General features: G+C 63.5%; 48 protein-coding genes (2 of these 48 only partly in view). 24 read left to right on the top strand and 24 right to left on the bottom strand.

The window, feature by feature from the left end:
• Positions 1-796, top strand: the 3' portion of a protein-coding gene (gene glnL / locus ACIPZ8_RS04730; RefSeq protein ID WP_103446038.1) for a nitrogen regulation protein NR(II). The gene continues 290 nt to the left of window position 1, outside the view; the window shows 796 of its 1,086 coding nt (coding positions 291-1,086); its start codon lies off the left edge, out of view; its stop codon occupies positions 794-796.
• Entirely contained in the window at positions 793-2,229 is a 1,437-nt protein-coding gene (ntrC, locus tag ACIPZ8_RS04725) for a nitrogen regulation protein NR(I) (protein ID WP_400720032.1), read from the top strand. Before glnL ends, ntrC begins: the two co-directional genes overlap by 4 nt.
• A 442-nt stretch (positions 2,230-2,671) precedes the next feature.
• On the opposite strand, the gene ACIPZ8_RS04720 is transcribed toward ntrC, so the two are convergent.
• Positions 2,672-3,109 carry a hypothetical protein gene (locus ACIPZ8_RS04720; protein ID WP_103446039.1) on the bottom strand — a complete coding sequence of 146 codons (438 nt, stop codon included), beginning with the start codon at positions 3,107-3,109 and terminating at the stop codon, positions 2,672-2,674.
• Here ACIPZ8_RS04720 and trmL point away from each other — a divergent pair.
• On the top strand, positions 3,108-3,569 hold the full coding sequence (gene trmL, locus ACIPZ8_RS04715; RefSeq protein ID WP_054884254.1) for a tRNA (uridine(34)/cytosine(34)/5-carboxymethylaminomethyluridine(34)-2'-O)-methyltransferase TrmL: 462 nt from the start codon (positions 3,108-3,110) through the stop codon (positions 3,567-3,569). The two genes, ACIPZ8_RS04720 and trmL, sit on opposite strands and share 2 nt — an antisense overlap.
• Positions 3,570-3,649: 80 nt before the next feature.
• Here the strand turns inward: trmL and secB are convergent, their stop codons facing one another.
• Genes secB through ACIPZ8_RS04700 form a run of 3 tightly spaced genes read right to left on the bottom strand, consistent with a single transcriptional unit; the run spans position 3,650 to position 4,845 of the window.
• The gene (gene secB / locus ACIPZ8_RS04710) at positions 3,650-4,135 is read right to left on the bottom strand and encodes a protein-export chaperone SecB (RefSeq protein ID WP_060480433.1); all 486 of its coding nucleotides are present in this window, start codon (positions 4,133-4,135) and stop codon (positions 3,650-3,652) included.
• A gap of 40 nt (positions 4,136-4,175) precedes the next feature.
• On the bottom strand, positions 4,176-4,430 hold the full coding sequence (gene grxC / locus ACIPZ8_RS04705; protein ID WP_003249204.1) for a glutaredoxin 3: 255 nt from the start codon (positions 4,428-4,430) through the stop codon (positions 4,176-4,178).
• Position 4,431: 1 nt separating this feature from the next.
• Entirely contained in the window at positions 4,432-4,845 is a 414-nt protein-coding gene (locus ACIPZ8_RS04700; protein WP_110633094.1) for a rhodanese-like domain-containing protein, read from the bottom strand.
• Positions 4,846-5,051: 206 nt separating this feature from the next.
• On the opposite strand from ACIPZ8_RS04700, the gene gpmI reads away from it, so the two are divergent.
• The 4 genes from gpmI to ACIPZ8_RS04680 all read left to right on the top strand — a co-directional run bounded on the left by gpmI (position 5,052) and on the right by ACIPZ8_RS04680 (position 10,214).
• On the top strand, positions 5,052-6,587 hold the full coding sequence (gpmI, locus tag ACIPZ8_RS04695) for a 2,3-bisphosphoglycerate-independent phosphoglycerate mutase (RefSeq protein WP_400720030.1): 1,536 nt from the start codon (positions 5,052-5,054) through the stop codon (positions 6,585-6,587).
• A 141-nt stretch (positions 6,588-6,728) separates the two neighbouring features.
• A complete protein-coding gene (locus ACIPZ8_RS04690; protein WP_400720028.1) occupies positions 6,729-8,024 on the top strand; it encodes a murein hydrolase activator EnvC family protein in 1,296 nt (431 codons plus the stop codon).
• 79 nt (positions 8,025-8,103) lie between these two features.
• A complete protein-coding gene (locus ACIPZ8_RS04685) occupies positions 8,104-9,438 on the top strand; it encodes a S41 family peptidase (RefSeq protein ID WP_400720026.1) in 1,335 nt (444 codons plus the stop codon).
• Positions 9,439-9,446: 8 nt separating this feature from the next.
• The gene (locus ACIPZ8_RS04680; protein WP_400720024.1) at positions 9,447-10,214 is read left to right on the top strand and encodes a divergent polysaccharide deacetylase family protein; all 768 of its coding nucleotides are present in this window, start codon (positions 9,447-9,449) and stop codon (positions 10,212-10,214) included.
• Between the two features lie 96 nt (positions 10,215-10,310).
• Here ACIPZ8_RS04680 and ACIPZ8_RS04675 read toward each other — a convergent pair whose 3' ends face one another.
• Positions 10,311-12,314 (bottom strand): BCCT family transporter, encoded by a 2,004-nt coding sequence (locus ACIPZ8_RS04675; RefSeq protein ID WP_400720022.1) that lies wholly within the window; start codon positions 12,312-12,314, stop codon positions 10,311-10,313.
• A 477-nt stretch (positions 12,315-12,791) separates the two neighbouring features.
• Here ACIPZ8_RS04675 and betI point away from each other — a divergent pair, with 477 nt between their 5' ends.
• The 7 genes from betI to trxC all read left to right on the top strand — a co-directional run bounded on the left by betI (position 12,792) and on the right by trxC (position 23,956).
• Positions 12,792-13,448, top strand: a complete 657-nt coding sequence (betI, locus tag ACIPZ8_RS04670; protein WP_159412453.1) for a transcriptional regulator BetI — start codon at positions 12,792-12,794, stop codon at positions 13,446-13,448.
• Between the two features lie 37 nt (positions 13,449-13,485).
• Entirely contained in the window at positions 13,486-14,958 is a 1,473-nt protein-coding gene (gene betB, locus ACIPZ8_RS04665) for a betaine-aldehyde dehydrogenase (protein WP_400720020.1), read from the top strand.
• Between the two features lie 78 nt (positions 14,959-15,036).
• Entirely contained in the window at positions 15,037-16,734 is a 1,698-nt protein-coding gene (gene betA, locus ACIPZ8_RS04660) for a choline dehydrogenase (RefSeq protein WP_400720018.1), read from the top strand.
• Positions 16,735-16,911: 177 nt separating this feature from the next.
• Entirely contained in the window at positions 16,912-18,654 is a 1,743-nt protein-coding gene (locus tag ACIPZ8_RS04655) for a potassium/proton antiporter (protein ID WP_400720473.1), read from the top strand.
• Positions 18,655-18,689: 35 nt separating this feature from the next.
• Positions 18,690-21,998 carry a mechanosensitive channel MscK gene (mscK, locus tag ACIPZ8_RS04650; RefSeq protein ID WP_400720016.1) on the top strand — a complete coding sequence of 1,103 codons (3,309 nt, stop codon included), beginning with the start codon at positions 18,690-18,692 and terminating at the stop codon, positions 21,996-21,998.
• A 45-nt stretch (positions 21,999-22,043) separates the two neighbouring features.
• Positions 22,044-23,504 carry a protein adenylyltransferase SelO gene (gene selO / locus ACIPZ8_RS04645; RefSeq protein ID WP_400720014.1) on the top strand — a complete coding sequence of 487 codons (1,461 nt, stop codon included), beginning with the start codon at positions 22,044-22,046 and terminating at the stop codon, positions 23,502-23,504.
• Positions 23,505-23,521: 17 nt separating this feature from the next.
• Entirely contained in the window at positions 23,522-23,956 is a 435-nt protein-coding gene (gene trxC / locus ACIPZ8_RS04640; RefSeq protein WP_400720012.1) for a thioredoxin TrxC, read from the top strand.
• 3 nt (positions 23,957-23,959) lie between these two features.
• Here trxC and ACIPZ8_RS04635 read toward each other — a convergent pair whose 3' ends face one another.
• From ACIPZ8_RS04635 to ACIPZ8_RS04620, 4 genes are all read right to left on the bottom strand, one after another.
• Entirely contained in the window at positions 23,960-24,316 is a 357-nt protein-coding gene (locus ACIPZ8_RS04635; RefSeq protein ID WP_400720010.1) for a type II toxin-antitoxin system HigA family antitoxin, read from the bottom strand.
• Complete coding sequence (locus ACIPZ8_RS04630; protein ID WP_400720008.1) at positions 24,306-24,614, bottom strand: type II toxin-antitoxin system HigB family toxin; 309 nt, start codon at positions 24,612-24,614, stop codon at positions 24,306-24,308. The genes ACIPZ8_RS04635 and ACIPZ8_RS04630 overlap by 11 nt, the downstream gene beginning before the upstream one ends.
• Positions 24,615-24,685: 71 nt before the next feature.
• Positions 24,686-25,459, bottom strand: a complete 774-nt coding sequence (locus tag ACIPZ8_RS04625) for a ParA family protein (protein WP_400720006.1) — start codon at positions 25,457-25,459, stop codon at positions 24,686-24,688.
• A gap of 90 nt (positions 25,460-25,549) precedes the next feature.
• Positions 25,550-26,452 carry a LysR substrate-binding domain-containing protein gene (locus ACIPZ8_RS04620; RefSeq protein WP_400720004.1) on the bottom strand — a complete coding sequence of 301 codons (903 nt, stop codon included), beginning with the start codon at positions 26,450-26,452 and terminating at the stop codon, positions 25,550-25,552.
• 164 nt (positions 26,453-26,616) lie between these two features.
• Here ACIPZ8_RS04620 and ACIPZ8_RS04615 point away from each other — a divergent pair, with 164 nt between their 5' ends.
• A complete protein-coding gene (locus tag ACIPZ8_RS04615) occupies positions 26,617-27,804 on the top strand; it encodes an MFS transporter (RefSeq protein WP_400720470.1) in 1,188 nt (395 codons plus the stop codon).
• A 104-nt stretch (positions 27,805-27,908) separates the two neighbouring features.
• Here the strand turns inward: ACIPZ8_RS04615 and hemE are convergent, their stop codons facing one another.
• The 10 genes from hemE to pilM all read right to left on the bottom strand — a co-directional run bounded on the left by hemE (position 27,909) and on the right by pilM (position 42,417).
• Positions 27,909-28,973, bottom strand: a complete 1,065-nt coding sequence (gene hemE, locus ACIPZ8_RS04610; protein WP_400720002.1) for a uroporphyrinogen decarboxylase — start codon at positions 28,971-28,973, stop codon at positions 27,909-27,911.
• Between the two features lie 149 nt (positions 28,974-29,122).
• Positions 29,123-30,541, bottom strand: coding sequence for an FAD-dependent oxidoreductase (locus ACIPZ8_RS04605; protein ID WP_294333869.1), 1,419 nt, complete (start codon positions 30,539-30,541; stop codon positions 29,123-29,125).
• Between the two features lie 106 nt (positions 30,542-30,647).
• Positions 30,648-35,093, bottom strand: coding sequence for a glutamate synthase large subunit (gene gltB / locus ACIPZ8_RS04600; RefSeq protein WP_400720000.1), 4,446 nt, complete (start codon positions 35,091-35,093; stop codon positions 30,648-30,650).
• 375 nt (positions 35,094-35,468) lie between these two features.
• The gene (locus ACIPZ8_RS04595) at positions 35,469-37,094 is read right to left on the bottom strand and encodes an AAA family ATPase (protein ID WP_400719999.1); all 1,626 of its coding nucleotides are present in this window, start codon (positions 37,092-37,094) and stop codon (positions 35,469-35,471) included.
• 15 nt (positions 37,095-37,109) lie between these two features.
• Positions 37,110-38,207, bottom strand: coding sequence for a 3-dehydroquinate synthase (aroB, locus tag ACIPZ8_RS04590; protein WP_400719997.1), 1,098 nt, complete (start codon positions 38,205-38,207; stop codon positions 37,110-37,112).
• A gap of 94 nt (positions 38,208-38,301) precedes the next feature.
• A complete protein-coding gene (gene aroK / locus ACIPZ8_RS04585; protein WP_060509908.1) occupies positions 38,302-38,820 on the bottom strand; it encodes a shikimate kinase AroK in 519 nt (172 codons plus the stop codon).
• 4 nt (positions 38,821-38,824) lie between these two features.
• The gene (locus ACIPZ8_RS04580) at positions 38,825-40,093 is read right to left on the bottom strand and encodes a type IV pilus secretin PilQ (RefSeq protein WP_400719995.1); all 1,269 of its coding nucleotides are present in this window, start codon (positions 40,091-40,093) and stop codon (positions 38,825-38,827) included.
• On the bottom strand, positions 40,017-41,033 hold the full coding sequence (locus tag ACIPZ8_RS04575; RefSeq protein WP_400719993.1) for a pilus assembly protein PilP: 1,017 nt from the start codon (positions 41,031-41,033) through the stop codon (positions 40,017-40,019). The genes ACIPZ8_RS04580 and ACIPZ8_RS04575 overlap by 77 nt, the downstream gene beginning before the upstream one ends.
• Positions 41,030-41,566 (bottom strand): PilN domain-containing protein, encoded by a 537-nt coding sequence (locus ACIPZ8_RS04570; RefSeq protein ID WP_400719991.1) that lies wholly within the window; start codon positions 41,564-41,566, stop codon positions 41,030-41,032. The genes ACIPZ8_RS04575 and ACIPZ8_RS04570 overlap by 4 nt, the downstream gene beginning before the upstream one ends.
• Complete coding sequence (gene pilM / locus ACIPZ8_RS04565) at positions 41,566-42,417, bottom strand: type IV pilus biogenesis protein PilM (RefSeq protein ID WP_400719989.1); 852 nt, start codon at positions 42,415-42,417, stop codon at positions 41,566-41,568. Before pilM ends, ACIPZ8_RS04570 begins: the two co-directional genes overlap by 1 nt.
• A 176-nt stretch (positions 42,418-42,593) precedes the next feature.
• On the opposite strand from pilM, the gene ACIPZ8_RS04560 reads away from it, so the two are divergent.
• A complete protein-coding gene (locus ACIPZ8_RS04560; RefSeq protein WP_400719987.1) occupies positions 42,594-45,047 on the top strand; it encodes a penicillin-binding protein 1A in 2,454 nt (817 codons plus the stop codon).
• Between the two features lie 102 nt (positions 45,048-45,149).
• Here ACIPZ8_RS04560 and ACIPZ8_RS04555 read toward each other — a convergent pair whose 3' ends face one another.
• The 3 genes from ACIPZ8_RS04555 to rpmE all read right to left on the bottom strand — a co-directional run bounded on the left by ACIPZ8_RS04555 (position 45,150) and on the right by rpmE (position 47,637).
• Positions 45,150-46,418, bottom strand: coding sequence for a malic enzyme-like NAD(P)-binding protein (locus ACIPZ8_RS04555; protein WP_207937371.1), 1,269 nt, complete (start codon positions 46,416-46,418; stop codon positions 45,150-45,152).
• A gap of 179 nt (positions 46,419-46,597) precedes the next feature.
• Positions 46,598-47,419, bottom strand: a complete 822-nt coding sequence (locus tag ACIPZ8_RS04550) for a thermonuclease family protein (protein WP_400719985.1) — start codon at positions 47,417-47,419, stop codon at positions 46,598-46,600.
• 2 nt (positions 47,420-47,421) lie between these two features.
• Positions 47,422-47,637, bottom strand: coding sequence for a 50S ribosomal protein L31 (gene rpmE / locus ACIPZ8_RS04545; protein ID WP_027920990.1), 216 nt, complete (start codon positions 47,635-47,637; stop codon positions 47,422-47,424).
• 167 nt (positions 47,638-47,804) lie between these two features.
• Between rpmE and ACIPZ8_RS04540 the strand changes: the two genes are divergently transcribed.
• The 3 genes from ACIPZ8_RS04540 to ACIPZ8_RS04530 all read left to right on the top strand — a co-directional run bounded on the left by ACIPZ8_RS04540 (position 47,805) and on the right by ACIPZ8_RS04530 (position 52,572).
• The gene (locus tag ACIPZ8_RS04540) at positions 47,805-50,024 is read left to right on the top strand and encodes a primosomal protein N' (protein WP_400719983.1); all 2,220 of its coding nucleotides are present in this window, start codon (positions 47,805-47,807) and stop codon (positions 50,022-50,024) included.
• A gap of 108 nt (positions 50,025-50,132) precedes the next feature.
• Positions 50,133-51,869, top strand: coding sequence for an arginine--tRNA ligase (argS, locus tag ACIPZ8_RS04535; protein ID WP_400719981.1), 1,737 nt, complete (start codon positions 50,133-50,135; stop codon positions 51,867-51,869).
• A gap of 1 nt (position 51,870) precedes the next feature.
• Positions 51,871-52,572 carry an SPOR domain-containing protein gene (locus ACIPZ8_RS04530; protein ID WP_176508109.1) on the top strand — a complete coding sequence of 234 codons (702 nt, stop codon included), beginning with the start codon at positions 51,871-51,873 and terminating at the stop codon, positions 52,570-52,572.
• A 56-nt stretch (positions 52,573-52,628) separates the two neighbouring features.
• Here the strand turns inward: ACIPZ8_RS04530 and ACIPZ8_RS04525 are convergent, their stop codons facing one another.
• Positions 52,629-53,048, bottom strand: coding sequence for an NINE protein (locus tag ACIPZ8_RS04525; RefSeq protein ID WP_400719979.1), 420 nt, complete (start codon positions 53,046-53,048; stop codon positions 52,629-52,631).
• A gap of 168 nt (positions 53,049-53,216) precedes the next feature.
• On the opposite strand from ACIPZ8_RS04525, the gene ACIPZ8_RS04520 reads away from it, so the two are divergent.
• Complete coding sequence (locus tag ACIPZ8_RS04520; RefSeq protein ID WP_400719977.1) at positions 53,217-53,846, top strand: C40 family peptidase; 630 nt, start codon at positions 53,217-53,219, stop codon at positions 53,844-53,846.
• 51 nt (positions 53,847-53,897) lie between these two features.
• On the opposite strand, the gene ACIPZ8_RS04515 is transcribed toward ACIPZ8_RS04520, so the two are convergent.
• Positions 53,898-54,896: a type IV pilus twitching motility protein PilT gene (locus ACIPZ8_RS04515; RefSeq protein WP_400719975.1), complete on the bottom strand. Its 999-nt coding sequence runs from the start codon at positions 54,894-54,896 to the stop codon at positions 53,898-53,900.
• A 66-nt stretch (positions 54,897-54,962) separates the two neighbouring features.
• Between ACIPZ8_RS04515 and ACIPZ8_RS04510 the strand changes: the two genes are divergently transcribed.
• The 4 genes from ACIPZ8_RS04510 to ACIPZ8_RS04495 all read left to right on the top strand — a co-directional run.
• The gene (locus tag ACIPZ8_RS04510; RefSeq protein WP_400719973.1) at positions 54,963-55,649 is read left to right on the top strand and encodes a YggS family pyridoxal phosphate-dependent enzyme; all 687 of its coding nucleotides are present in this window, start codon (positions 54,963-54,965) and stop codon (positions 55,647-55,649) included.
• A gap of 38 nt (positions 55,650-55,687) precedes the next feature.
• Complete coding sequence (proC, locus tag ACIPZ8_RS04505) at positions 55,688-56,506, top strand: pyrroline-5-carboxylate reductase (protein WP_400719971.1); 819 nt, start codon at positions 55,688-55,690, stop codon at positions 56,504-56,506.
• 10 nt (positions 56,507-56,516) lie between these two features.
• The gene (locus ACIPZ8_RS04500; RefSeq protein ID WP_027920981.1) at positions 56,517-57,107 is read left to right on the top strand and encodes a YggT family protein; all 591 of its coding nucleotides are present in this window, start codon (positions 56,517-56,519) and stop codon (positions 57,105-57,107) included.
• A gap of 88 nt (positions 57,108-57,195) precedes the next feature.
• On the top strand, positions 57,196-57,671 hold the 5' end (the start) of the coding sequence (locus ACIPZ8_RS04495; RefSeq protein WP_400719969.1) for a homoserine O-acetyltransferase. The gene runs 664 nt beyond the window's last position; 476 of the gene's 1,140 nt are visible here — the first part of the coding sequence; its start codon is at positions 57,196-57,198; the stop codon falls past the right edge of the window.

Raw genomic sequence — 57,671 nt, 5'->3', positions numbered from 1 at the left:
GCCGATCCTGCATCAGGGCAATACCCTGCTGCTGCTGGAAGTGCACCCGCGTGATCGCCTGCTGCGCATCACCAAGGAAGAAGCCCAGCTGAGCAAGCAGGAAACCACCAAGATGCTGGTGCGTGGCCTGGCCCACGAGATCAAGAACCCGCTCGGCGGTATCCGTGGCGCTGCGCAGCTGCTGGCCCGCGAGCTACCCGAAGAGGGCCTGCGCGACTACACCAACGTGATCATCGAAGAGGCCGACCGCCTGCGCAACCTGGTCGACCGCATGCTCGGCTCGAACAAGCTGCCGTCGCTGGCCATGACCAACATCCACGAGGTACTGGAGCGGGTCTGCAGCCTGGTCGAAGCCGAAAGCCAGGGATGCATCACCTTGGTGCGCGACTACGACCCTAGCCTGCCGGACGTGCTGATCGACCGCGAGCAGATGATCCAGGCCGTACTGAACATCGTGCGCAACGCGATGCAGGCAATCAGCTCACAGAACGAGCTGCGCCTGGGCCGCATCACCCTGCGCAGCCGCGCCGTGCGCCAGTTCACCATCGGCCATGTGCGCCATCGCCTGGCGGCGCGTATCGAGATCATCGACAACGGCCCGGGCATCCCCGCGGAACTGCAGGACACGCTTTTCTATCCCATGGTCAGTGGGCGCCCGGACGGTACCGGGCTCGGCCTGGCCATTACCCAGAACATCATCAGCCAGCACCAGGGCCTGATCGAGTGTGAAAGCCACGCAGGGCACACCGCCTTCTCGATCTTCCTGCCACTGGAACAAGGAGCCACCGCCTCATGAGCCGAAGTGAAACCGTATGGATCGTCGATGATGATCGCTCCATCCGCTGGGTCCTGGAAAAAGCCCTGCAACAAGAAGGCATGACCACCCAGAGCTTCGACAGCGCCGATGGCGTCATGGGCCGCCTGGCCCGCCAGCAGCCTGATGTGATCATTTCCGACATTCGCATGCCCGGTGCCAGCGGCCTCGACCTGCTGGCGCAGATCCGCGAGCAGCATCCGCGCCTGCCGGTCATCATCATGACCGCCCATTCCGACCTGGACAGCGCCGTGGCGTCCTACCAGGGCGGTGCCTTCGAGTACCTGCCCAAGCCATTCGACGTCGACGAAGCGGTGTCGCTGGTCAAGCGTGCCAATCAGCACGCCCAGGAACAGCAAGGCCTCGATGTGCCGCAGGCCTTGGCCCGCACCCCGGAAATCATCGGTGAAGCGCCGGCGATGCAGGAGGTGTTCCGCGCGATCGGCCGCCTGAGCCACTCCAACATCACCGTGCTGATCAACGGCGAATCGGGTACCGGCAAGGAACTGGTGGCGCACGCCCTGCACCGTCACAGCCCGCGGGCCGCCTCGCCTTTCATCGCCCTGAACATGGCGGCCATCCCCAAGGACCTGATGGAGTCGGAGCTGTTCGGCCACGAGAAAGGCGCCTTCACCGGCGCGGCCAACCTGCGCCGCGGCCGCTTCGAGCAGGCCGACGGCGGTACCTTGTTCCTCGACGAGATCGGCGACATGCCCGCCGATACCCAGACTCGCCTGCTGCGGGTGCTGGCTGATGGCGAGTTCTATCGCGTTGGCGGCCACGTGCCGGTGAAGGTCGATGTGCGCATCATCGCGGCGACCCACCAGAACCTCGAGTCGCTGGTGACGGCCGGCAAGTTCCGTGAAGACTTGTTCCACCGCCTCAACGTCATCCGCATCCATATCCCGCGCCTGGCCGACCGCCGCGAGGACATCCCGTCGCTGGCCCGTCACTTCCTCGGCCGTGCCGCCCAGGAGCTGGCCGTCGAGCCGAAGCTGCTCAAGCCGGAAACCGAGGAGTTCATCCGCAACCTGCCGTGGCCAGGCAACGTGCGCCAGCTGGAGAACACCTGCCGCTGGATCACCGTGATGGCCTCCAGCCGCGAGGTGCTGATCGGCGACCTGCCGCCAGAGCTGCTGAACCTGCCGCAGGACGCAGCACCGGTGACCAACTGGGAACAGGCCCTGCGCCAGTGGGCTGACCAGGCCTTGGCGCGCGGGCAGTCGAACCTGCTCGACAGCGCAGTGCCCAGTTTCGAACGGATCATGATCGAGACCGCGCTCAAGCACACCGCCGGGCGCCGCCGTGATGCGGCGGTGCTGCTGGGCTGGGGGCGCAATACCCTGACTCGCAAGATCAAGGAGCTGGGGATGAATGTGGATGGCGGGGATGATGAAGAGGGTGATGAGCACTGATTAAGCGGTACACCTGCAACATCCCTGGGGCTGCTGCGCAGCCCTTTCGCGACACAAGGCCGCTCCTACAGGAAGACTGCAATCCCCTGTAGGAGCGGCCTTGTGTCGCGAAAGGGCCGCAAAGCGGCCCCAGCCATTCAGCCCCGATGCACCGATCCTGTGCCCGATGCACCTCACGAAGGCACAAAACCCCTCAAAACTCGACCAAATCGCCCTGAAATCCCATATTTCCGGGCTTTTCAAAACTGGCACGCCCCCTGCAATAGCTAATACATATCCAGTTTCGGGGGCCCTGGTACAGGCAGGCCGGGTGACCCCTCTTTTATTCGCAGTAACGCCGCTTTCGGGGACCTCGGTACAGGCAGGCCGGGCCATCCCCTCTTTAATTCGCTGTAAGCCCTTTTGGGGACCTTGGTACAGGCAGGCCGAGATATCCCCTCTTTTATTCGTGCAGCTTCACCTGCACCCGCCAACGTCCAGCGTCCTCTGCACCGGCCCATTCGCCGTGCAGAGGGCGCGCGGCAATCACCGTCAGCAACAACCCCTTGTCGCTCTTCTGCAATCGCCAGCCGACCGGCTTGCCTTGCAAGTCCAACTGACCGCGCTGCGCCTTGCCTTCGGCCTCGAACAGCAGCGCCACGGTACCTTCGACGTTTTCGCCATGCAGCTTGGGTTCTTCGTTGAACCACAGGTCCAGACCATCCTGAACCACTTCGACCTGCTCCAGCACATGCTCATCGGGGGCAGTCAGACGGCCAATCATCAAGCCCACCAATACACCGAACAACGCCAGGGAAAGCAGCATGCGCGGCCAGGCCTTCGAACGCAGGTCGGGTTCGGGGGTAGAATGCTCGTCATCTTCACGTTTGGAGCCGTGCATGTTTCACGTCATCCTTTTTCAACCAGAAATTCCGCCGAATACCGGCAACATCATCCGCCTTTGCGCCAACAGCGGTTGCGCCCTGCACCTGATCGAGCCGATCAGCTTCGAGCTGGACGACAAGCGCCTGCGCCGTGCGGGGCTGGATTACCACGAGTATGCCACGCTCAAGCGCCACGAAAGCCTGGCCGGATGCCTGGAAAGCCTGGGCAATCCGCGGCTGTTCGCCTTTACCACCAAGGGCTCGCATCCGTTCCATGAAGTGGCTTATCAGCCCGGTGATGCGTTCCTGTTCGGGCCAGAGAGCCGCGGTCTGCCGGCCGAAGTGCTGGACAGCCTGCCAGCCGAGCAACGCCTGCGCCTGCCGATGCGGCCGGGGTGCCGAAGCCTGAACCTGTCCAATACCGTGGCGGTTACCGTCTATGAAGCCTGGCGGCAGAACGGCTTTGCCGGGAGCTGATCTTCATCCTGTACCCGCGAAGAGGCCAGTGCAGGCAACAAAAAAGCGCCCCGAGAGGCGCTTTTTTGATACCGGCAGAATTACTGCACGGTCGGGGTTTCACCAGTTTCCTGCATGCGCTGCAGCTCTTGCGCGTACAGGGCATCGAAGTTGACCGGCGACAGCATCAGGGCCGGGAACGAACCACGGGTCACCAGGCTGTCCAGGGTCTCACGGGCGTACGGGAACAGGATGTTCGGGCAGAACGCGCCGAGGGTGTGGCTCATCGAGGAAGCGTCGAGGTTCTTGATCAGGAAGATGCCAGCCTGCTGAACTTCAGCGATGAAGGCCACTTCGTCACCGTTCTTGACGGTCACCGACAGGGTCAGTACCACTTCGTGGAAGTCACCTTCCAGGGCCTTCTGCTTGGTGTTCAGGTCCAGGGCAACGCTCGGCTCCCAGGTCTGACGGAAGATCTGCGGGCTTTTCGGGGCTTCGAACGACAGGTCACGCACGTAGATGCGCTGCATGGAGAACTGAGGGCTGTTGTCTTCTGCAGCAGCGCCGTTGGTCTGTTGGTCAGTCATGGCAGATCCTTAATCCTAATGTTTTTGAATGCAGTGCAAATCAGGCCGCCAGCAGCGCGTCGAGCTTGCCGGCGCGCTCCAGGGCATAGAGGTCATCGCATCCACCGACGTGGGTGCTGCCGATCCAGATCTGCGGCACCGAAGTACGGCCGGCCTTCTGGCTCATCTCGGCGCGAACCTGCGGCTTGCCGTCGACCTTGATTTCCTCGAAGGCCACGCCCTTGCTCTCGAGCAGGTACTTGGCGCGCATGCAGTAGGGGCAGTAGTCGCTGGAGTAGACGATGACGGGCTTCATATCACTTCACCAGGGGCAGGTTATCGGCTTTCCAGCTGGAAACGCCACCGCTCAGTTTGGCGGCAGTGTAACCGGCCTTGATCAGCTCGCCGCAGACCGCGCCGGACTGCTGGCCCATCGCGTCGACGACGATCAGGGTCTTCTCTTTGTGCTTCTCGAGCTCGGTCATGCGGTTGGCGATCTTGTCCTGCGGGATGTTCAGCGCACCGACGATGTGGCCGGCGGAATATTCCTTGGACGGACGAATGTCGATGACCAGTGCCTTGTCGGCATTGACCAGCGCGGTCAGCTGGCCGTTGCTCAGGCTCTGGCCGCCACGGCGCAGTTCATTGACGAGCAGGGCAACCAGCAGAACCACGAAGATCGCCACCAGGATGTAGTGATCTGTCGCGAATTGAATCAGGTGAGCAACCATCAGCGGTGTTCCAGGCGATTGAAAATGCCGGCCAGTATACACAGCCCCCCAGTGCCACCAAAGCCCGACGGGCCGGTGGCAAAGGTACCTTCATGTTACCGGGCCGCCTGCGCCGGTCGGGCGACAGGACGATTATTCGCCGCTGATGGCGCATTTGCCCTAAAATGCGTGTCTTTATCATCTTTGAACAACCGTGAGTTTGATTGATGACGAGTACGCCCAAACCCCTGGTCCTGATCATCCTGGATGGATTCGGCCACAGCGAAAGCCCCGAATTCAACGCCATCTATGCCGCCAACACACCGGTCTATGACCGGCTGCGCGCTACCCAGCCGCATGGCCTGATTTCCGGATCAGGGATGGATGTCGGCCTGCCGGACGGGCAGATGGGCAACTCCGAAGTCGGTCACATGAACCTCGGCGCGGGTCGCGTCGTCTATCAGGACTTCACCCGAGTGACCAAGGCCATCCGTGATGGCGAATTCTTCGAGAACCCGGTGCTCACCGGCGCGGTGGACAAGGCTGCAGGCGCCGGCAAGGCCGTGCACATCCTCGGTCTGCTGTCCGACGGTGGCGTGCACAGCCACCAGGACCACCTGATCGCCATGGCCGAACTGGCCGCGCAGCGCGGTGCCGAGAAGATCTACCTGCACGCCTTCCTCGATGGCCGTGACACCCCGCCACGCAGCGCGCAATCGTCGATCGAACTGCTCGACGCGACCTTCGCCAAGCTCGGCAAGGGCCGTATCGCCAGCCTGATCGGCCGCTACTTCGCAATGGACCGCGACAACCGCTGGGACCGCGTCAGTGCCGCCTACAACCTGATCGTCGACAGCGTTGCCGACTACACCGCCGACAGCGCGCTGGCAGGCCTGGAAGCAGCCTACGCCCGCGAAGAGAACGACGAATTCGTCAAGGCCACGCGCATTGGCGAGGCGGTCAAGGTCGAAGACGGCGACGCCGTGATCTTCATGAACTTCCGCGCCGACCGCGCCCGCGAGCTGTCGCGCGCCTTCGTCGAGCCGGACTTCAACGAGTTCCCGCGTGCCCGCCTGCCGAAACTGGCGGCCTACATCGGCCTGACCCAGTACTCGGCAAAAATCGCCGCGCCGGCCGCCTTCGCCCCCTCCAGCCTGAACAACGTGCTTGGCGAGTACCTGGCGAAAAACGGCAAGACCCAGCTGCGCATCGCCGAAACCGAAAAGTATGCGCATGTCACGTTCTTCTTCTCCGGTGGCCGCGAAGAGCCGTTCGAAGGCGAAGAGCGCATCCTGATCCCGTCGCCAAAGGTCGCCACCTACGACCTGCAGCCCGAGATGAACGCCCCTGAAGTGACCGACCGCATCGTCGAAGCCATCGAGCAGCAGCGGTTTGACGTGATCGTGGTCAACTACGCCAACGGCGACATGGTCGGCCACACCGGCGTGTTCGAGGCTGCCGTCAAAGCAGTCGAAGCCCTGGATACCTGTGTCGGGCGCATCGTCGAGGCGCTGGAAAAGGTCGACGGCGAAGCCCTGATCACCGCCGACCACGGCAACGTCGAGCAGATGGAAGACGCGTGCACCGGCCAGGCGCACACGGCGCACACCAGCGAGCCGGTGCCGTTCATCTATGTCGGCAAACGCAAGGTGCACGTCCGCGAAGGCGGTGTGCTGGCGGATGTGGCGCCAACCATGCTGAAACTGCTGGGCCTGGAAAAACCGGCAGAAATGACCGGTACTTCGATCCTGGTCGACGCCTGATTCGGTGTACCGGGGCCGCCTTGCAGCCCCTTTGCACATGAATTCCGGACAAACGCCCCACTGCCCCCGCAGCGAGGCGTTTTTTTTGCCTGCCCGCACGGGCATACTAGGCCAGTCTCCATCCCCGGTACGCCAAACCCCATGCTACGCGCCCTGATCCCTTTAGCCCTGTCCTGCCTGCTCAGCCCGGCCTTTGCCGATGAGCGCGCACAGACCCAGCAGCAACTGGACGCCACCCGCCAGGACATTGCCGAGCTCAAGAAGACGCTGGGCAAGCTCCAGGAAGAAAAGGCCGGTGTGCAAAAAGACCTCAAGGCCACCGAGACCGACATCGGTAACCTGGAGAAGCAGGTGGAGGCCCTGCAACAAGAACTAAAAAAGACCGAGGGCGAGCTGGAGCGCCTTGATACCGAGAAAAAAAAACTCCAGAGCGCCCGCGTTGAACAACAGCGACTGATCGCCATACAGGCCCGTTCGGCCTACCAGAACAATGGCCGCGAGGAATACCTCAAGCTGCTGCTCAACCAGCAGAACCCTGAGAAATTCGCCCGCACCCTCACCTATTACGACTACCTGAGCAAGGCGCGCCTCGACCAGCTCAAGGCGTTCAACGAGACCTTGCGCCAGCTGGCCAGCGTCGAGCAGGACATTTCCCGCCAGCAGGAACAACTGTTGGCCCAGCGCGCAGACCTCGACACCCGCCGCCAGGCGCTGGACGGCGAGCGCAGCAAGCGCCAGCAGGTACTGGCCAAGCTCAACAGCGACGTGAAAGACGGCGACCAGAAGCTGCAGGCCCGCCAACAGGACCAGGCTGACCTGGCCAAGGTGCTCAAGACCATCGAGGAAACCCTGGCCCGCCAGGCCCGCGAAGCCGAAGAAGCACGCAAGAAAGCCCTGCTCGCCCAGCAGGAGGCCGAGAAACGCCGCCAGCAGGAGGCCCTGGCCGCCCGCGCGGACAAGGAAGAAGCCGAGCCGCCGAAAAAGGCCCGCACCACCCTCGGCCCGCTGGTTTCCAGTGACGGCGCCAGCTACGGCGGTGCATTTTCTGCAGCGCGGGGAAAACTTCCCTGGCCGGTCAATGGTCGATTGCTGGCACGCTTCGGCGATGCCCGCGGCAATGATGCCAGGGCCAAGTGGGACGGCGTGATGATCAGCGCCAGCCCCGGCACCCAGGTACGCGCGGTGCACGGCGGGCGCGTGGTGTTTGCCGACTGGTTGCGTGGTGCTGGACTTCTGGTCATTCTCGACCATGGTAATGGTTACCTGAGCCTGTACGGCCACAACCAGAGCCTGCTCAAGAGCGCCGGCGACATCGTCAAGGCCGGCGAGGCCATTTCCACCGTTGGCGACAGCGGTGGCCAGGACAGCGCAGGCTTGTACTTCGCCATCCGCCAGCAGGGCCGGCCTACCGACCCTTCGCAGTGGTGCCGCGGCTGACACATTACATACGGCATAGCGCCAGGCGCTGCGCCGATGCTCCGCAGGGAGCGTTTACAGGATCAGGAGTTCGTTCGACATGCTGCACTCGCCTCGCCTCACCCAGCTGGCCCTGACCATCGCGTTGGCGATCGGTGCGCCCCTGGCCAGCGCCGCGGAGCCGGCGAAAGCCTCGCCAGCCAAGACTGCCGCCGTACCAGCCACCGAGGTGACCGCCAAGGCGCCACTGCCGCTGGAAGAGCTGCGCACCTTTGCCGAGGTCATGGACCGCATCAAGGCCGCCTACGTCGAACCCGTGGACGACAAGACCCTGCTGGAAAACGCCATCAAGGGCATGCTCAGCAACCTTGACCCACACTCGGCCTACCTCGGCCCTGAGGACTTCCAGGAGCTGCAGGAAAGCACCAGCGGCGAATTCGGCGGCCTCGGCATCGAAGTGGGCCAGGAAGACGGCAATATCAAGGTGGTGTCGCCGATCGACGACACCCCTGCCTCGCGTGCCGGCGTGCAGGCCGGCGACCTGATCGTCAAGATCAACGGCGCACCTACCCGCGGCCAGACCATGACCGAAGCGGTAGACAAGATGCGCGGCAAGGTTGGCGAGAAGATCACCCTGACCCTGGTGCGCGACGGCGGCAATCCGTTCGACGTGACCCTTGCCCGCGCGGTGATCCAGGTCAAGAGCGTGAAGAGCCAGCTGCTGGAGAGCGGCTATGGCTACATTCGCATCACCCAGTTCCAGGTCAAGACCGGGGACGAAGTAGGCAAAGCCCTGGCCAAGCTGCGCAAGGACAACGGCAAGAAGCTGCGCGGGGTGATCCTCGACCTGCGCAACAACCCCGGTGGCGTGCTGCAGTCGGCAGTGGAAGTGGCCGACCACTTCCTGACCAAGGGCCTGATCGTCTACACCAAGGGCCGCATCGCCAACTCCGAGCTGCGTTTCTATGCCGACCCGGCCGACGCCAGCGAAGGCGTGCCGCTGGTGGTGCTGATCAACGGCGGCAGTGCCTCGGCCTCGGAGATCGTCGCTGGCGCCCTGCAGGACCAGAAACGTGCCGTGCTGATGGGTACCGACAGCTTCGGCAAAGGCTCGGTACAGACCGTGCTGCCGCTGGCCAACGACCGCGCGCTGAAGCTCACCACCGCGCTGTACTACACCCCCAACGGCCGCTCGATCCAGGCCCAGGGCATCGTCCCCGACATCGAAGTGCGCCCGGCCAAGCTGACCGCCGATGCCAGCGACAACGACACCTTCAAGGAAGCCGACCTGCAGGGCCACCTGGGCAACGGCAACGGCGGTGCCGACCGCCCGACCGGCAGCAGCAAGCGCCAGGAGCGCCCGCAGGACAGTGACTACCAGCTGAGCCAGGCCCTGAGCCTGCTCAAGGGCCTGAACATCACCAAGGGCGACTGATCCACCCCATGCGTTATCTGCTGTGTCTGTTGTTCTGCCTGATGGCCGGGGTCGCGCAAGCGGCGCCGGCCGGCAAGGCCTACTTGAGCATCATCATCGACGACCTGGGCCAGAGCGCCGATCGCGACAGCCGAACGCTGGCCCTGCCCGGGCCGGTGACCATGGCGATCATGCCCGACACCCCGCATGCCACCGATTTCGCCCGCCAGGCCCACAAGGCCGGCAAGACGGTGATCCTGCACATGCCCATGGACCCGGCGACCGGGCCCTATGCCTGGCACCCAGGCATCCCGATCGAAGAGCTGGCGCGGCGCCTGGACGCAGCCCTGGCCAAAGTCCCGTACGCCGCTGGCATCAACAACCACATGGGTAGCCGAATGACCGCCCAGCGTGAGCCGATGGCCTGGTTGATGGGTGAGCTGCAACGTCGGCACCTGTTCTTCGTCGACAGCCGCACCAGCGCGGCCACGGTCGCGGCGGCCGAGGCACAGGCCCAGGGGCTGGCGCATGTGTCGCGGGATGTGTTCCTCGACGACGTGCGCACCACCGAGGCCATTACCGGGCAGTTGCAGCAGGGCATCGCCCTGGCCCGCAAGCAGGGCTCGGCGGTGTTGATCGGGCACCCTTATCCACAGACTCTGGAAGTGCTGGAGCGTGAGCTGCCACGGCTCAAGCGACAGGGTATCGAGCTGATAAGGCTCAAGCAGATGATTGCCGTGCGCAGCAACCTGGCGATGCCGGGGCATGGCAAGAATGGCCGCTACGCCAACCGCTGACATCAAAACGGTGCGCTCCTGCAAGGGACCGCGTAGCCTTCCAGGCATAAAAAAAACCCGCTCAGGTGAGCGGGTTTTTGTTTGCCTCAAGGGCGATCAGCTATACACACGGCCCAGCAACTGCCGGTGGCTTTCGAACTGATCCAGCACGTCACGCACGATCTGCTCCGGCGCAAAGCCCATCAGGTCATACTCCTGGCTGCCATCGTGCAGGTACACCTCGGCACGGTAGAAGCGCTGGCGTACTTCCGGCTCGCCTTCCACCGGTGCTTCACTCGGCGCGGCCATGTAGCCGTCCAGGCTCACCTCGTAAACGAACGGGTTGCCCTCGTCCATCATCACCCGCAGGCCCATCATGTTGCGCGACTGGCCGACACGGGTCTCCACTTCGAAGCCCAGGGTCTGCAGCTGTGCGGCGGCGTCCTTGAGCGCCGGGCTGACTTGCTTGTCCATGAAGCGCTGCACCACGGCCTGGGTCGGCTGCAGGTCCAGCTGGCTCAGGCGCTCGGTGAAGCCGCGGCGGCCACGGGCGGCCAGCTCGGCACGTTCCTGCTCGACGGCCACGTCCTGCTTCATGGCCTTGTACAGGCCGAACATGAACAGCACCAGCACCACCGAGAACGGCAGGCCCGCCAGCACCACCATGGTCTGCATGGCCTCGAAATTACCGGCGAACAGCAGGCCGATGGTGACCAGGGTGATGACCACCGACCAGAACACCACCATCCAGTGCGGGGCATCTTCGTCGACCTTGCCGCCTTTGCACGACAGGTTGGCCATCATCACCGCACCAGAGTCGGCCGGAGTAAGGAACAGCACGAAGCCGACGAACACTGCCACACCGATCACGATCTTGGCGGCCGGGAAGTATTCCAGCAGCTGGTAGATCGACATCGACGGCTGTTCGAGGGCAGTCTTGCCCAGCTCCACGGCGCCCTGGTTGATCACCAGGTCCAGCGCGGTGTTGCCGAAGATCGACAGCCAGGCCAGGGTGAAGCCCAGCGGGATGAGCAGCACGCCGCTGACCAGCTGGCGCACGGTACGGCCCTTGGAGATACGGGCAATGAACATGCCGACGAATGGGCCCCAGGAGATCCACCAGGCCCAGTAGAACACGGTCCACAGGCCCAGCCAGCGCTCGGACTTGCCGGCTTCGCCTTCATACACATAGAGGTCGAAGGTCTTCAGCACGATGCCGTTTAGGTAGTCGCCGACGTTCTGCACGAAGCCATTGAGCAGGTGCAGGGTCTGGCCGCCCAGCAGGACGAAGATCAGCAGGCCGCTGAACAGCATGATGTTCAGGTTGGACAGGCGGCGGATGCCGTTTTCCACACCCGATACCGCCGCCACGGTGGCAACGCCGGCCATGACCAGAATCACCACCAGCAGGTTGGTCTTGCTGTGGTCCATGCCGAACAGGTATTCCAGGCCCGAGGACACCTGCATCGAACCGATGCCCAGGTTGGTCACCAGCCCCAGCAGGGTGACGAACATGCCGAAGATGTCCACGGCATTGCCCGCAGCGCCCTTGACCCAGCGCTCACCCACCAGCGGGTACAGCGCCGAACGCAGCGCCAGCGGCTGGTTGTGGCGGTAGGCGAAGTAACCCACGGCCAGGCCGACCAGGGCGTAGATCGCCCAGCCATGCAGGCCCCAGTGCAGGAAGGTCAGCTGCAGCCCCTGGCGCGCGGCCTCGAGGCTGGCAGAGGTGCCTTCCGGCGGATTGAAGTAGTGGTCCAGCGGCTCGGACGCGCCGAAGTACAGCAGCGAAATGCCGATACCGGAGGAAAACAGCATGCCGGCCCAGGCGCCATAGCTGAAGTCAGGCTGGTCGTCCTTGCCGCCAAGCTTGAGCTTGCCGTAGTCGGAAAACGCCAGGTAGATGACGAACAGCAGGTAACCGCCGATCACCAGCATGTAGTACCAGCCGAAGGTGCGCGTCAGCCATTTCTGGGCCACGCCCAGCACCTGGCCGGCGGTTTCGGGTACAGCGATCAACAAGGCAGTCAGAACGAGGATCATCAGCGCGGAGGTGAGGAACACCACGCGGTTGACCCGTACCCTCTCGGCGGGGGGCTTGGTAAGTGAGGCAGAACTCATTGCACGAATGCTCCGGGCAGTACGGCTGTGGAGGCTAATCAGTCTTTTCCCGAGCAATTGGTGGAATTCCGCCAGTGCATCAGGTGTTATAAAAGCACCCTGGAAACCGTGATCCCGAATCGATACGTTGCAAAAAAACAGACAGGTGGCCTGCTGAAAATGCCACGCCTCAGCTGAGGTGCGCGCATTCGTCACAGATCACCCCGCCCGCTCCAAGGGCCTGTCGCAGGGCCAGTGACCGTACGGCAGAATCTGCATTTCGCATCGCTCATGCCCGTCAACGCCTTGTATTCCGGGGGTTACGCGATTTCCTGGGGTGTCAATCGGTGCCTTCTCGACGGCCTGAAAAACTGTCAATGGCACAAATTGTCGCAGAGCTTATTCTTTATTGATTGAACGTTCAATCAAAACAAAATAGACTGGCCTTCGCCGAGTCAGCCGCCTGTCGTCTGCTCGCAGGCCTGAGGAGATAGCAAGATGCCCAAGGTCGGTATGCAGCCCATCCGCCGCCAGCAGTTGATCGAAGCCACGTTGCAGGCGGTCGATCAGGTCGGACTGGGTGACGCCAGCATTGCGCTGATTGCCCGTTTGGCCGGTGTGTCGAACGGCATCATCAGTCACTACTTTCGGGACAAGAACGGCCTGATCGCAGCGACGATGGGTTACATCATGAACATGCTCAACGAAGGCGTTAGAGCACGTCGCCAGGCCCTGACGGACGACAGCCCGCGCGCCCACCTGAAAGTGATCATCGAGGGCAACTTCGATGCCAGCCAGGTGAACGGCCCGGCAATGAAAACCTGGTTGGCCTTCTGGGCTTCCAGCATGCACCAGCCCGATTTGCACAGGTTGCAGCGGATCAACGATCACCGCCTGTATTCCAACCTGTGCTGCCAGTTCCGCCGTGCCCTGCCGCTCTACCATGCGCGCAAGGCAGCCCGCGGCCTGGCAGCCCTGATCGACGGCCTGTGGCTGCGTGGCGCCCTGTCGGGAGATGCATTCGACACCGACCAGGCAGTACGGATTGCTTACGAATACATGGATCTACAACTGGCTAAACAGCACACCCTGGGCACAACCGACCAGGCCGCTGATCAAGCACGCACGGCGCTTGCCAACCCGGCAGGAGCGTGACGCGCAGCCAACCACACACTGCACTTGCGAGGACACTATGGCCCGTTTCGGAACGCAAAAACTCTACATTGATGGCGCTTACGTCGACGCTGGCAGCGATGCCACCTTTGAAGCCATCAACCCGGCTACCGGCGAAGTCCTCGCCCACGTGCAACGTGCCACCGAGGCCGACGTCGAGAAGGCCGTGAAAAGCGCCGAGCGCGGCCAGAAGGTCTGGGCCGCGATGACCGCCATGCAGCGTTCGCGCATCCTGCGTCGCGCCGTCGACATCCTGCGCGAGCGCAACGATGAACTGGCCATGCTGGAAACCCTGGACACCGGCAAGTCGTACTCGGAAACCCGCTACGTCGACATCGTCACCGGCGCCGACGTGCTGGAGTACTACGCTGGCCTGGTACCGGCCATCGAAGGCGAGCAGATCCCGCTGCGCGAGTCGTCCTTCGTCTACACCCGCCGCGAGCCGCTGGGCGTAACCGTCGGCATCGGCGCCTGGAACTACCCGATCCAGATCGCCCTGTGGAAATCCGCCCCGGCCCTGGCTGCCGGCAACGCGATGATCTTCAAGCCGTCGGAAGTCACTTCGCTGACCACCCTGAAACTGGCCGAGATCTACACCGAAGCCGGCCTGCCGAACGGCGTGTTCAACGTCCTGACCGGCAGCGGCCGTGAAGTCGGCACCTGGCTGACCGAGCACCCACGCATCGAGAAAGTCTCCTTCACCGGCGGCACCACCACCGGCAAGAAGGTCATGGCCAGCGCTTCGAGCTCGTCGCTCAAGGAAGTCACCATGGAACTGGGCGGCAAGTCGCCACTGATCATCTGCGCCGATGCCGACCTGGACAAGGCCGCCGACATCGCCATGATGGCCAACTTCTACAGCTCCGGTCAGGTCTGCACCAACGGCACCCGCGTGTTCATCCCGGCTGAAATGAAGGCTGCCTTCGAAGCCAAGATCGCCGAACGCGTTGCCCGCATCCGCGTTGGCAACCCGGAAGACGAGAACACCAACTTCGGCCCGCTGGTCAGCTTCCAGCACATGGAAAGCGTGCTCGGCTACATCGCCAAAGGCAAAGAAGAAGGTGCCCGCGTCCTGTGCGGCGGCGAGCGTCTGACTGCCGGTGATTTCGCCAACGGTGCCTTCGTGGCCCCGACCGTGTTCACCGACTGCAGCGACGACATGACCATCGTCAAGGAAGAGATCTTTGGCCCGGTGATGAGCATCCTCACCTATGAAACCGAAGAAGAAGTCATCCGCCGTGCCAACGACACCGACTACGGCCTGGCCGCCGGTGTCTGCACCAACGACATCTCCCGCGCCCACCGCATCATCCACCAGCTGGAAGCCGGTATCTGCTGGATCAACGCCTGGGGCGAATCGCCAGCCGAAATGCCGGTTGGCGGCTACAAGCAGTCGGGCGTCGGCCGTGAGAACGGCGTCAGCTCGCTGGCTCAATACACTCGCATCAAGTCGGTCCAGGTCGAGCTGGGCGGCTACAACTCGGTCTTCTAAGGCCCTGTCCAGCCACGCCCGTGCCACTGTGCACGGGCGTTTCCGCTCCCTGATCACCGCCAACACGAGGGTACTTCCATGTCCCAAGAATTCGATTACATCATCGTCGGAGCAGGCTCCGCCGGTAACACCCTGGCTACCCGCCTGACCGAAGACGCCGGCGTCAGCGTGCTGCTGCTGGAAGCCGGTGGCCCCGACTACCGCTTCGACTTCCGCACCCAGATGCCGGCCGCCCTGGCCTTCCCGCTGCAGGGTCGTCGCTACAACTGGGCCTACGAGACCGATCCGGAGCCGCACATGGACGGCCGCCGCATGGAATGTGGCCGCGGCAAGGGCCTGGGTGGCTCGTCGCTGATCAACGGCATGTGCTACATCCGCGGCAACGCCAAGGACTTCGACGGCTGGGCAGAGCTGCCAGGCCTGGAAGACTGGACCTACCTGGACTGCCTGCCGTACTTCCGTAAAGCCGAAACCCGCGACATCGGCCCGAACGACTACCACGGCGGCGACGGCCCGGTCAGCGTGGCCACGCCGAAAGCCGGCAACAACCCGCTGTTCCACGCCATGGTCGAAGCCGGCGTGCAGGCCGGTTACCCGCGCACCGAAGACCTCAACGGCTACCAGCAGGAAGGTTTCGGCCCGATGGATCGTTCGGTGACCAAGAACGGCCGCCGCTCCAGCACCGCCCGCGGTTACCTGGACCAGGCCAAGAAGCGCCCGAACCTGACCATCGTTACCCATGCCCTGACTGACCGCGTGCTGTTCGACGGCAAGCGCGCCATCGGCGTGACCTACCTGGTCGGCGACAGCGAAGAGCGCGTCGAAGCCCGTGCCCGCAAGGAAGTGATCGTCAGCTCCGGCGCCATCGCTTCGCCGCAGCTGCTGCAACGCTCCGGCGTCGGCCCGCGCGCCCTGCTGGAAAGCCTCGACATCCCGGTCGTGCATGACCTGCCGGGCGTCGGCGAGAACCTGCAGGACCACCTCGAGCTGTACCTGCAGTACGCCTGCACCCAGCCTGTGTCGCTGTACCCATCGCTGCTGTGGTGGAACCAGCCGGCCATTGGCGCCGAGTGGATGTTCAACGGTACCGGTATCGGCGCCAGCAACCAGTTCGAGGCCGGTGGTTTCATTCGCACCCGCCCTGAGTTCGAGTGGCCCAACATCCAGTACCACTTCCTGCCGGTCGCCATTAACTACAACGGCTCCAACGGCGTGAAGGAGCACGGTTTCCAGGCGCACATGGGCTCGATGCGTTCGCCTAGCCGTGGCCGCATCCAGGCCAAGTCGAAGAACCCGCGCCAGCACCCGAGCATCCTGTTCAACTACATGGCCACCGAGCAGGACTGGCAGGAATTCCGTGACGGCATCCGTCTGACCCGCGAAATCATGGCCCAGCCGGCGCTGGACCCGTACCGCGGTCGCGAGATCAGCCCGGGCGAGCACGTGCAAACCGATGAAGAGCTGGACAAGTTCATCCGCGAGCACGCCGAAACCGCCTTCCACCCATCCTGCTCGTGCAAGATGGGCACCGATGACATGGCAGTGGTCGACGGCGAAGGCCGCGTGCACGGCATGAAGGGCCTGCGTGTGGTCGATGCGTCGATCATGCCGATCATCATCACCGGCAACCTCAACGCCACCACGATCATGATCGCCGAGAAGATCTCGGACAAGATCCGCAACCGCAAACCACTGCCGCGCAGCACCGCCAAGTACTACGTGGCCAACGGTGCACCGGTGAAGGGCAAGGCGATGCGTGAGGTGAAGCAGGCATAAGCCCGCTCCGGCCTCTTCGCGGGCAAGCATAGGCAACACCAGAGAAGGCACCCATCGCGGTGCCTTTTTTTCATCTGCAGAAACGCTTTACAGGCTGCCAATTCATCAGGTTAGAATCGATTGGCACGCGACTTGCCAGTCAGTTCCTTTTCCCGCGCTACCCCGGAGTACCTGCCTTTGGATGCCAGCACCATCAACAGCCTGTTTCTGATCGGCGCATTGCTGGTGGGCGCAAGTATCCTGGTCAGCTCGCTGTCGTCGCGCCTGGGCATCCCTATTCTGGTCATCATCCTCGCCGTCGGCATGGTCGCCGGTGTCGATGGTGGCGGCATCATCTTCAACAATTACCCGACCGCCTACCTGGTGGGCAACCTGGCATTGGCCGTGATCCTCCTCGACGGTGGCCTGCGCACCCGGGTGGCGAGCTTCCGCGTGGCACTGTGGCCGGCGCTGTCGCTGGCCACCGTCGGCGTGATGATCACCACTGCGCTCACCGGTCTGGTGGCCGCCTGGCTGTTCAACCTGAGCTTGATCCAGGGCCTGCTGATCGGCGCCATCGTCGGTTCCACCGACGCCGCAGCGGTGTTCTCGCTGCTCGGTGGCAAGGGCCTGAACGAACGGGTCACCGCCACCCTGGAAATCGAGTCAGGCAGCAACGACCCGATGGCGGTGTTCCTCACCGTCACCCTGATCGACATGATCGCCAGCGGCCAGACCGGCCTGCACTGGAGCCTGCTGACCCACCTGCTGCGCGAGTTCGGCATCGGCAGCCTGCTGGGCCTGGGCGGCGGCTGGCTGATGCTGCAGCTGGTCAACCGCATCAACCTGGCCGGTGGCCTGTACCCGATCCTGGTGGTGGCCGGCGGCCTGGTGGTGTTCTCGCTGACCAACGCCCTGCACGGCAGTGGCTTCCTCGCCGTGTACCTGTGTGGCCTGGTGCTGGGCAACAAGCCGATCCGCAGCCGCCACGGCATCCTGCACATGCTCGACGGCATGGCCTGGCTGGCCCAGATCGGCATGTTCCTGGTGCTGGGGCTGCTGGTCACGCCCCACGACCTGCTGCCGATCGCCCTGCCGGCACTGGGCCTGGCGCTGTGGATGATCCTGGTGGCGCGCCCCCTGTCGGTGGTCGCCAGCCTGCTGCCGTTCAAGGCCTTCCATGGTCGCGAAAAAGGCTTCATCTCCTGGGTTGGCCTGCGCGGCGCGGTGCCGATCATTCTGGCGGTGTTCCCGCTGATGGCCGGCCTGCCGGACGCCCAGCTGTTCTTCAACCTGGCGTTCTTCATCGTGCTGGTGTCGCTGCTGGTGCAAGGCACCAGCCTGCCGTGGATGGCCAAGCTGCTGAAGGTCACCGTACCACCAGACCCCGCGCCGATTTCCCGGTCGGCCCTGGAAGTGCACATCACCAGCGAGTGGGAGTTGTTCGTCTACCGTCTGGGTGCGGAAAAATGGTGCATCGGTGCCGCCCTGCGCGAGCTGAAAATGCCTGAGGGCACCCGCATCGCCGCGCTGTTCCGCGCCGAGCAACTGCTGCACCCGTCCGGCAGCACGGTACTGGAAGTCGGCGACATGCTCTGCGTGATCGGCCACGAACATAACCTCCCGGCGCTGGGCAAGCTGTTCAGCCAGGCACCCCAGCGTGGCCTGGACCTGCGTTTCTTCGGCGACTTCGTGCTTGAAGGCGATGCCGAGCTTGGCGCGGTGGCCGCCCTTTATGGCCTCAAACTGGACGGCCTGGACGCGAAGATGCCACTGGCGCAGTTCATCCGACAGAAGGTCGGAGGCGCTCCAGTAGTAGGCGACCAGGTCGATTGGCACGGCACGATCTGGACCGTGGCGACCATGGACGGGAACAAGATCCAGAAAGTCGGCGTCAGATTCCCCGAAGGAACGCGACCCGGACCAGGATTGTTCCTCTAAACTCCGTTTCTGCCTGATCCACAAGTAGTCTGCCTATGTCCCTGCGCGTGTACCTTCGCACAGCCCTGCTCGGGTTGTGCCTGTCCCTTTCTTTCGCGGTCAACGCGGCGGAAACCCCGACCACCGCCAGCATCCAGAACAGCCTCGACAAGATCGCCGAGCGCAAGCTGCCCGAGGCCGACCAGAAGGCCTTGCAGCAGGTGCTCGAACAGACCTTGAGCCTGCTCAACAGCAAGGAAGACAGCGAGAAGAAGCTCGCCGCGCTCAAGCAGCAGCTGGCCAGCGCCCCCAAGGAAACCAGCGACAGCCAGAAAGAACTGGCCAAGCTCAAGGAAAGCAAGCCGCAGCCGGTCGCCCAGCGTTATGCCAGCCTGACCGTGCCGCAGCTCGAGCAAATGCTCAGCGAGCGCAACACCCAGCAGGGCGAGTTGCAGAAGGCGTTGTCCGAAGCCAACAGCCTGATCATCAACTCGCAGACCCGCCCTGAGCGCGCCCAGGCCGAGATCAGCAACAACCAGACCCGTACCCAGCAGATCAACAACAGCCTCAAGAGCGGCAAGGACGGCGGCAAGCCGATCAACGCCGACCAGCGCAACCAGCTCAATGCCGAACTGGCCTCGCTCAACGCCCTGACCCTGCTGCGCCGCCAGGAGCTGGCCGGCAACGGCCTGCTGCAAGACCTCGGCAATGCCCGCCACGACCTGCTGATCGAGCGCGCCGCGCGCCTGGAGCAGGAAATCCAGGACCTGCAGACGCTGATCAACGAAAAGCGCCTGGCCCAGTCCCAGCAAACCGTCACCCAGCAGTCGATCGAAGCGCAGAAGGCCGGCGGCAGCAGCCTGCTGGCCACCGAGAGCGCGGCCAACCTCAAGCTCTCCGACTACCTGCTGAAAAGCACCGACCGCCTCAACGAGCTGACCCAGCAGAACCTGCGCACCAAGCAGCAGCTCGACAGCCTGACCCAGGCCGACCAGGCGCTGGATGAGCAGATCAATGTGCTCAAGGGCAGCCTGCTGCTGTCGAAGATCCTCTACAAGCAGAAGCAGGCACTGCCGCACCTGAAGCTCGACCGCGACCTGGCCGACCAGATCGCCGATATCCGCCTGTACCAGTTCGAGATCAACCAGCAGCGCGAGCAGATGAGCAACCCGGTGACCTACGTCGACAAGCTGCTGGCCAACCAGCCACAGGAAGACGTCACGCCGCAACTGCGCAAGGCCCTGCTGGAAGTGGCGATCACCCGCAGCGACCTGCTCGAACGCCTGAACCGCGAGCTGTCGGCACTGCTCAACGAATCGATCACCCTGCAGCTCAACCAGAAGCAACTGCTGGGCACTGCCCAGGGCCTGCGCAACACCCTCGACGAGCAGATGTTCTGGATCCCCAGCAACAAGCCGCTGGACTGGGACTGGCTGCGCCTGGTGCCGGAACGCTTCCCCGAACAGGTCGCCAGCCTGCCCTGGGGCTCGGGCATCAAGGAGCTGGCCGACGGCCTGAGCCAGCGCCCGCTGCTGTTCCTGCCCCTGCTGCTGGCGATCGGCGCCTTGCTGTGGCGGCGCAAGTACCTCTACCAACGGCTGGGCAAGGTGCACCAGGACATCGGCCACTTCCGCCGTGACAGCCAGTGGCACACCCCCCAGGCCATCCTGATCAACATCCTCCTGGCGATGCCGGTGAGCCTGGGCCTGGCGCTGTGCAGCTATGCCCTGCAGATCGACGCCCGCGGGCAGAACGCCAACCTCGGCGCGGCGCTTTGGCAACTGGCCCAGGCCTGGCTGGTGTTCTACACCGCCTACCGTATCCTCGCCCCCGGCGGGGTGGCGGAAATCCACTTCCGCTGGCACAAGCCACAGGTCGAGTTCCTGCGTGGCTGGGTACGTCGGCTGGGTACCGTGGTGCTGGCGCTGGTCGGCGTGGTGGCGGTCGCCGAGCACCAACCTTCGGCCCTGGCCGACGACGTGCTCGGCATCGGCGTGGTGCTGACCTGCTATGCACTGATGGCCTGGCTGCTCAGCCGCCTGCTGCTGAGCAGCCCGGCGCACCGTGACACCTCGCTGTTCCGCAGGGCTGTCGGGGTGGCCTTCACCGCCCTGCCGATCGCGCTGTTCGTGGCCGTGTGCTTCGGCTACTACTACACCGCACTGAAACTGACCGACCGACTGATCTACACCCTCTACCTGCTGCTGTTCTGGCTGGTGATCGAGGCCGCCTTCGTTCGCGGCCTGTCGGTGGCGGCGCGACGCCTGGCCTACCAGCGTGCGCTGAGCAAGCGCCAGGCGGCCAAGGAAGGGCTGGATGGCGAAGTCATCACCGAAGAACCGACCCTGGATATCGAACAGGTCAACCAGCAGTCGCTGCGCCTGATCCGCCTGGCCCTGCTCGGCGGCTTCATCGCCGGCCTGTACTGGGTCTGGTCGGACCTGATCTCGGTATTCGCCTACCTCAACAACTTTGTCCTGTACGAGTACACCAGCGGCACCGGCGCCGCCGCCAGCATGGTGCCGATCAGCCTCGGCGACCTGCTTGGCGCGCTGGTGATCGTCGGCATCACCTTTGCCCTGGCCGGCAACTTGCCGGGCCTGCTGGAAGTGCTGGTGCTGTCGCGCCTGAACCTGGCGCAGGGCAGCGCCTACGCCACCACCACGCTGCTGTCGTACACCATCGTCGGCGTCGGTATCGTCAGCACCTTGTCGACCCTCGGGGTGAGCTGGGACAAGCTGCAATGGCTGGTGGCCGCGCTGTCGGTGGGCCTGGGCTTCGGCATGCAGGAGATCTTCGCCAACTTCATCTCCGGCATCATGATCCTGTTCGAGCGCCCGGTACGGATCGGCGACACCATCACCATCGGCAATCTGTCCGGCACGGTGAGCAAGATCCGCATCCGCGCCACCACCATCACCGATTTCGACCGCAAGGACATCATCGTCCCCAACAAGACCTTCATCACCGGCCAGCTGATCAACTGGTCGCTGACCGACACGGTCACCCGGGTGACGCTGAAGCTGGGCATCGACTACGGCTCCGACCTCGACCTGGTGCGCGAACTGCTGCTCAAGGGCGCCCACGAGAACCCGCGGGTGCTCAAGGACCCGGAGCCGATCGTTTACTTCCTCAACTTCGGCGAGAGCTCGCTGGACCACGAACTGCGCATGCACGTGCGTGACCTTGGTGACCGCAACCCAACGCTGGACGAGATCAACCGCTACATCAGCCGTGAGTTCAAGGCGCACAACATCAAGATCTCGGTACGCCAGGTCGAGGTGTTCCTGATGGACCCGAATGGCGGCAAGCAGCAGTTGATCCCGACAGAGCAACCCAAACCGGATGGCACTGCACCGGCCTGAGTGGGCTCGAATGCTTTATTCTGTGCTGAATCTCAGGAGCAGCCCGTGAAAGCCCTCGACCAACTCACCTTCGACAATCGCTTCGCCCGCCTGGGCGATGCGTTCTCCACCCAGGTCCTGCCCGAGCCGATTGCCGAGCCGCGCCTGGTGGTGGCCAGCGAGTCGGCCATGGGCCTGCTCGACCTCGACCCGGCCCAGGCCAATGAGCCAGTGTTCGCCGAGCTGTTCAGCGGCCACAAGCTCTGGGACCAGGCCGATCCGCGGGCGATGGTCTATTCCGGCCACCAGTTCGGCTCCTACAACCCGCGCCTGGGCGATGGCCGCGGCCTGCTGCTGGCCGAAGTGCTGAATGACCAGGGCGAGCACTGGGACCTGCACCTCAAGGGCGCCGGCCAGACGCCCTATTCGCGCATGGGCGACGGCCGCGCCGTGCTGCGCTCGTCGATCCGCGAGTTCCTCGCTTCAGAGGCACTGCACGCGTTGGGCATCCCCACCAGCCGGGCACTGTGCGTGATCGGTTCGAGCACTCCGGTATGGCGCGAAACCCGCGAGAGCGCGGCAATGCTCACCCGCCTGGCGCAGAGCCATGTGCGTTTCGGGCATTTCGAATACTTCTACTACACCAAACAGCCGGAACAGCAGCGTATGCTGATCGACCACGTGCTGGAGCAGCACTACGCCGAATGCCGTGATGCCGAGCAGCCTTACCTCGCCATGTTCCGCACCATCGTCGAGCGCAACGCCGAGCTGATCGCCCGCTGGCAGGCCTATGGCTTCTGCCACGGGGTGATGAACACCGACAACATGTCGATCCTCGGCATCACCTTCGATTTCGGCCCGTTCGCCTTCCTCGACGACTTCGACGCCAACTTCATCTGCAACCACTCCGACGACCGTGGCCGCTACAGCTACGCCAACCAGGTACCGATCGCCCACTGGAACCTCAGCGCCCTGGCCCAGGCCCTGACCACGGTGATCGAGGTGGAACCGCTCAAGGACGCGCTTGGCCTGTTCCTGCCGCTGTATCAGGCGCACTATCTGGACCTGATGCGTCGGCGCCTGGGCCTGACCACTGCGGAAGACGACGACATGGCGCTGGTCGAGCGCCTGCTGCAGCGCATGCAGAGCGGTGGCGTGGATTACAACCTGTTCTTCCGCAAGCTGGGCGACCAGCCCGCTGCCGAGGCGCTGAAGGCGGTGCGCGACGACTTCATCGACCTTGCCGGCTTCGATGCCTGGGGTGTGGATTACCTGGCCCGCTGCGAGCGCGAGGCGGGCAATGCCGAAGGCCGTCGTGAGCGCATGCACGCAGTGAACCCGCTGTACGTGTTGCGCAACTACCTGGCGCAGAAGGCCATCGAAGCGGCCGAAGCGGGGGATTACAGTGAGGTGCGACGCCTGCACCAGGTGCTGAGCAAGCCGTTCGAGGCGCAAGCCGGCATGCAGGCCTATGCCGAGCGCCCACCGGAGTGGGGCAAGCACCTGGAAATCAGCTGTTCTTCATAATGTTCAAGGAAACCCACATGTCCGAGCCACTGGTAATCCCCTGCCCCCACTGCAACGGCCTCAACCGCCTGCCGGCAGCGCGCCTGGGCGACGCCCCGAAATGCGGCCGCTGCAAACAGGACGTGCTGCTGAGCCAGCCCTTCGAACTCAGCGAAGCCAACTACGCCAGCCAGATCAAGGGCGACCTGCCGCTGCTGATCGACATCTGGGCCGACTGGTGCGGCCCATGCAAATCCTTCGCCCCGACCTTCGAACAGGCTGCCCGCCAGCTCAGCGGCCGCTGCCGCCTGGCCAAGCTCGACAGCGAAGCCAACCGCAACCTGGCCGGGCAACTGGGCATCCGCTCGATCCCCAGCCTGATCCTGTTCAAGAACGGCCGCGAAATCAGCCGCCAGGCCGGGGCGTTCCCACTCCAGTCGCTGCTGGAGTGGTTGCGTAGCCAGGGGGTCTAGTTTTCAGGCGTTTGCCAGCAGGGACTCGTAGGGAATGCGCAGGCCATCATGCAGGCGCTTGATCATGGATAGGCTTAGACCGCGCTTGCCATTAAGGACTTCCGAAACCCGCCCGCTTGGACCGATGAAGGGCTCAAGATCCCGCGGCGTAAGTCCCTGTTGATCCATGCAGAACTTGATGGCCTCAATGGGGTTGGCAGGATGAATGGGATAGTGCTGGTTTTCGTATACCTCGATCAGTGTCACGAGCACTTCCATTTCATCAGCTTCTGGCGTGCCAGCTTCTGCCTGGAAAATAGTTTCGAGCCGCTGAAATGCCGCTCGAAGATCGTCATCATTGCGGATTGGCTTAATATTCACAGATTGTCTCCACGTCAATCTCGTCATAGCGCCTGTGCGTGCCGACGAATTTCACCCAGGCAATACCGGCTCGATACTGCATTTCGACCACTAGCCGGTACTTGTTACCTCCGATGTTAAAGACCACGCGGTTATTGCCACATATGCTGGCGTTGCCAATCTGATCCTTTACATCCTGCGGCGTTCGCCAGATGGCCTTGATGGCCATATCGTGCCAACTTTCCAAGGGTGCCTTGGCATCTTCATACCCGGGTAATTCCCAGAACTTCACCAAGGTGCTTTTGGCAATGACGCGCATCCAAGCACATCTCCCGTTTTGGGAGATTATGCTCGGGACCCGGCTTTCATGCAAGAGATTGGGTGTAAGGCTTACTCGCAGCGCTCAAGCAAATCGTGCAGTTCGACAAACTGCTGGGTCAGCTTGTGCCGCGGCTCCAGGTGGATCAGCGGCAGGCTGGCGTGGTGCGATTCACGCATTTTCACCGAGCTGCCCAGGTACACCGGTAGCACCGGCAGCCCTTCTGCCAGCAGCTCTTCGAGCATCTGCTGAGGCAGGCTGGCGCGGGACTGGTACTGGTTGACTACGATGCCTTCAACCTGAAGGTCTTCATTGTGGTCCTCCTTGAGCTCTGCGATCTCAGCCAGCAGGCCGTACAGTGCCTGGCGCGAGAAACTGTCGCAGTCGAAGGGGATCAGCACGCGATCAGCGGCGATCAATGCGGAAACTGCGTAGAAGTTGAGGGCTGGCGGCGTGTCGATGTAGATCCGGTCGTAGTCCTCGTCCAGCTCGTCGAGCAACTTACGCAGCTTGTTGATCTTGTGCTTGGCTTCCAGCTTGGGTTGCAGGTCGGCCAGCTCCGCCGTGGCGGTGACCACATGCAGGTTGTCGAACGGGGTTTCGTAGATATCGACCTTGTTCTTCTTGCTGAACGGTCCACTGGACAGGCTCTGCTTGAAGAAGTCGGCAATACCCATGGGGATATCGTCGCCAGTGAGGCCGGTCAGGTACTGGGTCGAGTTGGCCTGGGCATCCAGGTCGATCAGCAAGGTCCGATAACCCTCGCTGGCGCTCACCGCCGCCAGGTTGCAAGCGATGCTCGACTTGCCCACGCCACCTTTCTGATTGAACACCACGCGCCGCATGATTGACCTCCGTGTATCAACGAATGCCCGAGTATGTGGCGGCGCAGCGGCAATGGCCAGTGCCATTTGCCCATTCGCGGGCACAGCACATCACCCCTCCTGGCCTGCCACCAGCCCCGTCAGCAACTCGGCGAACGCCCGGGCCATCGCCGAACCGCCGCGCTCGCGTTGCACCAGCCACACTGCCGACATCGCACCTTCATCCAGCAACGTGCGGTAAACCACGCCTTCGATCTGCATGCGTTTGAAGGATGCGGGCAGCACCGACACTCCCAACCCCGCCGACACCAGGCCGATGATGGTCATCGCCTCCCCCGCTTCCTGAGAGAAATGCGGGCTGAACCCGGCCTGGCGCGCCAGGCTCAGCAACTGTGCATGCAAGCCACTGCCATAGCTGCGCGGGAAGAACACGAACGGTTCATGGGCCAGGGCGGTCATGTGCACGCCATGTTCCGTACCTTCCGCCAACGGATGCGAGGCATTGATCACTGCCACCAGCGGTTCGCGAAACAGTTCGGTGGCCACCAGGCCTTCCGGTAGCGGCATCGGCCGCATCAGACCGACTTCGATGGATTCGTCGAACACCCCTTCGGCGACATCCCGGCTGCTCATTTCCTTGAGGTTCAGGTGCACTGCGGGGAAGCGCTGGCGAAAGGCATGAATGGCCTTGGGAATCTTCGACGTGAACGGCGCCGATGACGTGAAGCCGATTTTCATCTCGCCCAGTTCACCCAACTGCGCACGGCGCGCCACATCGGCTGCCTTCTCCACCTGCGCCAGCACCTGGCGCGCCTCTTCAAGAAACAGTCGGCCCGCCTCGCTCAGCTCGACCCGACGATTGGTCCGCTCGAACAGGCGAGCGCCCAGTTCCTGTTCCAGCGCCTGAATCTGTTGGCTCAACGGCGGCTGGGAGATGCCCAGTTGCTGGGCCGCGCGGCCGAAGTGCAACTCTTCGGCAACGGCAATGAAGTAACGCAAATGGCGCAGTTCCATGATCGGCTCCAATCAGGTCGTCAAACGTCTCAAATAGGTCGAACAATATATTGGATCTAATCATTAGCCAGCTATATGCTTTTTTCATTGCGCCAGAGGTACCGCCCGTGAAAACTGCTGTAGCCCCCCTTCCTGCCGGCCCAGAACCTGCCCCCCTGAACGACATGTGGATCGAGAAAGGCACCCCCGCCTTCATGAAAACCGTGCTGGCCCTGTTCAGCGGCGGCTTCGCCACGTTCGCCCTGCTGTACTGCGTGCAGCCGATGATGCCGCTGCTGTCGAAGGAGTTTTCCATCAACGCAGCGCAAAGCAGCCTGGTGCTGTCGGTGTCCACCGCAATGCTGGCGTTCGGCCTGCTGATCACCGGTCCGATCTCCGACCGCATCGGCCGCAAGCCGGTGATGGTCTTTGCCCTGGTCTGCGCCGCCCTGTCGACCCTGGCCAGCGCGGTGATGCCGAGCTGGGAGCTGGTGCTGGCCACCCGCGCCTTGGTGGGCCTGTCGCTGAGCGGCCTGGCGGCGGTGGCGATGACCTACCTGAGCGAAGAGATCCACCCGCAGCACATCGGCCTGGCCATGGGCCTGTACATCGGCGGCAATGCCATCGGCGGCATGAGCGGGCGGTTGATTACCGGGGTATTGATCGATTTCGTCAGTTGGCACACGGCGATGCTGACCATTGGCGGCCTGGCCCTGGTGGCGGCGCTGGTGTTCTGGAAAGTGCTGCCTGAATCGCGCAATTTCCGCCCGCAGTTGATGAACCCGCGCAGCCTGCTGGACGGCTTCGTCATGCACTTCAAGGACGCCGGGCTGCCGTGGCTGTTCCTCGAAGCCTTCCTGCTGATGGGGGCTTTCGTCACCCTGTTCAACTACATCGGCTACCGCCTGCTGGCCGAGCCCTATCACATGAACCAGGCGCTGGTCGGCTTGCTGTCGGTGGTGTACCTGTCGGGTATCTACAGCTCGGCACAGGTCGGTGCGCTGGCCGACAAGCTGGGCCGGCGCAAGGTGTTCTGGGCCAGTATCGTGGTGATGGCCGGCGGTTTGCTGATGACGCTGGCCAACCCGCTGGCACTGGTGATCGTCGGCATGCTGGTGTTCACCTTCGGCTTCTTCGGTGCGCACTCGGTGGCCAGCAGCTGGATCGGCCGCCGGGCGCTGAAGGCCAAGGGGCAGGCTTCGTCGCTGTACCTGTTCAGCTACTACGCAGGGTCCAGCGTGGCCGGTACGGCCGGTGGGGTGTTCTGGCACCAATGGGGCTGGAACGGCATCGGGCTGTTCATTGGCAGCCTGCTGGCGGTGGCGTTGCTGGTGGCATTGCACCTTAGCAAACTGGCGCCGAAATCGGTGTGAAGCCTTCGCAGGCTTGCCCGCGAATAGGCCCTCGGACCAGTTGATGATCTTCCCTGGTCCACAAAAAAGCCCGGCATTTGGCCGGGCTTTTCGTTTTAACACGCTTACTGATGGTACTGCGCCGACAGCTCGTGAACGGCGTTGATGAACACCCCTGCGTGCTCCGGATCGACTTCCGGAGTGATGCCATGGCCCAGGTTGAATACATGGCCGGTGCCCTGGCCATAGCTGGCCAGAATGCGCGCCACTTCCTTGCGGATGGCTTCTGGCTTGGCATAGAGCACGGTCGGATCCATGTTGCCCTGCAGGGCCACCTTGTCACCGACGCGGCGGCGGGCGTCGCCGATCTCACAGGTCCAGTCCAGGCCCAGCGCATCAGCACCAGCTTCGGCGATGCTTTCCAGCCACAGGCCGCCGTTCTTGGTGAACAGGATCACCGGCACCTTGCGCCCTTCGTGTTCGCGGATCAGGCCGCTGACGATCTTGCGCATGTAGGCCAGGGAGAACTCCTGGTAAGCCGCCGCCGACAGGTTGCCGCCCCAGGTATCGAAGATCTGTACGGCCTGGGCGCCAGCGAGGATCTGGCCGTTGAGGTAGCTGGTGACCGACTGGGCCAGCTTGTCCAGCAGCAGGTGCAGGGCTTGCGGGTTGTCGTAGGCCATGGCCTTGGTCTTGCGGAAGTCCTTCGACGAGCCACCTTCGACCATGTAGGTGGCCAGGGTCCACGGGCTGCCGGAGAAACCGATCAGCGGCACGCGACCATTAAGTTCGCGGCGGATGGTGCTGACCGCGTCCATCACGTAGCCAAGGTCTTTCTGCGGGTCAGGGATCGGCAGTGCTTCGATATCGGCCGGGGTGCTGATGGTCTTCTTGAAACGCGGGCCTTCGCCGGTTTCGAAGTACAGGCCCAGGCCCATGGCGTCGGGGATGGTGAGGATGTCCGAGAACAGGATCGCCGCGTCCAGCGGGTAGCGGTCAAGCGGCTGCAGGGTTACCTCGCAGGCGAACTGCGGGTTCATGCACAGGCTCATGAAATCACCGGCCTTGGCGCGGCTGGCGCGGTACTCCGGCAGGTAGCGGCCGGCCTGGCGCATCATCCAGACAGGGGTGACGTCTACGGGTTGCTTGAGCAGTGCACGCAGGAAACGATCGTTCTTCAGGGCAGTCATGTCGGCATCCGGAAAAATAGTGCGGGCATTTTCTCAGACGCCAGCGCAAAAGGCACGGTCAAGGCCATGCGTTTTGTCTATTGGGTGCCACAGATCAAACGATTTTGTATACAAAATGCTTGGGGCCGCAATGCGGCCCCTGCAATTGGTCAGACTTCGAGGTAGTCCAGGATGCCTTCGGCAGCGTTGCGGCCTTCGAAGATCGCCGTCACCACCAGGTCCGAACCGCGCACCATGTCGCCACCAGCGAACACTTTCGGGTTGCTGGTCTGGTGCTTGAACTTGGCTTTCTCCGGGGCCACCACGCGGCCCTGGCTGTCCAGCTGGATGCCATGCTGCTCGAACCACGGTGCCGGGCTTGGGCGGAAGCCGAAGGCGATCACCACGGCATCGGCCGGGAGGATCTCTTCGGAGCCCGGGATCGGCTCGGGGCTACGACGGCCACGGGCATCCGGCTCGCCGAGACGGGTCTCGACCACCTTCACGCCTTCGACCTTGTCCTCGCCGACGATGGCGATGGGCTGGCGGTTGTAGAGGAACTTGACGCCTTCTTCCTTGGCGTTCTTCACCTCTTTGCGCGAACCCGGCATGTTGGCTTCGTCACGGCGATAGGCGCAGGTCACCGACTTGGCGCCCTGGCGGATCGAGGTGCGGTTGCAGTCCATCGCGGTGTCGCCACCGCCGAGCACCACAACCTTCTTGCCCTGCATGTCGACGAAGTCTTCCGGCGACTTCTCGAAGCCCAGGTTGCGGTTGACGTTGGCGATCAGGAAGTCCAGGGCGTCATGCACGCCTGGCAGGTCTTCGCCCGGGAAACCACCCTTCATGTAGGTGTAGGTGCCCATGCCCATGAACACGGCGTCGTACTCGGCGAGCAACTGTTCCATGGTGATGTCCTTGCCCACCTCGGTGTTCAGGCGGAACTCGATGCCCATGCCGGTGAAGACCTCGCGTCGATTGCTCAGCACGGTCTTTTCCAGCTTGAACTCGGGGATGCCGAAGGTCAGCAGGCCACCGATCTCAGGGTTCTTGTCGAACACCACCGGGGTCACGCCACCACGCACCAACACGTCGGCGCAGCCCAGGCCAGCCGGGCCGGCACCGATGATGGCGACGCGCTTGCCGGTTGGCTTGACCTTGGACATGTCCGGGCGCCAGCCCATGGCAAAGGCGGTGTCGGTGATGTACTTCTCCACCGAGCCGATGGTCACCGCGCCGAAACCGTCGTTCAGGGTGCAGGCACCCTCGCACAGACGGTCCTGCGGGCACACGCGGCCGCACACTTCCGGCAGGGTGTTGGTCTGGTGCGACAGTTCGGCTGCGGCCAGGATATTGCCTTCGGAGACCAGCTTCAGCCAGTTGGGGATGAAGTTGTGTACCGGGCACTTCCATTCGCAATACGGGTTACCGCAGCCCAGGCAGCGGTGTGCCTGCTCCACGGACTGCGCAGGCTTGAACGGTTCGTAGATTTCCACGAACTCCTTCTTGCGCTGGCGCAGCAGCTTTTTCTTGGGGTCCTTGCGGCCCACTTCGATGAACTGGAAGTCGTTGTTCAGACGTTCAGCCATTTTTCAAAACCTCTTTACCGCAGTTGCCAGCCTCAGGCTGCAAGCTGCAAGACGATCACTTGAGCACGACAGGCCCCGCGCACGGGGCCGTCACTTGCAGCTGTTCTTACTGCGGGTTGGCACGGGTGCTGGACAGCAGTTGCTTGAGGTTGGCCGCCTTCGGCTTGACCAGCCAGAAGCGCCGCACGTAGTCGTCCAGGTTCTCGAAGAGCTCACGCCCCCACTCGCTGCCAGTCTCTTCCACGTATTCGCCAAGGACCCGCGCCAGGTGGCTACGGTAGGCTTCCATCGCCTCACCACTGATGCGCTGGATTTCCACCAGTTCGTGGTTGAGCTTGTCGACGAAGCTGTTGTCCATGTCGAGCACGTAGGCGAAGCCGCCAGTCATGCCAGATCCGAAGTTGTAACCGGTCTTGCCCAGAACGCAGACAAAGCCACCGGTCATGTATTCACAGCAGTGATCGCCAGTACCCTCGACAACAGCGTGGGCGCCGGAGTTACGCACAGCGAAGCGCTCGCCCGCGGTACCTGCGGCGAACAGCTTGCCGCCGGTGGCACCGTACAGGCAGGTATTGCCGACGATGGCGCTGTGCTGGGTGGCGAACGGGCTGCCGGCTGGCGGCACGATGGTCACCTTGCCACCGGTCATGCCTTTGCCGACGTAGTCGTTGGCGTCACCTTCCAGGTGCAGGTTCAGGCCACCGGCGTTCCACACGCCGAAGCTCTGGCCGGCAGTACCCTTGAAGCGGAAGGTCACCGGCTTGTCGGCCATGCCCTGGTTGCCGTACAGCTTGGCGATTTCACCAGAGATACGGGCACCGATGGAACGGTCGCAGTTGCAGATGTCGAGGCTGAACTCGCCACCGGCCTGGTCGCGGATCGCCGGCAAGGCCATCTCGACCATTTTCTCGGCCAACTCGCCCTTGTCGAACGGCGGGTTCTTGTCCACTTCGCAGAACTGCGGCTTGTCGGCCGGGATGTGCGAGCTGCCCAGCAGTGGCGACAGGTCGAGATACTGCTGGCGTTCGGTGTCGCCTGGCAGTACGTCGAGCAGGTCGGTACGGCCAATCAGCTCGCCGAGGCTGCGCACGCCCAGCTTGGCCAGCCACTCACGGGTTTCTTCGGCGACGAAGGTGAAGAAGTTGATCACCATGTCGACGGTGCCGATGTAGTGGTCCTTGCGCAGCTTCTCGTTCTGGGTGGCCACGCCGGTGGCGCAGTTGTTCAGATGGCAGATGCGCAGGTACTTGCAACCCAGGGCGATCATCGGCGCGGTGCCGAAGCCGAAGCTCTCGGCGCCGAGGATGGCGGCCTTGATCACATCCAGGCCGGTCTTCAGGCCACCGTCGGTCTGTACCCGTACCTTGCCGCGCAGGTCGTTGCCGCGCAGGGTCTGGTGGGTTTCAGCCAGGCCCAGTTCCCACGGGGCGCCAGCGTACTTGATCGAGGTCAGCGGCGAAGCACCGGTACCACCGTCGTAACCGGAGATGGTGATCAGGTCGGCATAGGCCTTGGCCACGCCAGCGGCGATGGTGCCAACGCCGGCCTCAGCCACCAGCTTGACCGAAACCAGGGCCTGCGGGTTGACCTGCTTGAGGTCGTAGATCAGCTGGGCCAGGTCTTCGATCGAGTAGATATCGTGGTGCGGCGGCGGCGAGATCAGGGTCACGCCCGGTACCGCATAGCGCAGCTTGGCGATCAGCCCATTGACCTTGCCGCCTGGCAGCTGGCCGCCTTCACCGGGCTTGGCGCCCTGGGCAACCTTGATCTGCAGCACTTCGGCGTTGACCAGGTATTCCGGGGTCACACCAAAGCGGCCAGTGGCCACCTGCTTGATCTTCGAGCTGCGGATGGTGCCGTAGCGCGACGGATCTTCACCGCCCTCACCGGAGTTGGAGCGTGCCCCCAGGCGGTTCATCGCCTCGGCCAGGGCTTCGTGAGCTTCCGGCGACAGTGCGCCCAGCGAGATACCGGCGGAGTCGAAGCGCTTGAGGATGGCCTCCAGCGGCTCGATCTGATCCAGCGGCAGGGCCTCGTCGGCCACTTTCACTTTCAGCAGGTCGCGGATCATCGACACCGGGCGCTGGTCGACCAGCGTGGTGTATTCCTTGAACTTGGCGTAGTCGCCCTGCTGCACAGCGGCTTGCAGGGTGTTGACCACGTCCGGGTTGTACGCGTGGTATTCGCCACCGTGGACGAACTTCAGCAGGCCACCCTGCTGGATCGGCTTGCGCGCGCTCCAGGCTTCGGCTGCCAGCAGCTTCTGATCACCTTCGAGGTCGACGAAGCGCGCACCCTTGATGCGGCTGGACACGCCCTTGAAGCTCAGGCCGACCACTTCTTCGGCCAGGCCCACGGCTTCGAACAGCTGGGCGCCACGGTACGAGGCGATGGTGGAGATGCCCATCTTCGACAGGATCTTCAGCAGGCCCTTGGAAATGCCTTTGCGGTAGTACTTGAAGACCTCGTCCAGATCGCCCAGCACTTCGCCGGTACGGATCAGGTCGGCCAGCACTTCGTAGGCCAGGTACGGGTACACGGCCGAGGCGCCGAAGCCCAGCAGCACGGCGAAGTGGTGCGGGTCGCGGGCAGTGGCGGTTTCGACCAGGATGTTGCTGTCGCAACGCAGGCCCTGTTCGGTCAGGCGGTGGTGCACGGCACCCACGGCCAGCGAAGCGTGTACCGGCAGCTTGCCCGGGGCGATGTAACGGTCGCTCAGCACCAGCTGGGTCTTGCCGCTGCGCACGGCTTCTTCAGCCTGGTCGGCGATATTGCGGATGGCTGCTTCCAGGCCGACGCTCTCTTCATAGTTGAGGTCGATCAGCTGGCGGTCGAAGCCCTCGCGTTCCAGGTTCATCAGCGAACGCCACTTGGCGGGCGAGATGACCGGCGAGCTGAGGATCACCCGCGAAGCATGCTCCGGGGATTCCTGGAAGATGTTGCGCTCGGCGCCCAGGCAGATTTCCAGGGACATGACGATCGCTTCGCGCAGCGGGTCGATCGGCGGGTTGGTCACCTGGGCGAACTGCTGGCGGAAGAAGTCGTACGGCGAACGCACGCGCTGCGAGAGCACGGCCATCGGCGTGTCGTCGCCCATCGAGCCGACCGCTTCCTGGCCCTGCTCGCCGAGTGGGCGCAGTACCTGGTCACGTTCCTCGAAGGTGACCTGGAACATCTTCATGTACTGCTTGAGCTGGTCAGCGTCGTAGCTGGCCACGCCCTGGTCGTCGGTCAGGGTCGCCTGGATGCGCAGGGCGTGCTGACGCAGCCAGCGCTTGTATGGGTGGCGCGACTTCAGGCGGTTGTCGATGGCGTCGGTGTCGAGGATCTGGCCGGTCTCGGTGTCCACGGCAAGGATCTGGCCCGGGCCGACACGGCCCTTGGCCAGGACTTCCTCAGGCTGGTAGCCCCACACGCCGATTTCCGAGGCGATGGTGATGTAGCCATTGGTGGTGGTCACCCAGCGCGCCGGGCGCAGGCCGTTACGGTCGAGCAGGCACACCGCGTGGCGGCCTTCGGTCATGACGATACCGGCCGGGCCATCCCACGGCTCCATGTGCATGGAGTTGTATTCGTAGAAGGCGCGCAGGTCGGCGTCCATGGTCTCGACGTTCTGCCAGGCTGGCGGTACCAGCATGCGCACGCCGCGGAACAGGTCGATGCCGCCGGTGACCATCAGTTCGAGCATGTTGTCCATGCTCGAGGAGTCGGAACCGACGCGGTTGACCAGCGGGCCGAGCTCTTCGAGGTCGGGGATCAGGTCGTTGGCGAACTTGGTGCGACGGGCCATGGCCCAGTTGCGGTTGCCGGTGATGGTGTTGATCTCGCCGTTGTGGGCGAGGAAGCGGAACGGCTGCGCCAGCGGCCATTTCGGCAGGGTGTTGGTGGAGAAGCGCTGGTGGAACACGCAGATCGCGGTTTGCAGGCGCTCGTCACCCAGGTCTGGATAGAACGCCGCGAGATCGCGCGGCATCATCAGGCCTTTGTAGATGATGGTCTTGTGCGAGAAGCTGCAGATGTAGTGGTCGGCGTCGTGGGCGTTGGCCACGGACGAACGGCGACGGGCACTGAACAGCTTGATGGCGAATTCCTGATCGCTCAGGCCTTCACCGCCGATGAACACCTGTTCGATCTGCGGCAGGCGCTCCAAGGCCAGGCGGCCGAGCACGCTGGTGTCGATCGGGACCTTGCGCCAGCCGACCAGCTTCAGGCCGGCAGCGACGATTTCGCGGTCCATGTTGGCGCGGGCAGCTTCGGCTTTGACCGGGTCCTGGTTGAAGAACACCATGCCGACGGCGTACTGCTTGGGCAGCTCGACGGCGAAGTGCTCCTGGGCCACGGCCCGCAGGAATTGATCGGGCTTCTGCATGAGCAGACCGCAACCGTCACCGGTTTTGCCGTCGGCGTTGATACCGCCGCGGTGGGTCATGCAGGTCAGTGCCTGCATGGCGGTTTGCAGAAGGTGGTGGCTCGGCTCGCCCGTCATATGGGCGATCAGGCCAAAACCACAGTTGTCCTTGAATTCTTCGGGATGGTACAGACCTGTTTTCATAGACACTTTCTCACCAGGTTCACCTCTCAACCGGAGGCAAATCTCTTTTATGTACAACCACTTACCATCCACGCCGATCAAACGCCAGCTTTTTTGCGGTGGCCATGGAAAACCATTGTTGCACAGCGACAGTCATACCCACAAATTTTCATGTCTCACCATTGAAAATTTATGTCGCAATTTTGAATGTTTTTGCGCCATGCGCCGTGATAGCGGCTTGGCTCGAGTCTGAAGCGTTTCAGCCATGACTGCAACAGAGGCTTGTGGCCGGCAGTCTGGGACAGAAAAGCCTGCCGCGCTCGGGCGCAGCAGGCTATTCGAATGTCGTTAATCGCTCAGCAACTGGGCGGCGGGGGTGATGCCGCCCGGCAGGTATCAGCGGGCCGAGGCCAGCTCTTGTTGGACGCTGGCAACGGTACGTGGCCAAGGTTTACCAGCCTGGACCTTCGCTGGCAAGTTCTTGATTGCAGCAACCGCTGCGTCGCGGTTGGCGAAGTTGCCGTAGGTGACTACGTACAGAGGCTTGCCCTGCAGGTTTTTCTTGAAGTAGCGATAGTCGCCACCCTGCGCCTTGACGAAGGCCTGGGCCGACGCCTCGGAGCTGGTGCCGAGGATCTGCACCACATAGTTGCCGGGTTTCTGGCCCGAGTACCAGCCACTGCTGCCGCCAGTGCTGGCGCTGGCGACCGGCTTTTCCACCGGTTTGGCAGCGGGTTTGGCGACAGCGACCTGAGTCGGTGCCGGCACCGGCTTGGCGGGCGCAACCGGCTTGACCGGCTGGGTAGCGACGGGCTTGGGCGCAGGCGCAACCGGCTGAGCCGGCGCGGTAACCTGGGCCATGCTCGGCGCAGGGCCTGCAGGCACGCCCTGTGGCGGCGCGATGGTGGTCACGGTCGGCGGATTGCCAGGCTGCAAGGCGGTGTTGCCGGCCGGGCTGCCTTCTTCGCCATCACCCATGCCGGCCGCTTGCGCCAGTGGCTCGCGCATGACTGGCTGGGACTGGCCCACCAGCGGCAGCGGCATCGGCTGCGACTGGCCGGAGAATTCGATGGCCGGGTTGCCGTTGTTCGACTGGGCACCACCTGGCTGGCCTTCGCCCAGCGGCAACTGGGCCTGGGCCACAGGCGCCTCGGCAGGGGCCTTGTCGCCTTTCTTGGGCATCAGAACCGCAGCACCTACGGCGACCACGACGACAGCGGACAGCGCGAGTACGTGTTTCTTAGGCATTTTGAACCCCATGGATGGTCGCTTGACCGTGGTACGGCTGGCGATCATGGCTTCGATCAAAGTATCGCGGGCGACCTGGTTGATGTTGCCAGGCCATCCGTCGGAGTTTTCATGAATATCGACTAGCTGTTCACGGGTGAACACCTCGATGCCCCGGCCAGCGCCTTCCAGGCGTTGCTCCAGGTACTCGCGGGTTTCTTCCTCGCTGTAGGGGGCGAGTTCAATGACGTGGAAGCGCTCTTCCTCGACCTGGATCTCGTCCAACCCGGCAATCAGCGACGGCTCGCCGAACAGGAACACGTGCGGGCGCCCTTCCGGTAGCCCTGCCGCCAGCTCCAGCAACGCTTGGAGTGCCGACTCGTCGAGTTGTTCCGCATCGTCCACCAGCAAATAGACTTCCTGCCCGGTCAGTGCCAGCTGCACCACCTTGTTCAGGATCGCCTGTACTTCAGGCTGGGAGACTTCCAGCGTCTGCGCCACCTGGCCGAGCACACTGGCAGCGTCGCTGGCGCCGCGGGCAGATACCACCACGCTCAGCACCGACTGCTTGTTGGTACTGGCCACCAGGGCCTGGCGCAGCAAGGTCTTGCCACTGCCCACGGGGCCGGTGACCACCAGCATCAGCTGGCTGTAGCGGGCCAGGTGATGCAGCTGGCCCAGCACCGGCTTGCGCTGGGCGGGGAAGAACTTGAAGCCGGGCACACGCGGTGCGAACGGATCGTGGCTCAACTGGTAATGTTCGAGGAACGCCTCATCGGCATGCAAACTGGTCATTACGCTGTCACAACCTCAAAGCTGGGCCACGATCGCGCGGTAATCCGCCGACAGCGTGGCCTGAAGAATCTCTTTCGGATAGTCGTCGGTGATCACGGCTTCGCCCAGCTGGCGCAGCAGCACCAGCCGCAGGCGACCATCGAGCACCTTCTTGTCGACCGCCATATGCTCCATGAAATGCGCCGGGGTCATTTCCTGTGGTGGCACCACCGGCAAACCTGCGTCCTGCAGCAGGCGGATTGCGCGATCACGCTCGGCCTGGTCGATCCAGCCCAGGCGCATGGACATTTCCAGGGCCATCACCGTGCCTGCAGCCACGGCTTCGCCGTGCAGCCATACGCCGTAGCCCATGTGGGTTTCGATAGCGTGGCCGAAGGTATGGCCCAGGTTCAGTGTGGCACGCACGCCGGACTCACGTTCGTCAGCGCCGACCACGGCAGCCTTGGCAGCGCAGGAGCGGCTGATCGCTTCGGTCAGCGCAGCGGGATCCAGGGCACGCAAGGCCTTCATGTTGTCTTCGAGCCAGGCAAGGAACGGCTTGTCGCAGATCAGGCCGTACTTGATCACTTCAGCCAGGCCTGCCGACAGCTCGCGCTCGGGCAAGGTCTTGAGGCTGGTGGTATCGATCAGCACCGCATTGGGCTGGTAGAAGGCACCGACCATGTTCTTGCCCAATGGGTGGTTGATGCCGGTCTTGCCGCCCACCGAGGAGTCGACCTGGGACAGCAGCGTGGTAGGCACCTGGATGAAATCGACACCACGCTGGTAGCAGGCCGCCGCAAAGCCGGCCATGTCGCCGATCACGCCACCGCCGAGGGCTACCACGGTGGTGCGACGGTCATGCCGCGCCGTCAGCAGGCCGTCGAAGATCAGTTGCAGGGTCTCCCAGTTCTTGTGAGCCTCGCCGTCCGGCAGGATCACTGGCAGCACCGAGTAGGCGCCGAGGGTCTTGCTCAGGCGTTCGAGATACAGGGGCGCGACGGTCTCGTTGGAAACGATGGCAACCTGCCGCCCGCGGATATGCGGCGCCAGCAGTTCGGCCTGGTCCAGCAGGCCTTCGCCAATGTAGATCGGGTAGCTACGCTCGCCCAGGTCGACCTTTAGTGTCTGCATGTATCCCCACAATGTTCTTGGGCGCGGCGCCGGCTGTACGACCCGCGCGGTAACGTTGAACCTCGCCTCGGCGCTGGCCGAGAATAGTCCCGGCTTAGCGGGGCGGCAACTGCTGCAGGCGCTCGAGAATATCGAGCACCACCATGCGCGGCGGCCGCTCGTCGGTTTCCACCACCAGGTCGGCGATTTCGCGATAGAGCGGGTCGCGCGCCTCCAGCAAGGCACGCAGGGTGGCTTCCGGGTTGGCGGTACGCAGCAGCGGGCGATTGCGATCGCGCGCCGTGCGCCCGACCTGCTGCTCCACCGAGGCGTGCAGGTAGATGACCCGACCGCCCTCGTGCAGTGCCTGGCGGTTTTCCGCGCGCATGACTGCGCCGCCGCCAGTCGCCACGACCACGCCATCGAGCGCGCAGAGCTCGGCGATCATCGCCTGCTCACGGTCACGGAAGCCCGGTTCGCCTTCTTTATCGAAGATCCACGGGATGTTGGCGCCGGTTCGCAGTTCGATTTCCTTGTCGGAATCCTTGAACAGCAGGCGCAGCTCTTTGGCCAACAGGCGCCCGATGGTGCTTTTGCCAGCACCCATGGGCCCTACAAGTATCAAATTTCGCACAGAATCAACGACTCACAGCAATCGCCTGGTCACTCATGATACGCGGAGTCAGGAAGACCAGCAGCTCGGATTTTTTCTCTTGTAATGCATCGCGTCGAAACAGCCGCCCAACATACGGCAGATCGCCAAAAAATGGCACCTTGTCGACCACATTGTTTTGCGTGGTCGAGTAGACACCACCAATGACAATGGTTTCACCGTCCGCCACACGGACCTTGGCATTGACCTCGTTCTTGCGAATCGGCGGCACGTCGTTCAGGGCATTGACGAAGTCAGGCTCGTCCTTGGTCACCTTGACCGTCATGATGACCTTGCCGTCCGGGGTGATCTGTGGCGTGACCTCCAGCGACAGCGAGGCCTCGCGAAAGGCCACCGAGGTGGCGCCACTCTTGCTGGTTTCCTGATAGGGCACCTCGGTACCCTTGAGAATCCTGGCGGTTTCCTTGTCGGCCGTGACCACCTTGGGCTGGGAGATGATTTCGCCGTTGCCGCTCTTTTCCATGGCGCTGAGCTCCAGGTCCAGCAGCACGCCGCCACGCAACAGGCCGACACCGATGCCGGCGCCACCCCGCTCCATGCCCAGGTCGACAAACAGGTCCTTGCCCAATTGCGGCGCTTCCCCGTAAAGCTGTCGCCCCCAGCGCACGCCCAGGCCCTTCTCATAGTCGACATTGGCCTCGACGATGCGCGCCTCGATCTCTACCTGCCGTACCGGCACATCCAGCTGAGCGACCAACTGCCGCAACTCGGCAAGGCGGTCCGCAGGCTGGTGCGCGACCAGGGTGTTGGTGCGAACGTCGACGCTCAGGCTGCCACGGCCGGTCAGAATGCCGTCATCCGCCAGGGTTGCCAGCAGCAGCTCTGCCAGGTCGGAAGCCTTGGCGTGATGGATCGGCAGCAACTCACGCCGCAAGGGTTGCAACTGCGCATCCAGCTCCTGCCCGATACGGGTGCCGCGAGATTGCTCGGCCAGTTCGGCGGCAGGCGCCACCAGCAGCACATTCCCTTCCTCGCGCCGAGCCAGCCCCTTGCTACGAAGGACCAGCTCCAGCGCCTGATCCCAGGGGACTTCGTGCAATCGCAGGGTGACATTGCCCTGGACGGTGTCACTGGCCACCAGGTTGATCCCGGCGTAGTCAGCCAGCACCTGTAGCACCGAGCGCACCTCGACATCCTGAAAATTCAGCGAGATGGGCTCACCCCGATAGGACGCCGCCATGCACCACTGACTGGGTATCAACGCCACCACCACCCACTTCAACAGCCATTTCATCACCTTCCGTGGCCTCCGTTGTCACGCTCTTCCTGAGCGTCAGCATTACCGTGCGCTCGCGCCACACGCCCCCTAGGAACAGCCGCTCACGCACATCCAGCTGCCTTTCTGCGACTTCCACCACAACACCACCGTCACGCCCCAGCCGATCACCGGGACGCACGCGATACAAGCGACCCGCCGCCAACAGCAACGCTTCGCGCTGCTGCCCCCGCTGCAGGCTGCCGACCATTTGCAACTGCGCCAGCGGGACGCTGGCAAGCCCTGCCTGCGCAATGCGCGTCGCCCATGCGGAAAACGGATCGAGAACCACTGGCTGTACTTCACCTCGAGCGGGTGAATCAGCCAGGGACAAGGGCTCGGGCACCGGACCGTCAGCCTGATAGGCATGCACACGCATGCCAAGGCGCAACAGGCCAGGCCGGTCATCGGCAGGTGCCAGCCGCAGCCCCTCGGCGCGCAGCAGGCGAGCCTGGCCAAGCCAGTCGTCCAGCCACATCCGCAGCCCCGAATAGCGCCCAACCACCTGCACGTCCAACGGTGTCTGCCAGTAGCCGGGCTGCCTTACCTCATCAAGTACATCGAGCCGCTCGAAGTGCAGGCCATGCGTATGTCCCGAGGTCGCCAACTGGTCGAGCAAGTCGCTAATGTCGTCCCCAGCGGCAAGACGCCAGCGAGCATCCTGCAAACGTTGCCGTGCCTCATCGAGGGCCTTGCGCATTTGCGAGAGCGCCAGCACCTCGGCAGCCTTGGCTTCATGCGCCTGAAGCAGGTGGCCCCGCCTGGCGAGCTCTTGCTCCTGAAGCTGCAGCCATTGCGGCAAGCGAAACAGACAGCCGAGGCCTAACAGGATGAGGCCCATGGCAAATGGCAGCGCGCGGCGAAAGCACCGCGAGCGCTCGATGAGAGCCAGCCATGCGCCTTGCTGCAGCAGATTCACGGCCTGATCGCCGACATGCGGGCCAACAACAGAAACTCGTCTCCGCCCGGCTGACTCTTCAGGCTTTTCAGCTCCAGTTCACCCATCACAGCAGACCGCTCCAGTTCGCGCATCAGCTGCGCCACGACGGCACCGGAGGCGGCCACACCGACCACGCTCACTCGTGAACCTTGCAACTCGAGCCTGAGCAGTCGAACACCCTCCGGCAGCGCCCGCTCCAGATCCGCAAACACGGCGGTCACCAGCCCCTGCTCGACACGCAAGTCAGCCAACGCCGCAGCCTGCGCACGCACCGCGTCATAGGATTGCCTGATACGATCATGCTCGGCCATCTGCACCTCGAGCACATCGATTGCAGCTTGCTGGCTATTGTTGGCAACGGCTTGCTGCCGCGCTCGCTGCCGGGCCAGCTGGTCGATCAGCAGCACCGCAGACAACGCCACGACTGCTGCCCCCACCAACATCAGGCGCAAACGCCGGAGCGCTGCCAGGCGCTGCTGCTCTCGCCACGGCATCAGATTCAGACGCACCATCAGCGCACACTCCCCATTGCCAGTGCAAAAGCCAAGGCCATGCAGCTCTCGCTGCAATCCACACCAGCCACAGGCGGCAATGGCCGGCATGGCAAGCCGAGACGTTCAGCCAGTCGGCTGTGCAAGCCTCGCCCGATCGCAGGAGCGCCGACGACAAGCACTTCTTCCGGCCCCGCCCCTTCAGCGAATACATCACCAGGCAACTCAGGCAGCGCACCCGGGAGCCATTCCCGCCGCACGGGCAGCGTATCGCCAAGCCAGCCATGCAGCGTCGAGCTGCCCGGTTCGATACGCAGGAGCGCTGCCTGGCCCTTGGCTTGGCTTGGCATCAGGCGGCGCAAGGCAATGCTGTCCACTTCCGCGACCACCAGCTCCAGCCCCGCGGCTTCGAATGCTGCCTGCACGGGCTGCAATGCGCTCTGACGGCTGGCCGCGACCAGGACATCCAGGCTACCGGGTTGCAGCAATGAGGCACCCAGCACCTGAAAGTCCAGCACCAGGTCTTCAAGGGGAAAGGGAAACAGCCGGTCCGCTTCCGCCAGCAGTTGTGCCTCCATTTGACTCGGGGCCTGACTGACTGGCAGCTGGCACAGCTTGCAGATCACTTGCGAGGCAGGCAGTGCCACGGCGACCCGGCGCTGGCGGCTGCCGGATTGCCGATAAGCGCTCCGCAGGGCAGCGACGATTCGATCCGGGTCCTGCCAGCCGTTGCCGGGCGCAAGCGGCTCGACCACCCAGACCAGCTGCTGGTAGCGCCCCCTGTGGCGCCGCAGCTGGGCAATGCGGATGGAGTCGGAAGCGATCTCCACCCCCAGCAGTGAACTGGCATCCTTGCCAAAACGTCCAAGCATAGCGACTTCCTTGTTACAACCATGAACCGCCGCATTGCCGGGCCTGACCGGCCGGACGGTGCAGCGGGCCGCCTGGCCGGTCACCCGGCGAGGCGAAAAATGCTTATAATGCCCAGCGTTTTTTCGTCCGCCGGCCCCGTGCGCAATTCACCTCTCAATCTGGACACCGAAAAGCCTTGATACGCCTGCTGAAGTTCTTCTGGTGGTCTTTTGTCGCAGTCATCTGCGCGCTCGTACTCGGTGTGAGCGGTGCGTTTCTGTATCTTAGCCCCAACCTGCCGTCGGTCGATTCGCTCAGAAGCGTTCAGTTGCAGATCCCCCTGAGGGTATACAGCAGCGATGGCAAGCTGATCGCCGAATTCGGCGAAATGCGCCGCTCGCCGATCCGTTTCGCGGAAATTCCGCCACAGTTCATTCAGGCGCTTCTGTCAGCCGAGGACGACAATTTCCTCAATCACTACGGGGTCGACCCGAGCAGCCTGATGCGCGCCGCGACCCAACTGGTGAAAACCGGTCACATCCAGACCGGCGGCAGCACCATCACCATGCAGGTGGCGAAGAACTTCTTCCTCACCAGCGAGCGCAGCTTCTCGCGCAAGACCAACGAAATTCTCCTGGCCCTGCAGATCGAACGTGAGCTGACCAAGGACGAGATCCTCGAGCTGTACGTCAACAAGATCTACCTGGGCAACCGCGCCTACGGCATCGATGCGGCCGCGCAGGTGTACTACGGCAAGTCGATCCGTGACGTGAGCCTGGCGCAGATGGCGATGATCGCCGGCCTGCCCAAGGCGCCGTCGCGCTTCAACCCGCTGGCCAACCCGGTCCGCGCCAAGGAGCGCCGCGACTGGATCCTCGGGCGCATGTACAAGCTCGGCAAGATCGACGAGGCGAGCTATCAGGCCGCCCTGGCCGAGCCGCTGAATGCCAGCTACCACGTGCCGACCCCTGAAGTGAACGCACCTTATGTCGCCGAAATGGCCCGCGCCGAAATGGTTGGCCGCTATGGCAGCGAGGCCTACACCGAAGGTTTCCGTGTCACCACCACGGTACCGAGCGACATGCAGGAAATGGCCAACAAGGCCATCCTCAATGGCCTGTCCGAATACGACGAACGCCACGGCTACCGTGGCCCTGAAGCTCGCTTCCCGGGCAAGACCCTGGCCGCCTGGCAGCAGGAACTGAGCAAGCAACGCACCCTGGGCGGCCTGGAGCCAGCCATTGTCACGCGCGTGGAAAAGAGCGGCGTGAAAGTGCTGACCCGTGGCGGCAGTGAAGAAGAAGTTGCCTGGGACACCATGAAGTGGGCGCGCCCGTTCCTCAACAGCAATTCGCAGGGTCGCGCACCGCAATCGCCTGCCGACGTTGCTCAGGTGGGTGACCTGGTGCGCCTGCAGCGCCTGAATGACGGCAAGCTCAAGTTCAGCCAGGTACCCGGGGCACAGAGTGCGCTGGTATCCCTCGACCCGTACAACGGCGCCATCCGCGCCCTGGTCGGCGGTTTCTCGTTCGAGCAGAGCAACTACAACCGTGCCATGCAGGCCAAGCGCCAGCCAGGCTCCAGCTTCAAACCGTTCATCTATAGTGCGGCACTGGACAGCGGCTACACCGCCTCCAGCCTGGTCAACGATGCACCGATCGTGTTCGTCGACCAGTACCAGAACAATGAGTGGCGACCCAAGAACGACACCAATACCTTCCTCGGCCCGATCCGCCTGCGCGAAGCGCTGTACAAGTCGCGCAACCTGGTGTCGATCCGCCTGCTGCAGGCCATGGGTGTAGACCGTACCATCGACTACATCGCCAAGTTCGGCTTCAACAAGCAGGACCTGCCGCGCAACCTTTCGCTGGCGCTGGGCACTGCAACCCTGACGCCGATGGAGATCGCCACCGGCTGGAGCACCTTTGCCAACGGTGGCTACAAGATCAATCCGTACCTGATCGATCGCATCGAGAGCCGCAGCGGCGAGACCCTGTTCACCGCCAACCCGGCACGGGTGCCGCAAGGCGCCGAAGACCATGCCGGCCTCGCGGCACCGGAACAGCCGATCAGCACCGCGGCCTTGCCTGGCGAGGCGCCATCCGCCCTGGGCCAGATCGCCCCGCCGCCGCAGACACCCGCTGTCGCAGAGCAGATCATCGACGGCCGCACCACCTACATCCTCACCAGCATGCTGCAGGATGTGATCAAGCGCGGCACCGGCCGCCGGGCTTTGGCCCTGGGCCGTACTGACCTGGCCGGCAAGACAGGTACCACCAACGAATCCAAGGATGCCTGGTTCTCCGGCTACAACGCCGATTACGTGACCACCGTCTGGGTCGGTTTCGACCAGCCGGAAACCCTCGGCCACCGTGAGTACGGCGGCACGGCCGCACTGCCGATCTGGATGAGCTTCATGGGTGCGGCACTGAAGGACAAGCCAAGCCACGCACCGGCGGAACCGGAAGGCATCCTCAGCCTGCGGGTCGACCCGGTCAGCGGCCGTGCAGCTTCGCCAAGCACGCCAGATGCCTACTTCGAGCTGTTCAAGGCCGAGGATTCGCCACCGTCGGTGGATGAGCTGGGCAATGGCACTGCGCCGGGCAGCCCGCTGCCAGCGGACGAAGCAGCGCCGATGGATCTGTTCTGATCTGATCGAATGCTGGGGGGCGCTTTGCGCCCCTTTCCGACCGGCAAACAAAAAGCCCCGACTCTTGCGAGCCGGGGCTTTTTTGTGTCGCTACCGCTGCAATCAGCCGTTGAACACTTCATCCACGCTGTTCAGCGGGTAGTGCTTCGGATACGGCAGGGTAGCCACGCCGGACTCGATGGCAGCCTTGGCCACGGCGTCGGAAACGACGGTGATCAGGCGAGCGTCCAGTGGCTTCGGAATGATGTACTCGCGGCCGAATTCCAGGCCTTCAACGCCGTAGGCTTCGCAGACTTCCTTCGGCACTGGCAGCTTGGCCAGGTCTTTCAGGGCGATGGCGGCGGCGATCTTCATTTCTTCGTTGATGCGCTTGGCGCGAACGTCCAGGGCACCACGGAAGATGAACGGGAAGCCCAGTACGTTGTTGACCTGGTTCGGGTAGTCGGAACGACCGGTAGCCATGATCACGTCGTTGCGAGTGGCGTGCGCCAGCTCTGGGGAGATTTCCGGGTCGGGGTTCGAGCAGGCGAACACGATCGGGTTGGCCGCCATCGACTTCAGGCCTTCCGGGCTCAGCAGGTTCGGGCCGGACAGGCCTACGAACACGTCAGCACCGTCCAGGGCATCAGCCAGGGTACGCTTGTCGGTAGCGTGGGCGAACTGGGCCTTGTACTGGTTCAGGTCGTCGCGACCAGCGTGGATCACGCCGCTGCGGTCGATCATGAAGATGTTTTCGACCTTGGCGCCCATGCTGACCAGCAGCTTCATGCAGGAGATGGCGGCAGCGCCGGCACCCAGGCAGACGATCTTGGCGTCTTCCAGCTTCTTGCCGGCGATTTCCAGGGCGTTGATCATGCCGGCCGCGGTGACGATCGCGGTGCCGTGCTGGTCATCGTGGAATACCGGAATGTCGCACTGCTCGATCAGGGTGCGTTCGATTTCGAAGCACTCTGGAGCCTTGATGTCTTCGAGGTTGATGCCACCGAAGGTGATCGAGATGCGCTTGACGGTGTCGATGAAAGCCTGCGGGCTTTCCGAGTCGACTTCGATGTCGAACACGTCGATACCGGCGAAACGCTTGAACAGAACGCCCTTGCCTTCCATCACTGGCTTGGAGGCCAGTGGGCCGAGGTCACCCAGACCGAGGATGGCGGTGCCATCGGAAATCACCGCGACCAGGTTGCCCTTGCCGGTGTATTTGTAGGCCAGCTCAGGATCACGGCCGATTTCGCGCACGGGTTCTGCAACGCCTGGGCTGTAGGCCAGGGCGAGATCGCGGGCGGTGGCGGTGGGCTTGGAGAGCTCGACGCTCAGTTTCCCCGGACGAGGTTGAGCGTGGTATTCGAGAGCGGCGGTTTTCAGGTCTGACATGGTGGGCATTCCGCTATTTACTGTTCTGACGGACCGCCGAGGATACGCAAAGAGCCGGGGAGCCACAAGACTGGTCAGTCACTTGTGTCAAGGCCTTTGGCCTACGACTTTAAGCTATCACGCACGGGGGCATTCGACTCACAGTGTGTACAATCTGATAGCGAACTGTCTACATCTTTTCAGCCTGAAGTGCGCTCCAGCATCCCGGGATCGGTCAGCGGCAACACCCAGCGTCGCTGCCCTGGCTTGAGCCCACCCTTGCGGGAACGATCCAGCACCCAGCCGCGCGCCTCGACCTGGCGTCCCTTGAGGTTAGCGAAGAAGCTGTCAGGGAAGTTGCGTTGCAGACGAGCGGGAATCTGCAACACCACGGTGTCGTCCAGTTCGAGCCAGATACCGCCACGATTGCGTTCGATGCCGCGGATGGTGCCGGCGACAATGGCGAACCCGGAATGCCGGACATCCGCGGCCCTGCGCACTGGCGAGCGGCGCCACAGCCCGGCCCGCGCCTCGCGCGCCACACGCTCGGCGGCTTGCTGGCAACCCGCGAGGCGCACGTTGGGTGCAACCGCTACGCGATAGCCCAGCCCTTCGCTGAGCAGCCGTGCCTCGAGATTGTCGCCATTACGCCCATAGATGTTCGCCAGGGTGCGGCCATACCTGTCCTTGCCCTCGACACCCGGCACCAGCCCGACACGCCCGTCACTGGCCTTGACCAATGCCTGCAGGCGCTGCCTGGCAGCCTCGGCGTACGGCTCACTGGTGCGCCCCTTGCGCCCGATTTCTGGGGTATTGATGCCGATCATGCGCACACTGCGACCGTCGGTCAGGCGCAGCGTGTCGCCATCCACCACCTGGCGCACCGCCACCTGCTGTGGCCTGTCGGGCACCGGGCAGAACGCCAGGACCGGGAGCTGCCAGATTGCGCCCACAAAAAAGGCGCCCACAAGGGGCGCCTTTTTCAGCAACAATGCGAAGCCCGAAGGATTCGCCGTGCGCATGATTACTTCTTGGTACCGAACATACCGAAGCGATCGGCGAACTTCTGTACGCGACCACCGGTGTCCAGGACTTTCTGCTTACCGGTGTAGAACGGGTGGCACAGGTTGCAAACGTCGATCGCCAGGGTGTTGCCCAGGGTCGAACGCGTTTCGAACTTGTTACCGCAGCTGCAGGTGACTGCAACTACTTCGTAGTTCGGGTGGATACCTTCTTTCATGGTCACTTCCTCGAGCTGCGTGCCGCCACCCAACACCTATTGTTGAATACCGCACGTAATTAGGCGGCGAATAATACCAGAGCACCGCGCCAACGCAAGTTGTCGCTTGCACCGACCGTCGTCTGCTAGGCTCGCCAGTCTTTGAAACACCCTCTGAGACCTGCCGCGTGTCCGACGTCATCCTGCGCCTTGCCCTGCCTTCCCCGTTGCGTCGCCTGTTCGATTACAAGGCGCCAGCAAGCATGGCGCGCCAGGTATTGACACCTGGCATGCGCATCCGCGTGCCTTTCGGGCGCCGCGAAATGATCGGCGTGCTGGTAGAAGTGTGCGCGCAGAGCGAAGTGCCTGCCGACAAGCTCAAGCCCGCCAGTGCCTTGCTGGACCCGGTTTCGCCGATCCCGGCATCACTGTTCAAGCTGTGCCTGTGGACCGCCCAGTACTACCAGCACAGCCTGGGCGACACCCTGAGCTGGGCGCTGCCCACGCTGCTGCGCCAGGGCGAACCTGCCGAAATGCGCCAGGAGCGCTTCTGGCACGTGGCGCCCGGCGCACGCCTGGAGGACCCGCGCATCGCCCGCGCCCCGCGCCAGCGCGATGCCCTCAAGACCCTGGCCCAGCACCCGCACGGCGTGGCGCACAGCCTGCTGAGCAAGCTCAACCTGAACAAGGACAGCCTCGACCTGCTGCTGGCCAAGGAGCTGGTTCAGCTGGAAGTACGCCGCCACCTGCCGACGCACCGCCACGAACACTGGCTGGCGCAGCCGGAACTGCCGCTCAATGAAGAACAGCGCGAGGCTTTCGACACCGTGCGCGAGGGCTTCGGAGGTTTCGCCGCGTTCCTGCTGGCCGGCGTCACCGGCAGCGGCAAGACCGAGGTCTACCTGCAGCTGATCCGCGAAACCCTGGAAGCCGGCAAGCAAGCGTTGGTGCTGATCCCCGAGATCAACCTCGGCCCGCAGACCCTGGCGCGCTTCGAGCAGCGCTTCAATGCCCGCATTGCCCTGCTGCATTCGGCCGTGAATGACCGCGAGCGCCTCGATGCCTGGCTGGCCGCCCGCGACGGTGAAGCCGACATCATCATCGGCACGCGTTCGGCACTGTTCACGCCCATGAAGAACCCCGGCCTGATCATCATCGACGAAGAGCACGACGGCTCCTACAAGCAACAGGAAGGCCTGCGCTACCACGCTCGTGACCTGGCGTTGGTGCGCGCCCACCAGGAAAACATCCCGATCCTGCTCGGTTCCGCCACACCGTCGCTGGAAACCCTGCACAACGCACTCACCGGCCGCTATCGCCTGCTGCGCATGAACCAGCGAGCTGGCGGCGCCCGCCCACCGCGCATGCTGCGCCTGGATGTGAAGAGCCTGCCGCTGGACAGTGGTATCAGTGGCCCGTTGCAGCAGGCCATCCGCCAGACCCTGGAGGCCGGCCAGCAAGTTCTGGTGTTCCTCAACCGCCGCGGCTTTGCCCCGACCTTGCTGTGCCATGACTGCGGCTGGCTGTCCGAATGCCCCCGCTGCGATGCCCGGATGACCGTGCACCAGCGCTCTGGCGTGCTGCGTTGCCACCACTGTGGCTACGACGAGCGCCTGCCGCACCAGTGTCCGCAGTGCAACCACGTCGACCTGCGGCCCGTTGGCGCTGGCACCGAACGCGCCGAAGAACGTTTGAAAGTACTGTTCCCGGATTACCCGATCCTGCGCGTGGACCGCGACAGCACGGCGCGCAAGGACGCCATGCACAACCTGTTCAGCACCATCCAGCGCGGCCAGCCAAGCATTCTGGTGGGTACCCAGATGCTGGCCAAAGGTCACCACTTCCCGCGGGTAACCCTGGTCGCCATTCTCGATGCCGATGGAGGGCTGTTCTCCGGCGACTTCCGCGCCAGCGAGCGCATGGCCCAGCTGATCGTCCAGGTGGCCGGCCGGGCCGGGCGCGCCGAAGAGCCCGGCAAAGTGATCATCCAGACGCACCTGGCCGATCACCCGCTGCTGGTGCAACTGACCGAACAAGGTTACTTCGCCTTTGCCGAGCAGGCCCTGGACGAACGCCGCAACGCCGGACTGCCACCGTTCTCCCACCTGGCCCTGCTGCGCGCCGAATCGCACAAGCCCGGCCAGGCTGAAAGCTTCCTTGACGAAGCCTGCGCCGCTGCCGAGCGCCTGGTCGCCGAACAGCGCCTGCCTGGCATCGAATTACTGGGGCCGGTGCCTGCGCCAATGGAGCGACGCGCCGGTCGTTTCAGGGCGCAACTATTGATTCAGGCCAATACCCGGGCCCCCTTGCATCGACTGATCAGCGCCTGGTTGCTAGTGTTGGAGCAACTGCCGAGCGGGCGCCAGGTACGTTGGTCGCTGGATGTCGACCCGGTCGACCTTTATTAAGCTTCTGCCCCAAAGGTTGGCAACCCGCCCCCGGCAACGGATAATGCCCAGTTTTTCCACCTGCGCATCCAGGCGCTCCACCGCGCTTGCGGTCGAAAAGAGATCCCCATGAAAGACACCATTCGCCAGCTGCTCCAGCAAGCCCTCACCCAACTCGTCACCGACGGTGTGCTGCCTGAAGGGCTGTCGCCGGCGATCCAGGTGGAAAACGCCCGGGACAAGACCCACGGCGACTTCGCCAGCAACATTGCCATGATGCTGGCCAAGCCGGCCGGCATGAAGCCGCGCGACCTGGCCGAGAAACTGATCAATGCTTTGCCGGCCAGCGCCGACATCAGCAAGGTCGAGATCGCCGGCCCAGGCTTCCTGAACTTCTTCCAGAACACCGACGCCCTGGCCAACCGCCTGGATGCCGCCCTCGCCGACGCCCACCTGGGCGCACGCAAGGCCGGCCCTGCGCAGAAGGTGGTGATCGACATGTCGGCACCGAACCTGGCCAAGGAGATGCACGTCGGCCACCTGCGCTCGACCATCATCGGTGACAGCGTCGCCCGTGTGCTGGAGTTCCTCGGCGACGACGTGATTCGCCAGAACCACGTGGGCGACTGGGGCACCCAGTTCGGCATGCTGCTGGCCTACCTGGAAGAAAACCCAATCACCAGCGACGAGCTGTCGGACCTGGAAAACTTCTACCGCGCAGCCAAGAAGCGTTTTGACGAGTCCGAGGAATTCGCCACCCGTGCCCGCGGCCTTGTAGTCAAGCTGCAGGCCGGCGACCAAGAGTGCATGGCCCTCTGGACGCGCTTCAAGGACATCTCGCTGTCGCACTGCCAGAAGACCTACGAGCTGCTCAACGTCAAGCTGACCATGGCCGACGTAATGGGCGAAAGTGCCTACAACGCCGACCTGGCCAACGTGGTCGCCGACCTCAAGGCCAAGGGCCTTTTGGTCGAGGACCAGGGCGCCCAGTGCGTGTTCCTCGAAGAGTTCAAGAACAGCGAAGGCGAGCCCCTGCCGGTGATCGTGCAGAAGGCTGACGGCGGCTACCTGTACGCCACCACCGACCTCGCCGCGGTGCGCTACCGCAGCAACGTGCTCAAGGCCGACCGCGCCCTGTACTTCGTCGACCAGCGCCAGGCCCTGCACTTCAACCAGGTGTTCGAGGTTGCCCGCCGCGCCGGCTTCGTCGGCCACCCGATGCAGATGGAGCACATGGGCTTCGGCACCATGAACGGCGCCGACGGCCGCCCGTTCAAGACCCGCGATGGCGGCACCGTCAAACTGATCGACCTGCTCACCGAGGCCAAGGAGCGCGCCTACGCGCTGGTCAAGGAGAAGAACCCGAGCCTGGCCGAAGACGAACTGCGCCACATCGGTGAAGTGGTCGGTATCGGCGCAGTGAAATACGCCGACCTGTCCAAGCACCGCACCAGCGACTACAGCTTCAACTTCGAACTGATGCTCAACTTCGAAGGCAACACTGCGCCTTACCTGCTGTATGCCTACACCCGTGTCGCCGGCGTGTTCCGCAAGCTGGGCAAGGGCTTCGACGAAGTCGACGGCAACATCGTGCTGCAGGCCGCTCACGAGCAGGATCTGGCCGCGCGCCTGACGCAGTTTGGCGAGATCCTCAACAGTGTCGCCGACAAGGGTACCCCGCACGTGCTGTGCAGCTACCTGTACGACCTCGCCGGCCTGTTCTCGAGCTTCTACGAGAACTGCCCGATCCTCGCCGCCGAAACTCCGGAACAGCAGCAGAGCCGCCTGCGCCTGGCAGCCCTGACCGGCCGCACCCTCAAGCAAGGTCTGGAGCTGCTCGGCCTGGAAACCCTGGAGCGCATGTAAGTTGGCTGCCAAGAAAAAACCCGCTCCCAAACGCGGCGCCAGCCGTCAGACGGCCCCCGCCAAGCAGCCGATCCCGGGCTGGGTATGGCTGGCGGTCGGCCTGACGGTCGGTGCGTTCATCGTCTTCCTGATGAAGCTCGAACCCGGTGGCGGTGACATCAAGCGCACCAAGCCCGAGCAGCAGAAGCCGGAGAAAGTGGCCGAGGCCAGCAAGTCGGCCACCCCTGCAACGCCACAGGCGCCGGTGAAGCCGAAGTACGACTTCTACACCCTGCTGCCGGAATCCGAGGTGATCGTGCCGCCTGAGGCCGTGCCGGAGAAGACCCCGCCAGTACCTGCGCAGCCGGTGACCCCGGTCACGCCGGCAGAAGCCGCGAAGATCGATACCGCGCGCGCCCAGGCCGCACTGCTGGGGCAGACACCGCCACCCGCGCCACCGGTGATCAAGCCGGCGGCGACCACGCAGTACTTCCTGCAGGCTGGCTCGTTCCGCAAGCAGGCCGACGCCGACAAGGTCCGCGCGCAGATCATCCTGCTCGGCCAGGTGGTCAAGGTCGAGTCCGGTACCGTCAAGGAAGAAACCTGGTACCGCGTACTGGTCGGGCCGTTCAGCAACCGTGAGCAGCTGACCGTGGCGCAGAAACAGCTGGCAGGGGCCGGGTTCAGCAACCTGCTGCTGCAGCAGCGACAGACCCGCCAGTAACGAAAAAGGCCTTGCCGCACAGCGCGACAAGGCCTTTTTTGTGGGCGCCTGCCGCCCTATCGGCTGCGGGCGTTGGCTTCGGAAATCTGGCTGTTCAAAGTCCAGAAGTCATACAGCACACCAATCAGGAACAGGCCGCCGGTGAAGAAGTAGATGATCGCCGAGATCCACTTGCCCTGGTACAGGCGGTGTACACCAAAAATGCCCAGGAAGGTCAGCAGGATCCAGGCAATGTTGTAGTCGATACGGCCGGACTGGAAGCGCATGTCCGCCTCACGGTCCATCGACGGAATCAGGAACAGGTCGATCAGCCAGCCGATACCGAGCAGCCCCAGCGTGAAGAACCAGATCGTTCCGGTGATCGGCTTGCCATAGTAGAAGCGGTGCGAGCCGGTAAAGCCGAATATCCACAGCAGGTAACCGATGACCTTGCTGTGGGTGTCGTGATACGGCGCCCCTTGCTGATAACTGTTCATTCATAGCCCTCGTGGGTTATCTGAAAATTTTCTAAAGAAAAATGTGACTTTTTCATCGCAGCCCGACGTACGGCAGCATGACAATCGACCAACGGCCCTGAAAGGAAGCAAAAAGCTGTTATAAAGTTGCGCGCCAACACACACATAACATTTAAAAGAGCTTCATCTATGCCGCCTTTCTTCAAGACATGGCTGACCCTCTGCCTATTATTGCCCCTGGCCGCCCACGCCACCAATCGTGAGCAACGTCTTCCCAATGGTTTCACCGGTTACACCAGCAATACCTCGGTGAAACACGCGCCCGTCAAGCAGACCGCGCTGCATGCACGCTCGAACTATTCGGGCAAGGGCCACAACCTGCCTGCCGTGGCGGCGATGTCGCCGAAGCAGAGCAGCGATGTGCTCAGCCGTGCGGTCAACGTGCTCGGTACCCCTTATGTTTGGGGCGGCAGCAACCCGAAAAAAGGGTTCGACTGCAGCGGGCTGGTCAAGTACGCCTTCAACGACGTGGCAGACGTCGACCTGCCGCGTACGTCCAACGCCATGGCCCAAGGCCACGGCGTGAAGGTGGCCAAGAGCGACCTCAAGCCAGGTGACCTGATCTTCTTCAATATCAAGAGCCGTCGGGTCAATCACGTTGCCATCTACCTGGGTAACGACCGCTTCATCCATGCGCCGCGCACCGGCAAGCGGGTGAGTATCGACAGCCTGAGCAAGCCTTACTGGCAGCAACATTATGTGGTTGCCAAGCGGGTGCTGCCGAAAGAGCAGCAACAGCTGAGCCTGGCCAAGCGCTAAATCGGTTCCAGCCTCTTCACGGGCAAGCCCGCGAAGAGGCCGGGACAGACATTAGAGATCGCTGATCAATCCTTTATCCCTCAGCCCCCGCATCGCCCCCTCCATCGTCCGCATCCCCTCCGCCGCCCCCGCCTGCATCACCGAACACAACTGCGCCATCCGCCCCTCGCGCACCAGGTTGCGTACCGCCGGGGTCGCCACCAGTACTTCTCGCACCGCCACCCGCCCGCCGCCCGCACGCTTGACGAGCACCTGCGCCACCACCAGCCGCAGCGCGTCCGCCAACATGGCCCGCACCAGCGTTTTTTCCTCCGACGCAAAAACCTCAACCAAGCGGTCAATGCTGCTGGCCGCCGAGCGCGTATGCACCGTGGCCAGCACCAGATGCCCGGTCTCAGCAGCACGCAACGCCAGGCGGATGGTTTCCAGGTCGCGCAGTTCGCCAATCATGATCACATCCGGGTCCTGACGCAGGGCGCTGCGCAGCCCTTGGGCAAAGTCTCGACAATGCCGGCCAATTTCACGCTGGTTGATCAGGCCGCGCTGGCTGCTGTGGATAACTTCAACGGGGTCTTCGAGGGTGATGACATGCAGCGCCCGCTCACGATTGAGTCGGTCGATCAGTGCCGCCAGGGTGCTCGACTTGCCGCTACCGGTCGGGCCGCCCACCAGCACCAGGCCATCCGTGTGCTGCGCAACGGCTTGAAACACTTCTTCGAGATCGAGCTCATCGACACTGGCAATACGTTTCGGAATCAGCCGAAGCGTGGCTGCCGGGCCGTTCAACTGCCGAAACAGATTGAGGCGAAAACGCCCCAGCGATGCCAGTTCCACTGCCAGATCCAGCTCATCGCCCTGCAACCATTGCCGGCACTGGTTCTCATCGAGCAGCGGCGTCAATGCGTCGCTCAACGCGGCCGGGGTCACGCTCGGCAGCGCCATGCGCCGCAGCTCGCCGTCCACGCGCAGCATCGGTATCTCGCCCGCTGCCAGATGCAGGTCGCTTGCCCCGGCATCCGCGGCCCGGGCCAACAGGTCGGTCACATCCATGAGACTCCCCAATAGCCATCAAGCAGGTAGAATGCCGAAGATCTCCAGAGCCGACGGCATCGATCCATGTCCACCATAGCAGACAACCTTTCCGCCCTCGCCGCCCGCATCCACAGCGCCGCCCAGGCCGCCGGACGCGACCCGGCCAGCGTCCAGCTGCTGGCCGTGAGCAAGACCAAACCGGCCAGCGCCGTACGCGAAATCCACGCCGCTGGCGTGCGCGATGTCGGTGAGAACTACCTGCAGGAAGCCCTGGCCAAGCAGGAAGAACTGCGCGACCTGCCCTTGATCTGGCACTTCATCGGCCCCATTCAGTCGAACAAGACCAAAGCCATTGCCGAACATTTCGACTGGGTACACTCCGTGGACCGCCTGAAGATCGCCCAACGCCTGTCCGAACAGCGCCCTGCGGGCCTGGCGCCGCTGAACATCTGCCTGCAGGTGAACGTCAGCGGCGAAGACAGCAAGTCCGGTTGCGCCCCGGCCGACCTGCCAGCACTGGCCAAGGCCGTGGCGGCACTGCCCAACCTGCGCCTGCGCGGGCTGATGGCGATCCCCGAGCCGACCGAAGACCGCGCCGCTCAGGAGGCCGCCTTCGCCAGCCTGCGCCAGCTTCAGGAAAGCCTGGGCCTTGGCCTGGATACCCTGTCGATGGGCATGAGCCACGACCTCGAAGCGGCCATTGCTCAAGGCGCGACCTGGGTACGTATCGGTACCGCCCTGTTCGGCGCCCGCAATTACGGCCCCGTCTGATTCCATGCTTTACTCACTCTTTCCCTCAAGGACCTGACATGAGCAAGACACGTATTGCCTTTATCGGCGCCGGCAACATGGCCGCCAGCCTGATCGGCGGCCTGCGTGCCCAAGGCCTGGACGCGGCGCAGATCCGTGCCAGCGACCCCGGCGCCGAGACCCGCACCCGCGTCCAGGCCGAACACGGCATCGAAGCCTTCGAAGACAACGCCCAGGCCATTGCCGGTGCCGACGTGATCGTGCTGGCGGTGAAACCGCAGGTCATGAAGGCTGTGTGCGAGGCACTGAAGCCGAACCTTGAAGCCGGCCAGCTGATCGTCTCGATCGCCGCCGGCATCACCTGTGCCAGCCTGCAGGCCTGGCTCGGCGCCCGCCCGGTGGTACGCTGCATGCCCAACACGCCAGCGCTGCTGCGCCAGGGCGTCAGCGGCCTGTACGCCACTGCTGAAGTGTCCGCCGAGCAACGCCAGCAGGCCGAGCAGCTGTTGTCGGCCGTCGGTACTGCCCTGTGGCTGGAGCAAGAGCAACAACTGGACGCCGTCACCGCGGTCTCCGGCAGTGGCCCGGCCTACTTCTTCCTGCTGATCGAAGCGATGACCGCTGCCGGCGAAAAACTGGGCCTGCCACGCGAAACCGCCTCGCAACTGACCCTGCAAACCGCCCTGGGCGCCGCGCACATGGCCGTGGCCAGCGATGTCGATGCCGCAGAACTGCGCCGTCGCGTCACCTCGCCAGCCGGCACCACCGAAGCGGCGATCAAGTCGTTCCAGGGCAACGGCTTCGAAGCCATCGTCGAGCAGGCGCTGGCTGCGGCGTCGAAGCGTTCCGCCGAGCTGGCCGAACAACTGGGCAAATAAGGAGCTGTTGATGAATGCACTGTCCGGCGCTGCGATCTTCGTGGTGCAAACCCTGGTCAGCCTGTACCTGGTGATCGTCCTGCTGCGCTTCGTGCTGCAGCTGGTCAAGGCCAACTTCTACAACCCGCTGAGCCAGTTCGCCGTGCGCGCGACCCAGCCACTGCTCAAGCCGATCCGCCGGGTGATCCCCAGCATCGGCGGCCTGGACACCTCATCGCTGCTGCTGGCGATCGTCATCCAGGCGCTGCTGATGGGCTTCGTGCTGATGGTCACCTACGGTACCTTTGGCGACGTCCTGCACCTGCTGATGTGGGCCATCATCGGCATCACCTCGCTGTTCCTGAAAATCTTCTGGGTGGCGATGATCGTCATGGTGATCGTTTCCTGGGTCGCACCGAACAGCCACAACCCGGCTGCCGAGCTGGCCTGGCAGATCAGCGAGCCGGTGCTGGCACCGTTCCGCCGCATCGTGCCCAACCTGGGCGGCATGGACATCTCGCCGATCTTCGCCTTCCTGGCGATCCAGGTGATCCAGTCGTTCGTCATGCCTCCGCTGGCCGCCTATGCCGGCATGCCACAGGAACTGTGGCGGATGATCTGATCCCACTTACTCCCAGTGGCAAGCCTTCGCTTGCCGCTGGGGGGAGTGCTCTTTAGACTTACGCCTCCGTCAAGCGTGAGCAGGGTCGATGTCCACTGTCCTTCCCGAAGATTCCGTCGGTCTGGTTACACCGCAAATTGCCCGGTTCGATGAACCGCTGGCCCTGGCCTGCGGCCGTTCGCTGAACAGCTACGAGCTGGTCTACGAGACCTATGGCACCCTGAACGCCAGCGCGAGCAATGCCGTGCTGATCTGCCATGCCCTGTCCGGCCATCACCATGCCGCTGGCTACCATGCCGTCACCGACCGCAAGCCGGGCTGGTGGGACAGCTGCATCGGCCCCGGCAAGCCGATTGATACCAACCGCTTCTTCGTGGTCAGCCTGAACAACCTAGGTGGCTGCAATGGCAGCACCGGCCCGAGCAGCATCAACCCGGCCACCGGCAAGCCCTATGGTGCCGAATTCCCGGTACTGACCGTGGAAGACTGGGTGCACAGCCAGGCGCGCCTGGCCGATCGCCTGGGCATCCAGCAGTGGGCGGCCATCGTGGGAGGCAGCCTGGG

This window comes from Pseudomonas sp. NPDC089422 (genome assembly GCF_044749405.1).
GTDB lineage: Bacteria > Pseudomonadota > Gammaproteobacteria > Pseudomonadales > Pseudomonadaceae > Aquipseudomonas.
Note: the sequence above shows the minus strand (reverse complement) of the source record. Positions and strands in the feature narration are given on the sequence as shown.

Excerpts from the sequence above, each read along its gene's own strand:
- ACIPZ8_RS04515 (WP_400719975.1), bottom strand. The coding sequence starts at position 54,896 with ATGGATGTGACCGACCTGTTGGCCCGGGCCGCGGATGCCGGGGCAAGC.
- ACIPZ8_RS04525 (WP_400719979.1), bottom strand. The coding sequence starts at position 53,048 with ATGAACAGTTATCAGCAAGGGGCGCCGTATCACGACACCCACAGCAAG.
- ACIPZ8_RS04520 (WP_400719977.1), top strand. The coding sequence starts at position 53,217 with ATGCCGCCTTTCTTCAAGACATGGCTGACCCTCTGCCTATTATTGCCC.
- ACIPZ8_RS04690 (WP_400720028.1), top strand. The coding sequence starts at position 6,729 with ATGCTACGCGCCCTGATCCCTTTAGCCCTGTCCTGCCTGCTCAGCCCG.
- ACIPZ8_RS04630 (WP_400720008.1), bottom strand. The coding sequence starts at position 24,614 with ATGCGCGTCATTGCCAAAAGCACCTTGGTGAAGTTCTGGGAATTACCC.
- betB (WP_400720020.1), top strand. The coding sequence starts at position 13,486 with ATGGCCCGTTTCGGAACGCAAAAACTCTACATTGATGGCGCTTACGTC.
- ACIPZ8_RS04675 (WP_400720022.1), bottom strand. The coding sequence starts at position 12,314 with ATGAGTTCTGCCTCACTTACCAAGCCCCCCGCCGAGAGGGTACGGGTC.
- ACIPZ8_RS04570 (WP_400719991.1), bottom strand. The coding sequence starts at position 41,566 with ATGGTGCGTCTGAATCTGATGCCGTGGCGAGAGCAGCAGCGCCTGGCA.
- ACIPZ8_RS04580 (WP_400719995.1), bottom strand. The coding sequence starts at position 40,093 with ATGAAATGGCTGTTGAAGTGGGTGGTGGTGGCGTTGATACCCAGTCAG.
- ACIPZ8_RS04685 (WP_400720026.1), top strand. The coding sequence starts at position 8,104 with ATGCTGCACTCGCCTCGCCTCACCCAGCTGGCCCTGACCATCGCGTTG.
- ACIPZ8_RS04720 (WP_103446039.1), bottom strand. The coding sequence starts at position 3,109 with ATGCACGGCTCCAAACGTGAAGATGACGAGCATTCTACCCCCGAACCC.
- trmL (WP_054884254.1), top strand. The coding sequence starts at position 3,108 with ATGTTTCACGTCATCCTTTTTCAACCAGAAATTCCGCCGAATACCGGC.
- ACIPZ8_RS04615 (WP_400720470.1), top strand. The coding sequence starts at position 26,617 with ATGTGGATCGAGAAAGGCACCCCCGCCTTCATGAAAACCGTGCTGGCC.
- rpmE (WP_027920990.1), bottom strand. The coding sequence starts at position 47,637 with ATGAAAGAAGGTATCCACCCGAACTACGAAGTAGTTGCAGTCACCTGC.
- ACIPZ8_RS04510 (WP_400719973.1), top strand. The coding sequence starts at position 54,963 with ATGTCCACCATAGCAGACAACCTTTCCGCCCTCGCCGCCCGCATCCAC.
- ACIPZ8_RS04605 (WP_294333869.1), bottom strand. The coding sequence starts at position 30,541 with ATGGCTGAACGTCTGAACAACGACTTCCAGTTCATCGAAGTGGGCCGC.
- trxC (WP_400720012.1), top strand. The coding sequence starts at position 23,522 with ATGTCCGAGCCACTGGTAATCCCCTGCCCCCACTGCAACGGCCTCAAC.
- argS (WP_400719981.1), top strand. The coding sequence starts at position 50,133 with ATGAAAGACACCATTCGCCAGCTGCTCCAGCAAGCCCTCACCCAACTC.
- betI (WP_159412453.1), top strand. The coding sequence starts at position 12,792 with ATGCCCAAGGTCGGTATGCAGCCCATCCGCCGCCAGCAGTTGATCGAA.
- pilM (WP_400719989.1), bottom strand. The coding sequence starts at position 42,417 with ATGCTTGGACGTTTTGGCAAGGATGCCAGTTCACTGCTGGGGGTGGAG.
- ACIPZ8_RS04700 (WP_110633094.1), bottom strand. The coding sequence starts at position 4,845 with ATGGTTGCTCACCTGATTCAATTCGCGACAGATCACTACATCCTGGTG.
- betA (WP_400720018.1), top strand. The coding sequence starts at position 15,037 with ATGTCCCAAGAATTCGATTACATCATCGTCGGAGCAGGCTCCGCCGGT.
- ACIPZ8_RS04555 (WP_207937371.1), bottom strand. The coding sequence starts at position 46,418 with ATGTCAGACCTGAAAACCGCCGCTCTCGAATACCACGCTCAACCTCGT.
- ACIPZ8_RS04595 (WP_400719999.1), bottom strand. The coding sequence starts at position 37,094 with ATGACCAGTTTGCATGCCGATGAGGCGTTCCTCGAACATTACCAGTTG.
- ACIPZ8_RS04620 (WP_400720004.1), bottom strand. The coding sequence starts at position 26,452 with ATGGAACTGCGCCATTTGCGTTACTTCATTGCCGTTGCCGAAGAGTTG.
- ntrC (WP_400720032.1), top strand. The coding sequence starts at position 793 with ATGAGCCGAAGTGAAACCGTATGGATCGTCGATGATGATCGCTCCATC.
- proC (WP_400719971.1), top strand. The coding sequence starts at position 55,688 with ATGAGCAAGACACGTATTGCCTTTATCGGCGCCGGCAACATGGCCGCC.
- ACIPZ8_RS04500 (WP_027920981.1), top strand. The coding sequence starts at position 56,517 with ATGAATGCACTGTCCGGCGCTGCGATCTTCGTGGTGCAAACCCTGGTC.
- grxC (WP_003249204.1), bottom strand. The coding sequence starts at position 4,430 with ATGAAGCCCGTCATCGTCTACTCCAGCGACTACTGCCCCTACTGCATG.
- gpmI (WP_400720030.1), top strand. The coding sequence starts at position 5,052 with ATGACGAGTACGCCCAAACCCCTGGTCCTGATCATCCTGGATGGATTC.
- ACIPZ8_RS04625 (WP_400720006.1), bottom strand. The coding sequence starts at position 25,459 with ATGCGGCGCGTGGTGTTCAATCAGAAAGGTGGCGTGGGCAAGTCGAGC.
- ACIPZ8_RS04680 (WP_400720024.1), top strand. The coding sequence starts at position 9,447 with ATGCGTTATCTGCTGTGTCTGTTGTTCTGCCTGATGGCCGGGGTCGCG.
- hemE (WP_400720002.1), bottom strand. The coding sequence starts at position 28,973 with ATGACTGCCCTGAAGAACGATCGTTTCCTGCGTGCACTGCTCAAGCAA.
- gltB (WP_400720000.1), bottom strand. The coding sequence starts at position 35,093 with ATGAAAACAGGTCTGTACCATCCCGAAGAATTCAAGGACAACTGTGGT.
- aroB (WP_400719997.1), bottom strand. The coding sequence starts at position 38,207 with ATGCAGACACTAAAGGTCGACCTGGGCGAGCGTAGCTACCCGATCTAC.
- mscK (WP_400720016.1), top strand. The coding sequence starts at position 18,690 with ATGTCCCTGCGCGTGTACCTTCGCACAGCCCTGCTCGGGTTGTGCCTG.
- secB (WP_060480433.1), bottom strand. The coding sequence starts at position 4,135 with ATGACTGACCAACAGACCAACGGCGCTGCTGCAGAAGACAACAGCCCT.
- ACIPZ8_RS04550 (WP_400719985.1), bottom strand. The coding sequence starts at position 47,419 with ATGCGCACGGCGAATCCTTCGGGCTTCGCATTGTTGCTGAAAAAGGCG.